Origin of the sequence: Hymenobacter wooponensis (genome assembly GCF_004745865.1) — a bacterium.
In the GTDB taxonomy this organism is placed as follows: domain Bacteria; phylum Bacteroidota; class Bacteroidia; order Cytophagales; family Hymenobacteraceae; genus Hymenobacter; species Hymenobacter wooponensis.
Genome location: NZ_SRKZ01000002.1, coordinates 57672 through 115342, shown reverse-complemented (window position 1 = coordinate 115342; position 57671 = coordinate 57672). Strand labels below are relative to the sequence as shown.

The 57671-nt window shown below is 54.8% G+C and carries 51 protein-coding genes (2 of these 51 cut by a window edge); 23 read left to right on the top strand and 28 right to left on the bottom strand.

What is annotated here, in order from left to right:
- Together EU557_RS06605 and aroC are read left to right on the top strand one after the other, a co-directional pair.
- Window positions 1-660, top strand: partial view of a BatD family protein gene (locus EU557_RS06605; protein WP_135529641.1) — the 3' portion only. The gene continues 822 nt to the left of window position 1, outside the view; the window shows 660 of its 1482 coding nt (coding positions 823-1482); the start codon falls outside the window, past its left edge; the stop codon is at window positions 658-660.
- Between the two features lie 132 nt (window positions 661-792).
- The gene (gene aroC / locus EU557_RS06600; RefSeq protein ID WP_135529640.1) at window positions 793-1869 is read left to right on the top strand and encodes a chorismate synthase; all 1077 of its coding nucleotides are present in this window, start codon (window positions 793-795) and stop codon (window positions 1867-1869) included.
- A 224-nt stretch (window positions 1870-2093) separates the two neighbouring features.
- Here aroC and EU557_RS06595 read toward each other — a convergent pair whose 3' ends face one another.
- On the bottom strand, window positions 2094-3452 hold the full coding sequence (locus EU557_RS06595) for an HTTM domain-containing protein (protein ID WP_135529639.1): 1359 nt from the start codon (window positions 3450-3452) through the stop codon (window positions 2094-2096).
- Window positions 3453-3842: 390 nt separating this feature from the next.
- On the opposite strand from EU557_RS06595, the gene EU557_RS06590 reads away from it, so the two are divergent.
- Window positions 3843-4475, top strand: a complete 633-nt coding sequence (locus tag EU557_RS06590) for a NifU family protein (protein WP_135529638.1) — start codon at window positions 3843-3845, stop codon at window positions 4473-4475.
- Between the two features lie 88 nt (window positions 4476-4563).
- On the opposite strand, the gene EU557_RS06585 is transcribed toward EU557_RS06590, so the two are convergent.
- The 8 genes from EU557_RS06585 to EU557_RS06550 all read right to left on the bottom strand — a co-directional run bounded on the left by EU557_RS06585 (window position 4564) and on the right by EU557_RS06550 (window position 13201).
- Window positions 4564-5466 (bottom strand): DUF5777 family beta-barrel protein, encoded by a 903-nt coding sequence (locus tag EU557_RS06585; RefSeq protein WP_135529637.1) that lies wholly within the window; start codon window positions 5464-5466, stop codon window positions 4564-4566.
- Window positions 5467-5477: 11 nt separating this feature from the next.
- Complete coding sequence (locus EU557_RS06580) at window positions 5478-6065, bottom strand: YceI family protein (RefSeq protein WP_245326190.1); 588 nt, start codon at window positions 6063-6065, stop codon at window positions 5478-5480.
- A 7-nt stretch (window positions 6066-6072) separates the two neighbouring features.
- Window positions 6073-6513 (bottom strand): c-type cytochrome, encoded by a 441-nt coding sequence (locus tag EU557_RS06575; RefSeq protein WP_167855111.1) that lies wholly within the window; start codon window positions 6511-6513, stop codon window positions 6073-6075.
- The gene (locus EU557_RS06570; RefSeq protein ID WP_167855110.1) at window positions 6510-7397 is read right to left on the bottom strand and encodes a hypothetical protein; all 888 of its coding nucleotides are present in this window, start codon (window positions 7395-7397) and stop codon (window positions 6510-6512) included. The genes EU557_RS06575 and EU557_RS06570 overlap by 4 nt, the downstream gene beginning before the upstream one ends.
- Window positions 7398-7544: 147 nt before the next feature.
- Window positions 7545-8984, bottom strand: a complete 1440-nt coding sequence (locus EU557_RS06565; RefSeq protein ID WP_135529634.1) for an outer membrane beta-barrel protein — start codon at window positions 8982-8984, stop codon at window positions 7545-7547.
- Window positions 8959-9516 (bottom strand): RNA polymerase sigma factor, encoded by a 558-nt coding sequence (locus EU557_RS06560; RefSeq protein WP_245326189.1) that lies wholly within the window; start codon window positions 9514-9516, stop codon window positions 8959-8961. Before EU557_RS06560 ends, EU557_RS06565 begins: the two co-directional genes overlap by 26 nt.
- A 187-nt stretch (window positions 9517-9703) precedes the next feature.
- Window positions 9704-12676: a protein translocase subunit SecDF gene (gene secDF / locus EU557_RS06555; protein ID WP_135529632.1), complete on the bottom strand. Its 2973-nt coding sequence runs from the start codon at window positions 12674-12676 to the stop codon at window positions 9704-9706.
- 156 nt (window positions 12677-12832) lie between these two features.
- Window positions 12833-13201, bottom strand: coding sequence for a hypothetical protein (locus EU557_RS06550; RefSeq protein WP_135529631.1), 369 nt, complete (start codon window positions 13199-13201; stop codon window positions 12833-12835).
- Between the two features lie 128 nt (window positions 13202-13329).
- Between EU557_RS06550 and EU557_RS06545 the strand changes: the two genes are divergently transcribed.
- Window positions 13330-14772, top strand: a complete 1443-nt coding sequence (locus EU557_RS06545) for a hypothetical protein (RefSeq protein WP_135529630.1) — start codon at window positions 13330-13332, stop codon at window positions 14770-14772.
- A gap of 73 nt (window positions 14773-14845) precedes the next feature.
- Here EU557_RS06545 and EU557_RS06540 read toward each other — a convergent pair whose 3' ends face one another.
- The 3 genes from EU557_RS06540 to EU557_RS06530 form a co-directional block, all read right to left on the bottom strand.
- Entirely contained in the window at window positions 14846-15475 is a 630-nt protein-coding gene (locus EU557_RS06540) for a uridine kinase family protein (protein ID WP_135529629.1), read from the bottom strand.
- A 101-nt stretch (window positions 15476-15576) separates the two neighbouring features.
- Window positions 15577-16164 carry an RdgB/HAM1 family non-canonical purine NTP pyrophosphatase gene (gene rdgB, locus EU557_RS06535; RefSeq protein WP_135529628.1) on the bottom strand — a complete coding sequence of 196 codons (588 nt, stop codon included), beginning with the start codon at window positions 16162-16164 and terminating at the stop codon, window positions 15577-15579.
- 133 nt (window positions 16165-16297) lie between these two features.
- Complete coding sequence (locus EU557_RS06530) at window positions 16298-16693, bottom strand: hypothetical protein (RefSeq protein WP_135529627.1); 396 nt, start codon at window positions 16691-16693, stop codon at window positions 16298-16300.
- Window positions 16694-16893: 200 nt separating this feature from the next.
- Between EU557_RS06530 and EU557_RS06525 the strand changes: the two genes are divergently transcribed.
- The 4 genes from EU557_RS06525 to hemC all read left to right on the top strand — a co-directional run bounded on the left by EU557_RS06525 (window position 16894) and on the right by hemC (window position 20900).
- Window positions 16894-17139, top strand: coding sequence for a type B 50S ribosomal protein L31 (locus tag EU557_RS06525; protein WP_135431570.1), 246 nt, complete (start codon window positions 16894-16896; stop codon window positions 17137-17139).
- Window positions 17140-17339: 200 nt separating this feature from the next.
- Entirely contained in the window at window positions 17340-18578 is a 1239-nt protein-coding gene (locus EU557_RS06520) for a GlmU family protein (RefSeq protein ID WP_135529626.1), read from the top strand.
- Window positions 18579-18587: 9 nt separating this feature from the next.
- Entirely contained in the window at window positions 18588-19724 is a 1137-nt protein-coding gene (locus EU557_RS06515; RefSeq protein WP_135529625.1) for a DNA polymerase III subunit, read from the top strand.
- A gap of 228 nt (window positions 19725-19952) precedes the next feature.
- Window positions 19953-20900, top strand: coding sequence for a hydroxymethylbilane synthase (gene hemC, locus EU557_RS06510; protein WP_135529624.1), 948 nt, complete (start codon window positions 19953-19955; stop codon window positions 20898-20900).
- A gap of 87 nt (window positions 20901-20987) precedes the next feature.
- Here hemC and EU557_RS06505 read toward each other — a convergent pair whose 3' ends face one another.
- Complete coding sequence (locus tag EU557_RS06505) at window positions 20988-21614, bottom strand: DUF2238 domain-containing protein (protein WP_135529623.1); 627 nt, start codon at window positions 21612-21614, stop codon at window positions 20988-20990.
- 227 nt (window positions 21615-21841) lie between these two features.
- On the opposite strand from EU557_RS06505, the gene EU557_RS26080 reads away from it, so the two are divergent.
- The 4 genes from EU557_RS26080 to EU557_RS06490 are packed head-to-tail and all read left to right on the top strand — an operon-like array spanning window position 21842 to window position 23748.
- On the top strand, window positions 21842-22009 hold the full coding sequence (locus EU557_RS26080; protein WP_135530293.1) for a GNAT family N-acetyltransferase: 168 nt from the start codon (window positions 21842-21844) through the stop codon (window positions 22007-22009).
- Window positions 22010-22017: 8 nt separating this feature from the next.
- Window positions 22018-22143 (top strand): hypothetical protein, encoded by a 126-nt coding sequence (locus EU557_RS25925; protein ID WP_281062599.1) that lies wholly within the window; start codon window positions 22018-22020, stop codon window positions 22141-22143.
- A gap of 36 nt (window positions 22144-22179) precedes the next feature.
- A complete protein-coding gene (locus tag EU557_RS06495) occupies window positions 22180-22821 on the top strand; it encodes a peptidylprolyl isomerase (RefSeq protein WP_135529622.1) in 642 nt (213 codons plus the stop codon).
- An 18-nt stretch (window positions 22822-22839) separates the two neighbouring features.
- Window positions 22840-23748 carry an SDR family oxidoreductase gene (locus EU557_RS06490; RefSeq protein WP_135529621.1) on the top strand — a complete coding sequence of 303 codons (909 nt, stop codon included), beginning with the start codon at window positions 22840-22842 and terminating at the stop codon, window positions 23746-23748.
- A gap of 704 nt (window positions 23749-24452) precedes the next feature.
- On the opposite strand, the gene EU557_RS06485 is transcribed toward EU557_RS06490, so the two are convergent.
- The 4 genes from EU557_RS06485 to EU557_RS06470 all read right to left on the bottom strand — a co-directional run bounded on the left by EU557_RS06485 (window position 24453) and on the right by EU557_RS06470 (window position 28937).
- On the bottom strand, window positions 24453-25214 hold the full coding sequence (locus EU557_RS06485) for an ABC transporter permease (RefSeq protein ID WP_167855109.1): 762 nt from the start codon (window positions 25212-25214) through the stop codon (window positions 24453-24455).
- A 227-nt stretch (window positions 25215-25441) separates the two neighbouring features.
- The gene (locus EU557_RS06480; RefSeq protein ID WP_167855108.1) at window positions 25442-26428 is read right to left on the bottom strand and encodes an ABC transporter permease; all 987 of its coding nucleotides are present in this window, start codon (window positions 26426-26428) and stop codon (window positions 25442-25444) included.
- A gap of 80 nt (window positions 26429-26508) precedes the next feature.
- The gene (locus tag EU557_RS06475; RefSeq protein ID WP_135529618.1) at window positions 26509-28230 is read right to left on the bottom strand and encodes an ABC transporter substrate-binding protein; all 1722 of its coding nucleotides are present in this window, start codon (window positions 28228-28230) and stop codon (window positions 26509-26511) included.
- A gap of 98 nt (window positions 28231-28328) precedes the next feature.
- Window positions 28329-28937, bottom strand: coding sequence for a hypothetical protein (locus EU557_RS06470; protein WP_135529617.1), 609 nt, complete (start codon window positions 28935-28937; stop codon window positions 28329-28331).
- Window positions 28938-29797: 860 nt separating this feature from the next.
- On the opposite strand from EU557_RS06470, the gene EU557_RS06465 reads away from it, so the two are divergent.
- Window positions 29798-30850 (top strand): phospholipase D-like domain-containing protein, encoded by a 1053-nt coding sequence (locus EU557_RS06465; protein WP_135529616.1) that lies wholly within the window; start codon window positions 29798-29800, stop codon window positions 30848-30850.
- Between the two features lie 154 nt (window positions 30851-31004).
- Here the strand turns inward: EU557_RS06465 and EU557_RS06460 are convergent, their stop codons facing one another.
- The 3 genes from EU557_RS06460 to EU557_RS06450 form a co-directional block, all read right to left on the bottom strand.
- Window positions 31005-33041, bottom strand: coding sequence for an OmpA family protein (locus EU557_RS06460; RefSeq protein WP_135529615.1), 2037 nt, complete (start codon window positions 33039-33041; stop codon window positions 31005-31007).
- A gap of 108 nt (window positions 33042-33149) precedes the next feature.
- On the bottom strand, window positions 33150-34214 hold the full coding sequence (locus EU557_RS06455; protein WP_135529614.1) for a tetratricopeptide repeat protein: 1065 nt from the start codon (window positions 34212-34214) through the stop codon (window positions 33150-33152).
- A 146-nt stretch (window positions 34215-34360) separates the two neighbouring features.
- Window positions 34361-34654 carry a hypothetical protein gene (locus EU557_RS06450; RefSeq protein ID WP_135529613.1) on the bottom strand — a complete coding sequence of 98 codons (294 nt, stop codon included), beginning with the start codon at window positions 34652-34654 and terminating at the stop codon, window positions 34361-34363.
- Window positions 34655-34900: 246 nt separating this feature from the next.
- Between EU557_RS06450 and EU557_RS06445 the strand changes: the two genes are divergently transcribed.
- Window positions 34901-35323, top strand: a complete 423-nt coding sequence (locus EU557_RS06445) for a BrxA/BrxB family bacilliredoxin (RefSeq protein WP_135529612.1) — start codon at window positions 34901-34903, stop codon at window positions 35321-35323.
- A 117-nt stretch (window positions 35324-35440) separates the two neighbouring features.
- On the opposite strand, the gene EU557_RS06440 is transcribed toward EU557_RS06445, so the two are convergent.
- The gene (locus EU557_RS06440) at window positions 35441-37150 is read right to left on the bottom strand and encodes a carbamoyltransferase family protein (protein WP_135529611.1); all 1710 of its coding nucleotides are present in this window, start codon (window positions 37148-37150) and stop codon (window positions 35441-35443) included.
- A gap of 197 nt (window positions 37151-37347) precedes the next feature.
- Complete coding sequence (gene recQ, locus EU557_RS06435; protein ID WP_245326187.1) at window positions 37348-39537, bottom strand: DNA helicase RecQ; 2190 nt, start codon at window positions 39535-39537, stop codon at window positions 37348-37350.
- A 215-nt stretch (window positions 39538-39752) separates the two neighbouring features.
- Between recQ and EU557_RS06430 the strand changes: the two genes are divergently transcribed.
- Both EU557_RS06430 and EU557_RS06425 read left to right on the top strand, forming a co-directional pair.
- A complete protein-coding gene (locus tag EU557_RS06430; RefSeq protein WP_135530290.1) occupies window positions 39753-40691 on the top strand; it encodes a KpsF/GutQ family sugar-phosphate isomerase in 939 nt (312 codons plus the stop codon).
- 167 nt (window positions 40692-40858) lie between these two features.
- Entirely contained in the window at window positions 40859-41986 is a 1128-nt protein-coding gene (locus tag EU557_RS06425; RefSeq protein ID WP_135529610.1) for a mannose-1-phosphate guanylyltransferase, read from the top strand.
- 119 nt (window positions 41987-42105) lie between these two features.
- On the opposite strand, the gene rlmB is transcribed toward EU557_RS06425, so the two are convergent.
- From rlmB to EU557_RS06400, 5 genes are all read right to left on the bottom strand, one after another.
- Complete coding sequence (gene rlmB, locus EU557_RS06420) at window positions 42106-43041, bottom strand: 23S rRNA (guanosine(2251)-2'-O)-methyltransferase RlmB (RefSeq protein ID WP_342588223.1); 936 nt, start codon at window positions 43039-43041, stop codon at window positions 42106-42108.
- The gene (locus EU557_RS06415) at window positions 43005-44279 is read right to left on the bottom strand and encodes a GWxTD domain-containing protein (protein ID WP_135529609.1); all 1275 of its coding nucleotides are present in this window, start codon (window positions 44277-44279) and stop codon (window positions 43005-43007) included. The genes rlmB and EU557_RS06415 overlap by 37 nt, the downstream gene beginning before the upstream one ends.
- Before the next feature lie 193 nt (window positions 44280-44472).
- Window positions 44473-47454, bottom strand: a complete 2982-nt coding sequence (locus tag EU557_RS06410; RefSeq protein ID WP_135529608.1) for a glycosyltransferase family 117 protein — start codon at window positions 47452-47454, stop codon at window positions 44473-44475.
- 291 nt (window positions 47455-47745) lie between these two features.
- On the bottom strand, window positions 47746-48273 hold the full coding sequence (locus tag EU557_RS06405; protein WP_135529607.1) for a T9SS type A sorting domain-containing protein: 528 nt from the start codon (window positions 48271-48273) through the stop codon (window positions 47746-47748).
- 286 nt (window positions 48274-48559) lie between these two features.
- Window positions 48560-49321 carry a biotin--[acetyl-CoA-carboxylase] ligase gene (locus EU557_RS06400; RefSeq protein WP_245326186.1) on the bottom strand — a complete coding sequence of 254 codons (762 nt, stop codon included), beginning with the start codon at window positions 49319-49321 and terminating at the stop codon, window positions 48560-48562.
- Between the two features lie 42 nt (window positions 49322-49363).
- Between EU557_RS06400 and rsfS the strand changes: the two genes are divergently transcribed.
- Together rsfS and ftsH are read left to right on the top strand one after the other, a co-directional pair.
- On the top strand, window positions 49364-49756 hold the full coding sequence (rsfS, locus tag EU557_RS06395; protein WP_135529605.1) for a ribosome silencing factor: 393 nt from the start codon (window positions 49364-49366) through the stop codon (window positions 49754-49756).
- Between the two features lie 100 nt (window positions 49757-49856).
- Window positions 49857-51974, top strand: coding sequence for an ATP-dependent zinc metalloprotease FtsH (ftsH, locus tag EU557_RS06390; RefSeq protein ID WP_135529604.1), 2118 nt, complete (start codon window positions 49857-49859; stop codon window positions 51972-51974).
- Between the two features lie 126 nt (window positions 51975-52100).
- Here ftsH and EU557_RS06385 read toward each other — a convergent pair whose 3' ends face one another.
- Window positions 52101-52412 (bottom strand): hypothetical protein, encoded by a 312-nt coding sequence (locus tag EU557_RS06385; RefSeq protein ID WP_135529603.1) that lies wholly within the window; start codon window positions 52410-52412, stop codon window positions 52101-52103.
- A 247-nt stretch (window positions 52413-52659) separates the two neighbouring features.
- Between EU557_RS06385 and EU557_RS06380 the strand changes: the two genes are divergently transcribed.
- The 5 genes from EU557_RS06380 to EU557_RS06360 form a co-directional block, all read left to right on the top strand.
- The gene (locus EU557_RS06380; RefSeq protein ID WP_135529602.1) at window positions 52660-53322 is read left to right on the top strand and encodes a LutC/YkgG family protein; all 663 of its coding nucleotides are present in this window, start codon (window positions 52660-52662) and stop codon (window positions 53320-53322) included.
- The gene (locus EU557_RS06375; RefSeq protein ID WP_135529601.1) at window positions 53297-54094 is read left to right on the top strand and encodes a UDP-2,3-diacylglucosamine diphosphatase; all 798 of its coding nucleotides are present in this window, start codon (window positions 53297-53299) and stop codon (window positions 54092-54094) included. Before EU557_RS06380 ends, EU557_RS06375 begins: the two co-directional genes overlap by 26 nt.
- Complete coding sequence (locus EU557_RS06370) at window positions 54030-55028, top strand: hypothetical protein (protein ID WP_167855106.1); 999 nt, start codon at window positions 54030-54032, stop codon at window positions 55026-55028. Before EU557_RS06375 ends, EU557_RS06370 begins: the two co-directional genes overlap by 65 nt.
- Before the next feature lie 202 nt (window positions 55029-55230).
- Window positions 55231-56394: a zinc-dependent alcohol dehydrogenase gene (locus EU557_RS06365; protein ID WP_135529599.1), complete on the top strand. Its 1164-nt coding sequence runs from the start codon at window positions 55231-55233 to the stop codon at window positions 56392-56394.
- A 169-nt stretch (window positions 56395-56563) separates the two neighbouring features.
- Window positions 56564-57671 carry the 5' end (the start) of a S8 family serine peptidase gene (locus EU557_RS06360; protein ID WP_135529598.1) on the top strand. It continues 1529 nt past the right edge of the window, so 1108 of the gene's 2637 nt are visible here — the first part of the coding sequence; the start codon lies at window positions 56564-56566; its stop codon lies beyond the right edge, outside the window.

The following is a 57671-nucleotide window of genomic DNA, read 5'->3' as shown; positions in this document are numbered from 1 at the left end:
AAGTACCGAGTGGCCAAGAAGCCCGAGCCAGGACTTGACAATCGCATGGAGGGCTATAAAACGTACTTCACGGCTCCCGTTAATATTACGGTACTGCCCTTGCCGCCGCATCCACTGCGTGATGAAGTGCCCGTGGGCGACTACCGCCTCCGCGAAGCCATCAGCCGGACTTCCTTTCGCACGGGGCAAACATTCACGTATTCGTTCGTGGTGGAAGGGGAGGGCAACCTATCGGCGCTTAATATGCTGCCACTGGCCCCGCGCCCTGGCCTAGAAGTGTACGGCCCCGATGTGGAACAGAGTACTACCCGGCAAGGTGGCCGAGTAGGAGGGCGCAAAAGCTTCCGATACCGCTTGGTAGCGCGTAGGCCAGGTGCGTTGCCTTTCGATAGTCTTTTCTCGCTGGTCGTGTTCAACCCAACCACTGTGCGTTACGACACACTGCGCTCTGAACTGCACCCGTTGGTGCAGGGGCCGGTGCGGGAAGACCTCCAATTTCGGCCCGACCCTACTGATCCTTTCTACCAGGAGGCCTTGCGCGACGCTGACAATACTCCGCAGAAAATCACGGTGTATCAGGATGTTCGGCGCTACGCCAACGTGCTGCTACTAGTGCTGCTGGTGGGTGCCGCCGTGGGCTGGTGGCGCGCTAAAAGCTGAGCCTTTCCGAGAGAGAGCGACGGTAGAAGTAAGGTTGTGCCAGAACCAGCCATACCTTTACAGCCAGCTTGACTTGTTTCGCTGATTCAGCTGCCAAGCTCTTTCTTACTTCATCATCCATTCTGCTTCCGTATGAACACTTTCGGCACCCTGTTTCGCATTACCACCTTTGGCGAGTCACATGGTCCGGGAATTGGGGTGGTGATTGACGGCTGCCCAGCCGGCTTGGCGGTAGAAGTGGCAGATATTCAGGCCGCTCTGGATCGGCGTAGGCCTGGGCAGAGCGACTTAACCACGCCGCGGAAGGAAGCCGACCAGGTAGAAGTGCTGTCGGGCTTGTTTCAGGGGTTTACCACGGGTACGCCCATTGGGCTGTTTATCCGCAACCAAGACCAAGCCAGCCACGACTACTCCCACATTGAGCACGCTTACCGGCCCTCCCATGCCGATTTCACCTATGACCAGAAATACGGCCGCCGCGACTACCGAGGGGGCGGGCGCAGTTCGGCTCGCGAAACTGCGGCGCGCGTAGCTGCCGGAGCTATTGCCCAGAAGTTGCTGGAGCAGTATGGTATTCAGGTGAGCAGCTATGTGTCGCAGGTAGGAGCGGTGCAAGTGCCAGTGGGCTATGAGGCGCTAGACCTGGGGCTGATTGACTCCAACCCTGTGCGCTGCCCACACCCCGAAACTGCCGAGCGCATGGCCGAACTCATTCGCCAAACCCGCGACCGGCACGATACCGTGGGCGGCGTAGTAACGGGTGTAGCCAAGGGCGTGCCTGTAGGCCTCGGTGAGCCCGTTTTCGACCGGCTGCACGCTGAGCTAGGCCACGCCATGCTCAGCATCAATGCTGTGAAAGGGTTTGAGTACGGCTCTGGTTTTAGTGGGGTGCTACTCTTCGGCTCGGAGCACAACGATGAGTTCTATCGGGATGAAGCCGACCAGGTGCGCACCCGTACTAATCATTCGGGCGGTATTCAGGGGGGCATCAGCAATGGCCAGGATATCTATTTCCGGGTGGCGTTTAAGCCCGTTGCTACCATCCTGCAGCCCCAAAAAACAGTCAATGACCAGGGCGAAGAAATTACCCTCGCTGGCAAAGGCCGCCACGACCCCTGCGTACTGCCTCGTGCGGTGCCCATCGTAGATGCCATGACCAACCTAGTGCTAGCCGACATGCTCCTGCGCGCCCGCAGCAACAAGGCGTAATGTAAAGTACTAACTGAGCGTGGCCTAGGCCTGTTCTTATGCCGCCTTGCACTAAGCAACTTAGGCTGGTCTGTTCGTAACCCTCTAGTTTATGTCAAAGCCCTTACTTCCACTTTAGAAGTAAGGGCTTTTCTATACGTTCTACTGCTGGTTTCGAAGGGAGTATTAGTGCTTGCTGCCCAGAATACTGGTCTTTTCGCGGTGGCAGCATTCAACCCCTCCACTCATTCCGTCACCGGCGGTGCTGGGGCTATCCAGGGGGAAGGAGACCAGGTGCGCGGCTGCGCGGCCAGATCAAGGGTAGGGGCAACCAAGGGGCGCGGCGGGCGACGGTTCAGCTGCAGGTAGGAGTCGGCGTACACGTGCACCTGGCCTAGGCCACGGCGGCGATAGTCCTCGGCCAGGAAGTGGGCAAACTGCAGTACTAAATCGGGTTGGGCGGCCAGCTTGTTGCACTGGCGTGGCGTGAGGTAAGTGCTGGGCGCTACTACTTCCGTGCGTCCATCGGGAAGTACTACCCGGAAGCTAATGTGGCCCGACTTGCTGCGCAGCATCATGTGCCAGGAGAAGTGGTGGCCCTCCTCGGTCCAGTGCACATCACCTGGGTACAGAAAAGCCCGAAGTGGGACCACCAACTGAACCGCCACATACAGGCCTAGTCCTGTCAGCAGCAATGTGGTGTGGCGAGGGAAGACTGGCCGCCCGTTATGGAGGCGTACTGAAACGGCGGGTAAGCGCGGAGCCAGCCAGCGGCGCAGTCCGCGCAGGCGCCTAGGCCAGTCGGGGGGGAAGTACACGCAGGCCGTCATCATCAGTGAAAACCACGGAAAGGTGCCTAGCCCAAAGATGATGACGTTGGAGAGGTGGAAGGTAAGGGCTACTGCAAACATCCAGCGGCGGGTGCGCGACCAAAGCAGCAGGGGCGCCGCCAGCAGATCAAAGGCCAACCCAGCGTAGCTCATCACCCAAGGGGTAAGCCAGTGGCCTAGCACGGGCCCTAACAGCGGATAGGACGCTTTGGGAGCCATCCAGACCATTAGAGGACGCGCCAGCAGCCAGTCGGGGTTGAGCTTGGCAAGACCCGCGTAGAAATACACCACACTCAGCTGAAACATGAGTACGTAGCGCATCCAGGCCGGAACGGTGGCCGTGGGTGCTACGCGGCCGGCGCGCACATCGGCTGAATAGGCACGGTGGCCGGGCAGCACCCAGAGCCAGGCGGCTATCAGGCAATAGAGGTAGAGGTGGTTGATGTAACGCGTTTGCTCCGCCAGAAATAGCAATGTGTAGCAACTTGTGAGGAGAAAGGCGCTAAGCCGGTAGCGCCAGCCTGCTGCCACGGCTACCCCCGCCGCTACGGCTCCGAAATGCAGGCCCAGGCCTATGGCCGGGGGCCAGTGGGGCAGCCAGTCGAACCAGAGGTAGGAGAAGTTGAACCGCGGCTGCGTGTACTCGCGATAGTAGCCCATGGCCAGACTCCCCGCCATTTCCAGCGCTAACAAGCTGCCGGCCCCAATGCGAAACACCACCAGCCAGGCAATATCTACGGGGCGAAATAGGACAGCAGTAAGTCGACGGAGCATAGAGCCAAGTGTTTGTCCATCTTACGTACCCGCCCATACTCCAAGTTTGCCTTCGTGCTATATATGTACGTATGGGCTAAGTAAGGCACCCACCAAAGCTAAATAAGCTGAAGCCGCTTAGCGGTGTCAGCTAGGGAAAGCACAAGGAACAGGGGGCGGCTGCTAGAGAGGGTGAAGGCGGAAACTGATTTCTCCTGCAGTTAGTTATAGTCTAGATTCTATATCTCGCAAATTGCCGTGCGGCTGGTGCCTGCTTATCTTTCCGGCAACAACCCGTAGCTGCGCATACTTGCGTACTTTTGTAACTTCTGCCGCCTTGCGCGGTTGTACCTACCAGTCCGGCACTCCTGCCGACTACTTTTCTCCCGCTTGTCTCCAAGTCTTTCAAACATGGCTGAACAACTCACTGCCCCCGCTGCTCCGGTTTCTATTTACGCCGAAGCCAGCCCCAACCCCGAATCCATGAAGTTTGTGCTCAACACCCAGCTCCTGACGGACGGGGTGAGCGTAGACTATCCTAACGCGGAAGCTGCCGCCAACTCGCCGTTGGCCCAGGAGCTGTTTCAGTTTGATTACGTGAACCGCGTATTCATTGCTCAGAATTTCGTTACCGTAACCAAAGGCACTGACCACCAGTGGGCCCAGCTCATCCCCGAGCTGCGCACCTTCCTGAAGTCGTACGTAGAGGCGGGTGGCCCCATCTTCACCGTTGACCCCGCCGCCGAGCAGCAAGCTGCACAGCAGGCCGCCGCTACTGGCAACTCTTCAGAAGTTGATCAGCAGACCAGCCAGAAAATCATTGACCTGCTTGAAAACTACGTGCGCCCCGCCGTGGAGCAGGATGGTGGCAACATCACCTTCAAGAGCTACCAAGATGGCATCGTGACCGTGAACCTGCAGGGTTCGTGCTCTGGCTGCCCCTCTGCTACCGTTACGCTGAAATCAGGCATCGAGAACCTGCTCAAGCGCATGGTACCCGAAGTAAAAGAAGTAGTAGCCGAAGGCGTAACTGCCTCCTTCTAAGCATCAGCTGCCACATCGCAGCCCAACTAAAAGCCCCGGCCATTGCGGCCGGGGCTTTTTGCTTTTCCGGAGTGAGGCGGTAGGTGGCCTAGAGCCGAGATTTAAGGGTGAAATTGCGAGCCACGTTGAAACCAAAGTAGATGTCGCCCTTAAAGAAGTCACCGCTGGTGCGGGGCACAAAGAAGGGCTCAATCATGCCGCGGGAGTTCGTAACGTGGAGCTGAAATACGTGGCCGCCCGTTTCAATATCAATGCCAGCGGCCAGGGCATCGCGTAGGCCAGTAGTCCGGGAATTGGGCAAGCGGTAGAAGTACTCCAGGGTAAGCGCCAACCGTTTGGTAAGCTTCTGGCGACCCGCAAAACCAACTGCGTACACGTCATTCTCATCCGACTCAGTATCAACCAAATTTCGGTGGACTACCGTGGGGCTTACCTGCACTGAGAGGCCAGGTGTAAACTTGCGCGCTACCAGTGCCTGCCAGGTATAAGTAAGTCGGCGTGGCAAGGTATGGTCGAAGCCCTCATTGGTGTAACGTAGGCTGGTGAGAGCCGTAGCGCCCAGTAACGTTACGCTCACCGGGGCGGCGCCTAGGCCAGTGCTTTGGCGCAGGGCGCGGTATTTCACAAAGCCGTCAAACGTTTTTTCCAGGGAGCTGCGCCCAATGCCCACCGCCAGCCGGTCGGTAATGCCATACTCCAGCCCCAGCCGAATGGTAGCTTGGTCGAGGCCAAAAAAGTTGTACGCGCCACTATTGAGGGTGCCAAAGCGGTGCGAAATCAGAAAGATTAGCGTGCCGCCGCCTGGTGTTTCTACGGAGTGCCCATTAATTACGCGGGTACCTTTGAAGGTGGCCGCTACTGGTTCTCGTTTGGTGCTGTCGGCGGTTTGGCGCTCTAGGCCTTGAAGCAGGTTGTCTTGTGCTAGGCCACTATGCGCGTAGCACAGCAGGCCTAGCAAGCCTAAGCAGCGGAAAGGAGTCAGTAAAATCATAGCCATTGAGTTCAGGGGCGCGAAGCCATAGTCTGGATTGGGTCGGCGGTGAGGCGCACTTTCACCTGCACGCTCTTGGCAATGTGGTCGCGCACAAGGGCCGGAATCTCAATTTTATAGTCGGCGGGGGCTACATTGAAGGTGGCCTGCACCAGTAACTGTCCGTTTTGCAGTTGCACGGTGCCCGGCACGCGCACGCGGCTTGTTACCCCGTGAATGGTCAGGTCGCCCTCTGCTGTCACCGTCTGTACCTTGGAGGTTTCCCGCAGCTCGGGCAGGTTCACCTCCAGCAGCCGACCGGTAAAGGTGGCCTTGGGATAGCGCTCCGACTCTAAGTAATTCTCATTGAAGTGCTCCTGCATGAGGCTGCGCTTGAACTCAAACGACCGAATAGGAATACTGAACGCTAGCTGGCTGGTTTGCAGATCCAGCACGGCCGAGGCTTGTTGACTTCGGGCTTCAATGTCTTCTAGTGGGCTAGAGGAGAAGAAAGAAATGACGCCGGTGCGCGTTTGGTAACGGGTATCCTGAGCCTGCACCCAATGGGCACCCAGGAGCAGCCAGCCTATCAGCAGCGGCCGAAAATAAGACGTGTTCATAGGCTAGCTAGTTATTAGGAGCACCCTGCCGCACCCAATACCGGATGCGGGCTATTTCACAGTCAGAAAGCTTGGTGCCCCCAACTGGCATGGCGGGGTAGCCGGGGGCATGAGTAATCACACCTACCAAGCGGCCATCGGTAGCCACACGCTGCACTTGGGTGTAGGTGGAAAGGCTTACATCGCCGCTGCGCAGGGTAGTGTTGTGGCAACTCACGCACCGCTGCTGCAACAGCGGTGCGACGGACGCGGAAAAAGTAACGGCCACAGTGTCGCAGGCCGGAGCTGGCGGGTTTTTGCTCAGCAGGTCTTCGGCGTTGTCGTAGGTGCAGGCCGGCAGCAGGCCTACTACTAGAAGTAGGCTAGGCCACCAAAGGCGCGGCGAATAGGGCGTCAGGGGCATACGCCCCGCCACCTTCTGCCTTGTTAAAGCACGTAGCTGGCTCATGGGGTTGCTACTTGCCATTTGTCACCTTCACTTACTAAGCCGTTACCTTCCACCTGTCCGCGAGTTTGGTTGTCGGCGGTGTAGAAATAGAGTGGTTTCCCTTTATAGGTGAGCTGCTGATTGGTAACAGTACCATCTCCATAAGGGCCGCTGGTAGTGGTGGAGCGCGTGATGGTGCCGAAGTCGCTACCCTTTAAGGCGGAGGGTAAGTTGCGCCCCGTGGTATAGAAGGGTGGCCACACGGTAGCGCAATTGCCTGTGCAGTTGGTAGCGAGGGTAGTTGGGTTGCGCTCGTCCTTGAGGAAAGTGTAAAGCGTGCGGCCTTTCGAGTCAATCAGAAAATTTCTGTTAGCGCTCTGGTTGGTTGATTTATCGAGGATGCTTTTTGTGGCTACCATCACTGAGTAAGACGGGCTAACAACGTACCAGACGTTGCCCACACCGTCGCCAGTGGTTTGGCCAGTGGCTTCGCGCACGTTCTGCCCGTTCACCAGAGGAGCGTAATAGTAGAGGGGCCACCCTTTGTACAAGGTCTGGGGCTTGCCGTCGGCGGTCATTTGAGTGGTAAAGTCGCTGGCCTGTAGGTCGCCACCCACCTGAATATCGGCCTCATAGAAAATGGGCCACACGGCCGCGCAGCCACCCGTGCATACGTTTTTGCCATCAGTATCGCGAGTAAAGTAGTACAGCGTGTTACCGTTCTTGTCAGTAAGAAAGGTGCCCAGGTTGGCAGTAGAGGCTACCTTGATTGTCGGGTCGGGCGTAACAGTTTGCTGTTCTTTTGAATCGCTGCAACTGCTGAGCAGGGGCAGGCAGCCGATCAGAAGGAGGAAACAGAGGCGAGTAGCCTGGTGGGCTGCCCTCAGAGAAAAGGTGTAGAGCATGGCTGTGAGTAGGTTAAGTGAAAGGAAAACAACTCCGAAGGCTGGCTTCAGAAAGGGCATAGCAAAGCCAGGACTTCAAAAAATGGAAGCCAATGGGGGCGGTTTCAGCGAGGCTAAAACCCGTTCAGAAAAGGGGAAGGAAGTGGCCTAGGGTGCCGGAGCTACCGTGCGAGTATGGCCTAGGCCATAGCGGAGGCCGAACAGCAGGCCGGTGCTGCTAAGCCGCATTTGCCCGAACCCGACGCCGTTCAGGGGTACGTTTAGGAAAGGCTCAGCCTGCACCACCCAGCGCGGTGCCACGTGCCGCTCATAGCCAGCTGCCAGCCGGAGCATCTGTAGCGCCTGCTTGCCGCCGTTAGGGTAGCTCCAGGTGCGGGCCACGTAATCGCCATTCAGCTCATAGTGGTAGGTGTAGCGCTCATTGCGCATAATCAAGGACGTGAGGCCCGCACTAGCATAAAATGAGTAGCCGGCGCGAGGTAATATTTCATACCGAATGTCCAGCGGAATTTCCAAGATGCGGCAGTTGGCATCTACTTCGTCCACAGGAATCCGCCAGGTCCAGTAGCCCGCTGGGGGCCGATAATCGGTGCCACGAGCTCCGTAGCGCTTTACGCTCCGCAGTAAGCCCGTTCGTACTCGCAACCGGGAGGTAAGGCGGTATTCGGCCACCAGGCCTACGGTGCCACCCGCGCGCGGGCTGGGGCTAGGAAGCACAGCTGAGAGCTCCGGCCCACCAACTATGCCCACTAAAAAGCGGTACTCTGGCTTAGTAGGCCGCCGCTTTGGCAGCAGAGAATCAGCAGAGGCAGTAGGGAAAGCAGTAGGAGCTGCCGGGTTAGCGGCAGAGGAACTAGCCACTGAATCAGTTCCGGAAACTGACGGGCTACTGATAGCCGCCATACCCGTTGCGGCCTGATCTGTTTCTTTATCAGCCGTAGTTGTTGGTGGGGTGCTATTAAAAGCCACTTGGTTCTCTGCTTCCGAAGTTGCCCTAGTGACAGCTTGAAGTGCAGCTGACTCAACAGCAGGGCGGTAAGTGCGGGAGCCACCAGCTGCCAGACTAGCAACTCCCGCAAACGACCTCCTCGGGCGTGAAAACCGAAGAGTCCGTCCTGACCGAGTTTCCTGCAAAGCACCACTAAACTCAGGCGAGCTGGTCAAGCTCGGCGCGGCATCGGTCACTAGTGGCCTATGGGCTAGAAATGATGGTGAGCTGGAAGATTGAGCTAGTGTAGTATGTTCCTGAACGGAATGCTGTTTGGTAGCTGCTTTGGTGGTGACGCCGGCCACGCTGGGTGTAGGCCTAGTGCCCACGGAGTGAGCAACTGGAGTGCTACTATCTAGGCCACTTGGGTAATGGTTGAGCCAGAACGCCAAGAATAACGCCACCACTCCTATCTCAGCCACAAACAAGCCGGTCACGCGCTGCCATAGTTGCCGCCGTTGCTGATGCTGCCGCGCCACCTCGTCTAGCTGCGTTTCTAAGCGCAGCCAGCCCCCGAGGGATGTCTCGTCGGGGAAGGCGTCGGCTCCCCGTTGGAACAGCCGGTCTAGCTCTTCATCTGACATATCCGGCGTACGCATGGTGTTGTTGGTGTTTAAGCAATAGTTTGAGCTGGGCCCGAGCCTTAAACAGGTTCGATTTAGAAGCACCAACTGAGATGCCTAACTGGTCCGCTATTTCTTCGTGCGAGTAGCCATCAATCACGAAGAGGTTAAACACGGTCCGGTAGGCGGGGGGCAGGTGTCCGATGAGCCGCAGCAACTCCTCAAAGGAAAGCGTATCAAGCGGCGAGCCGGAGGAATCAGGTGGGGCAGGTACAGCTTCCAGTTCTACCTGGAAAGCGTGGCGGTTGCGGGCCCGGAAATGGTCAATGGCCGTTCGCACCATAATGCGCCGCACCCAGCCCCGCAGCGACCCAGCCAGGTCGGGGAAACGCTCCGCATCGAAGCGTGGAAGCTCCTGAAAAACTTTAAGGAATCCGTCGTTCACGGCTTCCTGACTGGCATCTTGGTCGTGGAGGTAGCGCAGGCAAATACTGAGGGCATAGGCATAATGGCGCAGGTACAGCTGCCGCTGGCTGGCCCGGTCTTGCTGCCGGCATCCGGCAAGCAATTGGGTAAGGAGCGCATGTTCAGGGTTGGGAGTAACCACGGCAGCGGAGCGTCTATCTACTAACCCACTCGGAACACCCTTTCGAAAGGTTGCCTGAGTATGAAGAAAAGCTAACAAAAAAAGCCCGATCCTTCCGGACCGAGCTTTTTTACCTTCAGTGAGAGTGGCCTAGGCCACTTCCAGTACATTACATATTGGCCGTTGAGAGCTTAGGAGCACCGGCGTCGGTAGCCGTATTCAGGTTGGCTTTCTCCTTGCGGCCGTAGGTGTCCAGGATCAGCGGCGCGGCAATAAACAGCGACGAATACGTGCCGTAGACGATACCGATCAGCATGGCGAAGGAGAATGAGCGCAGGGTTTCACCGCCGAATACGTAGAGCACGCCTACCACTAGGAATACCGTGGTGAACGTAATCATGGTGCGGGAGAACGTGCTGTTGAGAGCAGGGTTTACTACCTGCGCAAACGTCAGGTGCTTGTTCTCGCGCAGGTATTCTCGTATCCGGTCATAGATAACGACGGTGTCATTCATCGAGAAGCCAATTACCGTGAGCACGGCCGCCACAAACACCTGGTCCATCTCGTAGTTCAGGCCTAGGGCCCGCGCAATGGGGAAGGTGGCAATTACCAGTAGCGCATCGTGGAACAGGGCCACTACGGCAGCCATAGAGTACTGCCATTTCTCAAAGCGGAACAGTACGTACACGAAGATGGCCAGCAGGGTTAAGCCCAGGCTCACTACCGAAGTTTTCTTGATATCGTCGGCGATGGTAGCGCCTACTTTCGAAGAGCTCTTGATAGTAGGAGCATCCGCCGCGTATTTCTTGGCTAGGCCAGTCTCAAGCGCAGTACGCACTTTCTTGTCGGCGTCGGTGCTTTCGTCAGCGGCTAAATAGCCCGTTGTGATACGCAGGCGGCTAGTGCTGCCGAACGTTTTTACCTCCGTACCAGCACCACCGAAGTAGTCGCTGGTGAGCAGGTCACGCACGTCGGAAGCCGGAACAGCTTTGTTGAAGTCCACGATGTACTCGCGGCCACCACGGAAGTCAACGCCCAGGTTTGGCCCGCCTTGCATTGCCATCAGGGCGAAGCCCAGCACGATAACCACCGTCGAAGCAATGTAAGCGTACTTGCGCTTGCCTACGATGTCGAAGTTGGTGCCTTTGAACAGGTGACGCGAAATAGCCGTGTCGAACGTGAGGGAGGTAGTTGCTTTGCCCTTGGTGAGACGCTCAATGATAAGGCGCGACACGTACACTGCCGACAGGAAAGAGGTGAATACACCAATACCCAGCGTAATAGCGAAGTTCTGCACCGGACCCGTACCGAAGAAGCCCAGAATCAGAGCAATGATCAGCGTGGTAACGTTGGAGTCAAAAATAGCCGAGAAAGCACGGCTGTAGCCTTTGCTGATAGCATCCTGCGTCTGCAGGCCGTGGTCTAGCTCTTCCCGAATACGTTCGAAAATCAGTACGTTGGCATCCACGGAGGTGCCAATTACCAGTACCAGACCAGCAATACCAGGCAGGGTGAGGGCGAAGGAGAACTGCGCCAACACACCCAGGATCAGGAACATGTTGAAGAGTAGGGCAGCGTCGGCTACCATACCAGCCCGGCCGTAATACACGGCCATGAAGATCATGATAATCACGAGGCCAGCCAGCGAAGAGTATAGGCCCTGGTTGGTGGCTTCCTGACCCAGCGATGGGCCAACTACAGCTTCTTCCACAATGCGGGTAGGAGCAGGCAGCTTACCAGCCTTCAGAATGTTAGCCAAATCTTGCGCTTCCTCAATGGTGAAGTTGCCCGAAATGCTGGAGTTACCGCCGGCAATTTCAGCCTGTACTACGGGAGCAGAGTACACGTTGTCGTCGAGCACGATGGCTACCTGACGGCCAATGTTGGCTGCCGTCAGCTTCTGCCACTTGCGGGCACCGCTGGGCGTCATCTGCATCGATACCTCGGCGCGGCCGCTGAGCTGGTCAAAGTCGCCACGAGCTTCGCTGATAACTTCACCACCAATAGGAGCCTCAGCCTCCCGCGACTTGCGGATGGCGTAGAGCTGCAGGTATTCCTGGCCATCAATTACGTCAGGCTTCACGCCCCACAGGAAAGTCAGGTTGGAAGGCAGTACGGCACGGGTGTCGGGGCTGCGCAGAACGGCATTCACGCGGGCGGTATCGCGCACGTTAGAACCCAGCGTGCCGGGCATGGTAAACAGGCTGGCTAGTACATTTTTCTTGGGAGCAGCCGAGTCGGTTTTAGCCGTAGCCGTTCCTTTCTTAGCCAGCTGGCTAGCCAGGGAAGTAGAGTCGCCGGCAGCAGCCTTGGCCGTGTCGGTAGTAGCCGTGGTAGTAGCAGCTACCGGAGCAGCAGTAGCTTCTTTTGCGCTCAGCACATCATTGAGCTGGTTCAGGTAAGGCGCGAACTCATCGGTGCGCCATACTTCCCAGAACTCCAGCTTGGCCTGGCCCTGCAACAGCTTACGTACGCGGTCAGGGTTATCTACACCAGGCAATTCTACCTGAATACGGCCAGTGCCCTTTACGCGCTGAATGTTAGGCTGGCTGGTGCCAAACTTGTCGATGCGGGAACGCAGGATGTTGAAGGAGCGGTCAATGGCTTCCTCAATTTCCTTGTTGATGGCGCTCAGCACCTTCGCATCCGAAGAGTTGATGTCGATGTTACGGCTCTTGTTGAGCGTGTTGGCGAAGATAGAAGCCAGCTTGCCGTTTGGCGCGGCATCGCGGTAGGTCTGCGCAAACAGGGTGGTGAAGGGCGTAGAAGGGCTAGCCTTCTGCAGCTCCTGGGCCTGAGCAATAGCTTTATTGAAGGCCGGATCTTTCGAGTTAGCCGACATAGCCCGCACAATCTCCACTGGCGATACTTCCAGTGTTACGTGCATACCACCGTTCAGGTCAAGGCCAAGGCCCAGCTCCGAGGTGCGCACATCCTTATAAGTAAGCGGCCCGAATACGGGCGCGCGCCACACTGAGTCGAGGTAGTGCTGGCGCTTGCCTTCCACGAGTTTGCCCCCGCGGCTGGCGTAGTTCACCGCGTCGCGCTGCACCCCTCGTGACACGAAGGTGAGCGTCAGGAAGTAGATGCACAACGCCGACACAATAAGCGTCAGCGTAATGACGAGTCCTTTATTTCGCATTAGTTAAAAAGTAGGTATTCTGAATCCGGGAAAGGCTGGTGCGGCGCGGCAAAGCTGCAGAAAAGCCAATGGGATACCGCTGTAGGCCAGTATTCCCTGCCGCATCAGCAACGGGAAAGCGTAACTGGGTATGTGCTCTTCAGCAGACTGACTCCGCTAGGGCGCGTGCGGCGACAGGGCGGCAACGAGCAGCCGGCTACGGAATAAATCCGGTACGGCGCTGGGGCGGGGCTGCAGCTCCACTAAACGAGCCTGCAACCGGTATAAGCTTACCTGCGGTGTGGGCAGGGGGAGCCAAGCATCAGCCGCCGGCGCCAGCAAAAAGACCAGCGGCGAGGTGGCTTCTAACGTTACACGCTGCTTTACCACCGCGGCCCGGGGGCCGGCATCTACCCGGGTGGCTTTACCCGCCGGCAGTACCCGGAGCGTAGCCACAGCTTGGTGATTCAGCGACAGCACAAACAGCACAGTGGCCGTGAGCAGCGCGAAACGCAAGCGAGGTAAAAAGGCGGATAGGAAACGCAAAGTCTTCAAGGGTAGGAATTACAAATATACCTTTTTGAGCAGCGCGGCGCAAAGTATCCTGCCATAGAGTGCTCTAAGACAGTCATTTTTTAGGCATTTTGCTACCTGGTACTATTATTATGGCTTGTATGAAAGGTGTTTGGATAGGTATCCTGTTGATGCTGGTGCAGATAGCGTGCCTAGGCCAGTCGGCTGGTATTCAGGCTACCGTGGAGCTCAACCGCACGTTCAGTCTGGTGCGGTTTGTTGATGTGGTGGCCGGCGGCAAAGGCTACCGGGGCACGCGGCAGCAATTTGAGCAAAGTACCTTCAACACGCCCGCCGCGCAGGCGGCCATCCGGCGCTACCAGCAGCTGCCCCGCGAAGTAGACTTCGAGTGGCCTGACTACCCCGCCGACCGCCTCGGCTCGTCGGGCAGCAGCTGGAACCTCTTCCTCAAGTGCGCCGCTGATGCCAAAGACCTCTCTGATCTGCAGCAGCGGGCCGTTGGCCTCATGCCCAACCAAACTCTCGTGGAGCTAGGCCAGGTGTATCAGGCCTTGAGCCCCGCCTTCGAGGAATTGCTCTGGCGACCCTACCAAGCCCAACTCACGCAGGAGCGACAGGCCTACCAAGCCTTCCTAGACCAGAAGCAACTGCTCAAGCACTTCACCCGACTGCGCACTTTCTATGGCAGCAGCTGGCCCGATGAGGTGCCGTACCGCATTATGCTGAGCCCGCTGCCTGGGCCTGCCACCACGTTTACCAACTCTGCCACGGTGGCCAGCAATATCGTACTGCTCGACTGCCACCCCGCCTCCACCGACTTTGTATCGGGGAGCACCATCATGTTTCATGAAATGAGTCATTCGCTTTCCATTCAGCAACGGCAGGAGTTGCAGCAGCAAGTGGAGCGCTGGTATCAGAATAGCGGCTCACCTGCTTGGCGCTATGCCTATTCTCTAATGGAGGAAGGCCTAGCCACGGCGGCCGGCGAATGGATTTACAAGCAACAAGCCGGTCAGCCCGAAGCCGGCGAGTGGTACAACGACGACTACATCAACCGATATGCTAAGGCGCTCTATCCGCAAGTGGAGAGCTACATCGAAAGTGGCCGCACCATTGATAGCACCTTCGTGCGACAAGCGGTTGCCACCTTCAATACCACCTTCCCGCAGGCCGCCACTGAGTACGTAAACCTCTTTCGGAAAGTGCTGTACTGGACTGATACCGACCCGGCCGCCCCGGCATTGCTGCCCTTCCGCGACGCATTTAGAAGCACTTATACGCTCACATCTACTCCTATTCTAAACAAAGACAAAACCCTAAGCACTGCTAAGGAAGGAGCCTATCTGCCAGTCGTCATCATCACGCAACAGCACGCCGCTACCTTGCGCTATCTGCAGCAGAACTGGCCTAGCTTGAGTAAACAGCGCCTGCGGTCTGAGCAAGACTTTGTGCTTAGCCTAACCGACAAAGCCGGACCGCTAATTCTCGTGAACGTGCATGACCGGGCTAAGCTGCCCGCCGCGGCGCAGTATTTGGAGAAGCAGAAAGCTATTCAGCCTAAGCAGCCGCTGTGGGTTTTTTAGGGGCTGATTGGCATGAAAAAGCCCCGCTGCCAAGTGAGGTAGCGGGGCTTTTATGCTTTTGCTAGGCCAGTACTTACGAAGCGCTAGTATGGATTTTACCTTTCAAGTAGCCTACTAACACGTCCAAGCCCCGGTCGAAGTGCCGATTGTTTGGAATGATAATGTCGGCGTCGTGTTTGAAGGGCTTGATGTACTTCTCGTAAGTAGGCGCCACGTGGTTGGTGTAGCGGTAGAGTACGTCTTCCAGGTCATAGCCACGCTCATCCCGGTCCCGAACGATGCGGCGCTGCAGCTTCACGTGCTCCCGGGCATCGATGTACACCTTCAGGTCGAGCAGCTTGGCTACCTCTTCGAAGTAGAATACGAAGATGCCTTCCACTACTACAATTGGGGCAGGCCGAAACACCAGCTCGGCGGGTACTACGTTGGGGTTATTAAACGTATACTCTTGCCGACGTACTTCCAGACCTTGGCTGATGCGCAAAACGTCAGCAGCATAGGCGGCCGAATCGATGCTGCTGGGTAGGTCAAAGTTCGTGACGCCCTGAGCATCTACCAGCTGGCTTTCACGGGGGTGATAGTAGTTGTCCTGTGAAATCAGGCAGATTTCTTCTTCGGGAAACGAAGCCAGCAGCCGGCGCAAAAAAGTTGTCTTTCCGGAGGCGCTACCGCCCGTGATACCGACGATGAAAGGGTGTTGCATTGGGGGTGGGAATAGGCCCGTACCGGCGGGGCCAACCCTGCAAAAGTAAGAAGTTTGCCGCTGAGTAGAAGACAAATCAGGCAAGAGAGCCCCGTAAAACTCTATTTCAGGTGCTGGTTTAGGAAGTACACCAGCTTGGCTACGGCGCGGCTACGGTGGCTAATGGCGTTCTTTTCAGGGAGGCTCATCTCGGCAAATGTGCGTCCGTTGCTTTCAATAGGCGAAAACACCGGGTCGTAACCAAAGCCCTCGCCTCCACGGACTTCACTGATAATAGTGCCCTCCACGGCACCGGCAAAATCATGCACTTGACCATTGGGGAGTACTAGGGCCACCACGGTGCGGAAGCGAGCTGAGCGGTCGGAGCGGCCACGGAGTTCCTGGAGTAGTTTCTGCACATTATCGGTTGCAGAACGTTGCGGCCCCGCGTATCGGGCCGAGTACACACCCGGCTCTCCGTTAAGCGCTGTCACTTCTAGGCCAGTATCGTCGGCGAAGCAAGCTACTCCGTAATGGTCCCATACATACTGCGCCTTCTGGCGCGCGTTGCCTTCTAGGGTATCCTGAGTTTCGGGAAGCTCCTCCTCACAGCCAATGGCAGCCAGACTAACCAACTCTACCGAAGCCGGCAGCAGCGGCCGGATTTCGTCCAGCTTGTGGGCATTGTTAGAAGCAAAGCAAAGACGCATACAGTAGGGGATGAGTGGAGTGACAAGTAGTGTGTACTGAGTACTACGTAATGAGTAGAAAGTTTAGGGTAATAAAGGCACTGCTAGCGCTGCCTAGGCCATTTCACTTATTCACTCATTTACCATGTCACCGTTAGCGGAACATCGACTTGATTGTGCCCCAAGAGCGCTGGAAGGCGCTGGGCGTTTGGTTTAAAACAGTGTGGAAGCTCTGCGGGCCAGCGGCAGTACGAACCTGGAGGCGGTAAGTGAAAGGCCCTCCGCTCAGACCACCATAGCTATTTTGGTCGATGTACTGATAAGAGCGCTGATTGCTGGGCTCCAGGCTGACGAGCTTGCTGAAACTAGGCTCGTTGTTGGCTTTCCGAAACAAGGTGTATTCCTGCACGCCTCCTTCACTATTTACTTCCCATTCCACCACCACGCTGGTATCGTCGTAGGTGGCTTGAAAGGACGTAACGGAGGCGCCATAGGCTAGCAAAACACCACTGCCGAGCAGCACAAGACAGGCAATAAGTTGGCGTGACATAGGCAAAGCAGGTAAGTAGAGCCGGGTAGATATAGATAGAGTAGCGGCCCAAACATAAGCAATTTCAAGAGCAGGGGTGGCTGCTAAGGGTTGCATGCACGGAAAAGTCGGCGCACATTTTTGATATTCCGGCGTAACGTGTACTTTTGCAGTCCCTTCCGCAAAATCGGCAGGCACTCAGGTACAAACGGTATTAAACCATGAAAAAGGACATCCACCCCGAGTATCGCGAAGTTGTGTTCCAGGACACTTCTAGCGGCTTCAAATTCGTTACCCGTTCGACGATGAGCTCTAACGAGACCATCACGATGGAAGACGGCAAGACTTACCCCGTCATCAAGGTGGAAGTTAGCAGCGAATCGCACCCCTTCTACACCGGCAAAAACGTGTTGCTCGACACCGCTGGCCGCGTAGAGAAGTTCCGCAACCGCTACCAGAAGAAGTAGTTCGCTACTGGCTCGTAGCCGTTTGCCCTATAAAGAAGCTCCTTTCAGCAATGGAAGGAGCTTTTCTTTTATCCGTGCGGGATGCCCCACGAATCGTATTTTTGCCCGCCGTACCTGGCTGGCTGCGTAGCTTCGCGGCTCAAAGAGTGGCCTAGGCCACCTCTCGCCGGCGCAGCATCTGCTTACATCCCTCTTCGCTCATGACTATCCTTCTTTTCGACGACCCTCTGATTCGGCCGCGCTTATTGCCCTTCACCTTCACTCGGCCCGTGGCGGCACTGCGGTGCGGCATCCTGACTATTGCCGAGAAGTGGCAGCACCGGTTAAACAGCGAGCAGGTAGGGTACCTCACGGAGGCGTACTTGCAAGCCAAATTTCCGGCCGGCAACACCCAAGGGCCCGCGCTGGTCATCAACGGAGCCATATGCCCCGATGATTTACTGGTGCAGCAAGTGCAAAACCTGCAGCCGGGTGAAGCTCTGTTTGATGAGCAAATGCTGGTGGCAGCGCACTTGGCGGATGCCTCCCAAGTGGCAGAATTGATTCAGGACGGTTTCCAGCGCACCCGCGACGTGGCCGAGCCGGTAACGGCCATCAAGGAGGTGTGGCACCTGTTCCTGCGCAACGGCGCCGAAATCCGTCGCGACTTCGATTTACTCACCAAAGGTCGCCAATCGCAGCCCGTGGGTGATGCGCATACCATCGTCTACGCTCCAGAAAATATCTTTATCGAGGAGGGGGTGAAGATCAGAGCGGCCATCCTAAATGCAGAAGATGGCCCCATCTACCTCGGCAAAAATAGCCAGGTGCATGAGGGGGCCATCATCAAAGGTCCGCTGGCATTGTGCGAGGGTTCCCACATTAACGCAGGCGCCAAAATGCGCGGCGATAACACCGTAGGCCCCTTCAGCAAAGTGGGTGGCGAGGTCGGCAACAGCATTCTGCTCGGCTACAGCAACAAAGGCCACGATGGGTACCTCGGCAACTCCGTGATAGGGGAGTGGTGCAACCTGGGCGCCGACACCAACACCTCTAACCTGAAGAACAACTACGCTGCAGTGAAAATCTGGAGCCATGCCGCTGGCCGTTTCGTAAATACGGGGCAGCAGTTCTGCGGCCTGATGATGGGCGACCACAGTAAGTGCGGTATCAATACCATGTTCAACACCGGCACGGTGGTAGGCGTGGGCGCTAACATTTTCGGGGCCGGTTTCCCGCGCACCTTCATTCCGAGCTTCAGTTGGGGCGGAGCCGCCGGCTTCGAAACATTCCGCCTCCCGAAAGTAGCCGAAGTAGCTGAGCGCGTGATGGCGCGCCGGCACTTGGCCTACGATGAAGCCGAGCAAGCTATCATGAGCCACGTATTTGAGGCCACCGTCAAAGATCGGGTGTGGGACCGCGCCGCGCCGGTGGCCCCTCAGGCCGGAGTTGAGCTGTAAGATATCCTGATGCGTTTTTCTGAAATACCTGGTCAAGAGAGCGTCAAACAGGTGCTGGTGCAATCGGTGCAGCGGCAACATGTGGCGCACGCCCAGCTGTTTCGCGGGGCCGAGGGCTCGGCGGCGCTGGCATTGGCTCTGGCTTACGCGGCTTTTCTGAACTGTGAAAACCGCCCGGCCGAGGCCGAAGATTCTTGCGGGGAATGCTCCAGCTGTCAGAAAATCGACAAGCTGATTCACCCCGACCTCAACTTCATTGTGCCCGTCACGACCACCAAAGCGGTGGCTAAAGATGCCATTAGCAGCAAGTTCGCCGCCGACTGGCGGACGTTTGTGCTGGCTAACCCGTACCAGGGGCTCAATGATTGGATGCAGCACATCGGGGCTGATAACAAGCAGGGCAGCATTTCCAAGGAGGAAAGTCTGCAACTGCTGAAGCTTGTATCACTGAAGGCGTTTGAGGCGCGGTTTAAGCTGGTGGTTATCTGGCTGCCGGAGTTGATGCACCCCTCGGCCTCCAATGCCGTGCTGAAGCTGCTGGAAGAGCCGCCACCTGCTACGGTGTTTTTGCTGGTGAGCAATGCCCCAGAGCAGTTGCTGCCTACCATTATTAGCCGCGTGCAGCCGGTAGTAGTACGCCCGCTCTCTGAGCTGGAGCTTACCAACTGGCTGCACGCGGTGCACCACGTGCCCGAGGCCAAGGCCCGGCAAATTGCCCAGTTAGTGGAGGGCAACCCCGGGGCGGCGCTAGCCTCCAAAGATGCCGCTACCGCCGACAACGACTACTTCACCTTCTTCGCCGACTGGATGCGCCTGTGCTTTAGCGGGAAAGTGGACAAGATGCTTACCAGCGCCGACGACTTTCAGAAGCTGGGCCGCGAAAACCAAAAGGAGCTGCTGCAGTATGCTCTCACGCTGCTGCGCAAGGTGCTGCTGTTTGGCGTCGATCCAAAGCTGGTGCCCCACCTCCCCACCAGTGAGCAGCAGTTTGTGCAAGGCTTCAGCCGCTTCGTGACGCCCCGCAACGCGGATACCATTGCCCAGGAACTGAACGAGGCGCACTACCACGTGGAGCGCAATGCCAACCCTCGCATGGTCTTCGTGGATACATCGCTCCGGGTGGCGGAGCTGCTAAAAATGGCCTAGAAATGCTGTGAAGCTCGAAAATATAGCTTGGTAAAAAGCTATAGCAAGTGCTAAATGTGGTATAGTCGGCCGGAAAGAAAGGAGGCCAGTATCTTTGCTAGGCCACTTGCGCAAGCGTAAGGCATCTGTAAAATAGCCTTGTCGGAACTGGCCCGCCGCAACCAACTGTTACCCAATGGTGGTCTAAAGAAAGGCGACATTTTTAATTTTTTAATCAGAATTCTTCTCGTGAAAAAGCCCATCCGCATCGGGACGCGCGGCAGCAAGCTGGCTCTCTGGCAAGCGAACCACGTAGCTGCTCGTCTGGAGCAGGCCGGTTTGCCCACTGAAATTGTCATCATCACCACCCGCGGCGACGTGGTACTGGATCGGTCATTGGACAAGATTGGCGCAAAAGGCGTGTTCACGGAAGAACTAGAGGAAAGCCTCCGCACCGGCCACATTGATATTGCAGTGCACAGCGCCAAAGATGTGCAGAGCACCATTCCAGCCGACTTGGAGCTACTAGCCTTTATGGAGCGGGAGCGGGTAAACGATGTCATCGTGAGCTTTGATCCTGACCTTGACTTGCAGCGCCCCGACCTTGTACTGGGCACCAGCAGCACTCGGCGCAAGGCCATGCTCAAGCGCTTTCTTCCGCATGCCACCACGGCTGAAGCCCGAGGCAACCTGCAAACCCGGCTGCGTAAGCTGGAGGAAGGTCAATACCACGCTCTGGTACTGGCCTACGCCGGCGTGCACCGGATGGAATATGACGGTCTGATCCGGCACACCCTCCCCGAAAACCAATATGTTCCGGCTACCGGTCAGGGAAGCGTGGCCATTGAATCGGCTCGCAACTTAGAGCCTAGCCTGAAGGCAGAATTGCAACGCGTGCTTGACCATCCCGACACGCACCTGGCCCTGGTAGCGGAGCGGGCTTTCCTGCGCACCATGGAAGGCGGCTGCAGCATTCCGTCGTTTGCGCTGGCTACGCTCACACCAGAGAGGCACGTGCACTTGCACGGCGGCCTCATCAGCCTTGATGGACAGCAGTTTATCGATGTAAAGCAAACTGCTCCGGCTGACGACGCAGAGGCACTCGGTATTCGAATTGCCGAAACTGTGCTAGCACGTGGTGGTCAGCAGATCCTCAACGACATCCGGCAGGTACGCAACACAGAGAACGTGGCGTAGCAGTAACCAATATACGCATTAACAAGAGAGGCCTACGCAAGCAAATTGCGTAGGCCTCTCTTGCTAGAAATATGCTTTGAAAGTGAGCTAGGCCACTTCACGCCGTGGGCCGCGGCCAAACAGGGCGTATAATACCAGGGCAAATACGGCGCCGCTAGTATCGGCTAGCATGTCCTTCTGGGCATCCCAAATGTCGCCTTGGCTGCCAAGGAAAGCGGCTCCGGCTTCTCCGCCGGCCGTGACGGCATACACCCACTCAATCAGCTCGTAGGTCATGGCCACGGTGCCAATCACGCAGAGTGGAAATAAGTAGCTAATAAAGCGGTTGCGGATAGTGCCGTTGCGGTCAGTAAGCTCGATGATAGGGTAGGCATAAAAGCCCACGGTAAAGTGGGCAACTCGGTCGTACATGTTGCGCTTGAAGCCGAACAGGTTGTTAAACCAGTCGAAGGGTACTTTCTCGAAGGTGTAATACCCCCCAATGGTGTGCATGAATAATAGCACGCTCATGAGGGCGTAGGCCAGGTTAGAGAAACGCACTCCGCGCAGGTACAGCACTACTAGAGCTACCACAATCAGGAAGATGGGAATATTCTCGGCCCACCAGGTGCTGCGCTCCGCTGGGTTAATGCCCAGCACTATAAACTCTATTAGGTAAATAGCTAGCAGCAGTTTCGGAAACCAATGAGGTGCCGGGGTAGTCGTGTCGTTCATGCAGGAAAGTGAGGAAAATAAAGAGGAGCTTGGCCCACATACGCGGCCCTTGGGAAATGGCTGGAAAATGTGGAAGAAATTTCCGGTCTTCGCCTCAGAAGTTGTAGCAACCCTTCCTACATCCGGGAGCGTCAGCGTGAGTGGCAGCAGCACCGAGGCTATCAGCTAAGCTAGTGGCACCTTAAAACCGAGGAGCTGTTCGGCCTCGTGAGCTTGCGAAATCTTGGCTGGGCCCCCCTAAAGCGGAACTGGCCGACCTGCTTAGTGCGGAGGGAGAAGGACAAGGGCTTATGCAGGAAGCATTGCAGGCAGTTGTGGCTTGGGCTATCCAGCAGCTTGGCCTAGCGCGCATCTACTGTCAGTTGCGTCCGGAAAATGAGCTAGCGCCCAGCTGATTCAGCGCATGTCTTTCCGCCACGAAGGCTGCTTCCGCCAAGATTACCGAGGCGCCGATGGGCAACTATATGATCTAGATCAATATGCTCTGTTGCGGGCAGAATACGTACTCTTGGCTGCCAAAAGCGCGTAACTTGGAGCCTCCGCTCTTTTTCAAACAATTTTTTACATGAAGCTACTCTCTCGCATTGCCCTGCTGGTGTGGGTTGTCCTGCTATTTTCGTCCGACCTGGAGGCCGCCATATGGCCCCGCAAATCCAAGAAAGATCAGCTTATCACCATTAGCACCTCTCAGGGAGATATTCGGTTGATTTTATTCGACCAAACGCCCCTGCATAAGGCAAATTTCCTGAAACTGGCTCAGAGCGGGTTCTACAACGGCACCACGTTTCACCGGGTCATTCCCAACTTCATGATTCAAGGCGGTGACCCAAATTCCAAAGATGCAGACCCTGCAAATGATGGAGCAGGCTTACCGGATGAGAAGCGCATTCCTGCCGAAATTCGGCCAGAGTTTACGCACAAGTACGGCGCTGTAGCAGCGGCCCGCACCGGCGACATGATCAATCCGCAACGTGCCAGTAGCGCCTCCCAATTCTATATTGTGCAGAATCACAACGGCACCCCCCATCTAAACGGGGCCTACACGGTGTATGGGCAGGTGATTAGTGGCCTAGAAGTGGTAGATAAAATAGCCCAGCAGCCTGTAGCCGAGCGCAACCGGCCCGTAACCGATATCAAGATGACGGTGAAGGTAGAGAAGCTAAAAAAGAAGAAAATCACGGCGCTCTACGGCTACCAGTATCAATAGCAGCAACTCCCTATCGGCATGAAACTACTTATCACGGGCTCCAACGGCCTGCTCGGTCAAAAGCTGGTAGCCCTGCTCCACCAGCAAGCTGGAGTGCAGCTGCTAGCTACTTCCCGCGGAGAAAATAAGCTGGCTACCCTATACCCAGAGGTGCGCTTTATACCGCTTGACCTCACTGACCGCGCCCAGGTGCAGCAGGTGTTAGATGCTGAACAACCAACTCACCTTATCCACACTGCCGCCATGACCAATGTGGATGAGTGCGAGTTACACCATGAGGCGTGCTGGCTGAACAATGTAACAGCCACAGAACACGTAGTAGAGGCCTGTGAGCAGTTTAATGTGCACCTAGTACACGTGAGTACCGATTTTATCTTTAGCGGTGAGCAGGGGCCATTGACAGAGGATGCCATTCCCGAACCCGTAAACTTCTATGGGCAGAGCAAATTGGCCGCTGAGAAAGCTGTGCAGGCTTGCCGCGCCCCGTGGGCTATACTGCGGACAGTATTGGTTTACGGTACTGCTCATGAGTATGGCCGTACCAACATTGTGCTTTGGGTGCGTGACTCCTTACGGGCCAGTAAGCATATTAAAGTAGTTAGCGACCAACTCCGAACGCCTACATTGGCCGAGGATCTAGCACAAGGCTGTTGGCTAGCTGCCCAGCATAACGCAACCGGGATTTATCATATAAGCGGTCAGGAACTGCTGACGCCATATGAGATGGCTCTGCAAGTAGCAGCATACTTTAATCTAGATGCTTCACTCATCGAGAAGGTAGATGCCAGCACATTCACCCAGCCCGCTAGGCGCCCTCTCCGAACCGGCTTTATCATTACAAAGGCTAAAACAGATCTGGGTTACCAGCCCCACACTTTCGCCGAGGGTATTGCTCTACTGGCTCAGCAAACAACGGCCACTACGTAGCACATCAGGTTTAGCAATTGATGCTGTTATAACAAGTCTAAGAGCTGTCGTTGGCTACCGACTAGCCACATAATAACTGGCACGTAATGTTAACTCCTAGGCCATAAAAAAACCCGCAGACAACGCCTGCGGGATTTTCACACACCTATTGCAACAACCTTAAGATCAGGGATTCCCGCGAGCAACTGCAGGAGCCTGAGTCTATATTTAAAATTTAATGTCTTGCGGCGAGACCTCTCCGACGAGAAGTCCTCCTACTAAAACTGCTGTGCCATTGTAAATGGCGGCGGTTCCGGTAGTGTACGATAAAATGTCTCCGTCGATCGTTGTGAAGCCAGTGGCCGCAAATGTCGTTTGGTGTACTATTTCTTCAGGAAATACACCCACACGCCAAAGCTCCGACGATGATGAAAGAGCATGAAATCTGTAATCGTGTTTACAACTCAAGACAGTTGTGTGAGTCGGCTTCTTTCTCCTTTGTGCCGTTCCACATGACAATATTAAGGCGTCATAATAGGGCTGTAAAGGACACTTTTGCGCTAATTGTGACTTGTATTTGTCTGAGATAGATTATAAAATAGCGGGAAAGAACAAATTAAGGTTTTTGATTTCTGTAAAAGCTAAGGGCTTCTGAAGAGCTATATAAGCTCAACATTAGTAATATAAACGAGTTGATTCTTTAGAGGATTTTGTGAAAAAAGTGCTCATTTTGTGACATCTGTACTCGCTAATAAAGTTGAAGATTTTGCTTTTGTTAGCGCTTGCAGAGACCAAATGGTTAAGAATATGGCGGTGCCCGGGCACACAATCAGCCACCATGCCGTGGGAGCCAGCCGTGAAGAAGCTAAGAGCCTGCCCCAGCTAGCTACCTCAGGAGGGAGGCCCACACCCAGAAAGGACAAGGTAGTTTCCAAACCTATAATCAGTGCTATACTAAGCGGAATGCGCGCTAGTAGTACCGGCCATATAGTAGGCCAGATGTGCTTCCGAACGATGCGCAACGGTGGCAGACCTGCGGCTTCTGCGGCCATCACAAATTGTAGTGGAACGGTGCGCAACGTAGCTGCCCGCAGCAGCCGGGCAGGTGTGGTCCAGCACGTGATGGTCAGCAGAGCTATTAGCCCTGACAATGAGGGTTGCTGAATAGCTGCTACCGTCAGGATTAGCATTAGAAGTGGAATGGAGTCGAGCAGGGCAATAAGCGCCTGAATCATATCATCTAGTGGAACAGATAAGAGGTTGCTGCCCCATCGGGAACTGCTCAGCAGCCAGCCTAGCCCAGCACTTAGGCCTACAGCACCCACTACAAGCAAGCCCAGTGACTGCCACAGCGGCCCCATAAGAGCACATATTCCCGATACCATGAGTACTAGTGCGGCAAACCAGCCGTAGGCAATGCGCAGGCGGTTATTGCCAAAATAACCTGCTATAGCACCCAGTGTTCCGCCCAATATATTAGAAAGCAAGGCAGCCGGTAAGCTAATTTGCAGAGTCGCGCGGGCACCCGCTAGCAGACTAGCCCATACATCACGCCCCACCGGATCAGTACCTAGCCAGTGGACCGAGTGAAAGGGCGCGACTGTAGTAAGTAATAAATTGGGGGGAGGCGAAGACGTGGGGGCTATTGTAGCTCCCAGCAGCAACAGGAATAGCCAGCCCAAGGCTATGAGATTTATCCGCTGAAGTCTCCGTTTCATGCCGACAGCCTGATCCGTGGGTCAATCCACTGGTAGAGCAAATCTGCGAGGAGCTGGCTGAATAACCGAGCTAATGATACCAGCAGTACTGCGCCTAGTAGCACGGGGTAATCCTGCGCTGATGCTGCCTCAGCCAGCAACCGACCCATACCTGGTAGGGCAAATATCATTTCCACTACTACTGACCCCGCCACTACGTTGGGCACAAGCTCAGTGAGCAGTGGCAATACGGGTAGAAGAGCATTACGAACAATATGGCGCCGGACAACGGCGCGTGGCGCAACTCCTTTCGCACGGGCTGTGGCAACATACAAAGCGTGTGCTTCCATCTGTATAGAAGCATTAAGCTGAATAGCTAGGCTAGGCACACTCACCAAGATTAGGCTGAGTAGAGGCAGTACCAAATGGTATAGATACTGGCCTAGGGCACCAGTCCATGGCGAGAAAGAATCTATTGAGCCTAAGCCATATGCTGGAAACCAAGTGAATACGTCGGGGTTTGCAAACAGCAGCAGCAACACCAAGGCAATAACAAAGAGCGGTATCGATTGCACCACATATAGCGTGGATAAGATAGGGCTGCGCCACGCTGGGTGGGACCCTAGCCAAATACAGAACTCAAATGTTAAGGCTACTGCCAAGATAGCAGCTAGAAACGTGAGCGGAAGCGTGTACTGTAAAGCTGACTTAAGAAGATCAGCCACAGCGGCACCCTCCCTGTATGAGTAGCCTAAATTGCCGTGCAGCAGTGACTCTAGCCACCGGTGGTACTGGTTAGTCATGCCATGCCACTGCCATGCTGGTGCCGTAGCACCAGGTGGAGTAGAAAAGGACAGGTAGAAGAGCGGCACATCTACCCCGAACCGGTGCCGTAATAAAGCTTCCGTTTCGGCGCGCTCTGTTGCAGTAATAGTAGGCTGGGTGAAAGCTTCGTCTAGAACAGACCGAATGAGAGCATCGCCGGAGGCTAAACGAGAAAGCAAGAAAATGCAGGATATAATAGCCCAGGCAGCTAACGAAGTTCTGCCAAGCCGAAGCAGCAGATATCGGCTCAACTTCATAGTTAGTTGGCCACAGAATCAAGGCGAATGCTAGTAACTACATAGCCAGGCATCAGGCCCGATACAGGCACTTTCCCAAGACGCCTTGCTGCGGCTATCCGGTATTGCAGGAAATAGAGCACGGTAAGTGGCCGTTCTTCGTAAATCAGCCGCTGAAACTTGCGCAGTAGCTGGGCCTTTCTTTGTGGACTATTTTCTTGTGCTATATCCTCAATGAGACGGTCGCTGGAGGGAGTGCCAAACCCAGATGCATTATACAAGTCAGTGCTTTGAGAGTGTAGAATGGGCGTGAAATCATAAGCGAACGGCTGGCCATGCATGTTGCGCAAGAGAATCTGAACTTTCCCCTGAAGCACCTGCTGGCTCAGGAGCGAAGCTTCCGTAGGCCGCAGGTCTATGGGAATGCCTATGGTAGCTGCAGCTGCTTGAAATTGCAGCGCCGTAGTTTCGAAGGATGGTTCTCCGGCCCGGTAACTAATGCTAAGGCGAAGAGGCTGCTTGGTACCCGATGCGGAAGGTTTTACCCAACTACGATCTGGCTGCCGCTGCCAGCCCGCTTGCTGCAGCAGTCGCACAGCTTGATCAGGGCTGTGGGTCGGTAGGGGCAGGCTGTCATTATAGTATTGCTTTACACTCGGACTAATCAGCCCCACGCTGGGGTAAGCATGGCCTAGTTGCGAAGCTTTGATGAGCGCCGGAACGTTGAACAAATAAGACAGGGCCTGCCGGGTCAGTTGGTCTTGCAGAAGCGAGTTACGCATGTTGAAGTTCGCCGTTAGGCACTCATAAGAATCGGCAGTGAGAAACTGCAGACGCTCACGATCTGAAGGGGATTGTTGCAAGCGCGCAAATTCAGTGGCCGGAATCAAAGGGTATAAGTCAATATCGCCCCGGCGCAGGGCCAGCACTGCCGTGGCCGCCTCTGGAATTATCTGGTAATTGATGCGGTGAGGATAGGCCCAAAGCTGCGGAGGAGGTGAGGAAATCCGATCAGCCCACCACGTAGGCTTGCGAGTAAGGGTAAGTTGCCGACCAGGTTGCCAGTTCTCCAACTGATAAGGGCCACTCCCCGGAACCCGCTCCGGATGACGAGCAAAGTCACCCGCTAAGTAGCGCTGAGCAAAGGCTTGCACTACGGGCAAGGGTTTGCCCATAGCAGCCACTGGTATAGCTCGCAAAGTAGCCTCGGGGTCCAGTGCGTACTCAGGCAAAATGCTGAAGTCACCGGAGCTCCGGACAAAATCAATTGATTGTCCCCGGCACAGCAGTGAGAAACGCCGGGGGTCGTTGGCGTCGGGTAATATGTCGCGCACAAAGCCGAAACGCGCCTGGTCAAGCTCCGTAGGTAGCCCGGCGCAGTGCATTACCTTAAGAGTGAAAACCACGTCACTAGCTAGAATGGGCTTGCCATTATCCCAGGTTGCTTCCGGACGAACTTGATAGGTAACCTGCATGAGTGAATCACCGATGCGGGTGACCTGGGGGAAATCCTGCGCTAGCCATGGAACGTATTCGCCCTTAGCTTCGCTGGGTTGCAAAAGGCTGCAATGAAGTAAGCTGATAACTTCAAGTGCTCCGGACGTCTTCACAATCAATGGGTCAAGATTCTCGGGGTCACGAGCCCAGCGAATGCGTACTGCGTCGGGAGCAGATGAAACGGTTGTGGAGCAGCCTACCAGACTACTCCACAACAGCAAAAACAAACCAGCTAGAATTCTCTTCATGAACGGACAACTGTGCAAGCACTGCTGCCGGGCAAGTTACCATGTTTTAGCAGGAGACTGCTTATATATGAACAAAGCTCTACAGTTCTATCTGGAGGTTATGCAGTAATGTAACCGTCGCCCCAGCCGCTGGTACCATGATCCGCTACTGCCAAGTAACCGTCGCCCCAGCCGCTCGTGCCGTGGTCGGCGGCAGCCAAGTATCCATCACCCCAGCCACTGGTACCGTGCTCCACAGCGGCTAAATAGCCATCACCCCAACCGCTGGTCCCATGCTCAGCAGCGGCGAGGTAGCCGTCGCCCCAACCGCTGGTGCCGTGATCAGCGGTAGCGAGGTAACCGTCGCCCCAGCCGCTCGTGCCATGGTCGGCGGCAGCTACATCGCTTTCACCCCAGCCACTTTTGCCATGAAATGCTACCGTCAGATAGCCGTCGCCCCAGCCGCTCGTGCCGTGGTCGGCGGCAGCCAAGTATTCATCACCCCAGCCACTGGTACCGTGCTCCACAGCGGCTAAATAGCCATCACCCCAACCGCTGGTCCCATGCTCAGCAGCGGCGAGGTAGCCGTCGCCCCAACCGCTGGTGCCGTGATCAATGGTCACTGCGTTTTGCTTGGGAGAGGCTAGTTCACTATGTGGCTGGGTAGTTGCAACTGAAGAAGTCAGGCTAGAGAACTGGAGCAGAGCAACGGCGATGAAGTTTAACATGGTATGGGAAATATTTGTGGTTCAAGTGGTTGACTGACACAAATGTGGGGACCAAACCAGCCGGCGTAAAGGAAAGAAACTGGGTAAACGTGACGTGAAATTTTATGCCGTTCTGCGCTGCGGGTACGTAGTGAATAGCCTTTTTAAGAGCTTATACCTAATGTTGAGTAGTACTTGAAGTATAATTAATAGGTCGTTTTATGGCATTATTGTGACATAAAACGACTCAAATGGATAAAATTTATCTGATACAAAGGTGAGCAGGAGATTAGCCTATGGAAAGGATGTTTATGCTGTTTTTGTGACATAGCAAATTCATCAACTTATATTAGTATTATAGCCGCTGATACACTCTAAATGAGCTTTTCGTAATGGATGAATTGACTACGCTAGTAAAAATTGTGACAGATAGGCGACTAGCGGTGTTACCATTTCTAGATTTTTCTGATCGAAATGGAGCTAGCAAGGACTTACAGTTGGTGCGGCTACTGGAAAGCGACCCTACCATTACGCAGAACAAGATAGTTAAAACCTTATATGGAAGTACTGAGGCGAAGAGCCAAACAACTTTTCGTAAGCTTAAGTCTCGGGTACAGCAGAAGCTACTAAACCACTTGTATTTTCTGGATCATACTGATGCGCGCCACGTGGTGTCACGCCGGCATGAGCAGCATTGCCTAGGCTTGCTGCACCAAGCTAAAATTTTAAGTGGTGAAGCAGAATATAAGCTCGCTGAAAGGCTTTACCGGAAAGCTCTCACATTGGCTACGGAGGCAGAGCTGACCCAATATGCCGTGATGTGCGCAAGAATGCTGCGCATATTATATGCAGAGATGCGTAACCCCGCGCGGTTCAAAGTCATGAACAAGCAACTCAACGAGTTGCAAAAGCTATTGGAGCTAGAAGATGAAGCGGAGCAGCTCTATTATGAGATAAAAGTATTCTCTCAGCATAAAGTGCGGTGGCGCCAATTTATCCTGAAGCAACTTCCGGATTACTTAGAACGCCTAGAAGCCTTACATAAGAAGGCTAAGAGCTATAATACTTTCTACTTCCTGTACGTGACTAAAATGTCGAGGGAAGAGTTGACGGGTAACTACGAAGAGATTATCCGGCTGACTACGGCGACGGACAAGGCACTCAAGCAGGGAAAGATCAATGAGAAGCGTTTTGATAAGCGCTTTAACAACTACATGAGTGTGTATGCGCACTTGCAATGTAGAAGAGCCGAAAAGGGCCTGCAGTTGGCCGAAGAATACTTCAAGGATTTCCATTACTCTTCGGGCAACTGGTTTTATTACTTAGAGATTTATCTGCTGCTAGCTATGCATGCGGCGCAGTACGGACAGGCCTACGACTTGCTGCAGCAGGCACGCCGGAACCCTTATTACCGCAAGCAACGCCCCGCCGCACAGCAACGGTGGGAGCTGTATGAGGCTTACATTCAGCTGATCCAACCAGAACAGTCGCCGCTGAAAATGCGGCACTTTGCGCAACTGGTGCAAACCGTTCCCGATTATAGTCGAGACAAGCAGGGCTACAACGTAGCCATTCTAATTCTACAGTTCTTATACTTTCTACGCCGTCGTGATATTGAAGGGCTGCTAGCCCGCCTGGAGGGCTTGCGCAAGTACGAGCAACGACATTTGCGTAACCCTGCCACGCTGCGCAGTCAACTGTTCTTTAGAATGCTCTTGTTGACGGTTAAGGAAAACTTTGTGTCGCAGGCTTGCGAGCAGAAGGCACAGCCATTACTAGAGCGACTCAAAGTGGCTCCGCAGCCCGGTGAGGCCTACGGCGAGATTGAGATTATTCCTTATGAAAACTTGTGGCTCTTTACTCTCGATATTCTGCGCAAGCTGGAGGCAGAGCAAACTGCTGCTGAGCATGCTAGCCGTAGCTACGTGGGCTAGAGCCAACGGCGAAGGTTTACTTTGCTTATACTAAAAACTCCCTCCACTATGGTGCTGCCCTTTAACAGGCAGCACCATAGTGGAGGGAGTTTTAATGCATGGCCCCTAACAGGCCTAGCTGCTGATGAGTGCACAGCTAGGCCTGTATAGGCGCCTATTTACCAGTTACTTTAAACTCAGTACGGCGATTCAACTGACGGCCGCCTTTGGTGGTATTTGGTGCTACGGGCTGGGTATCACCATAGCCGGCAAACGTCAGACGATCTTTGCTAATACCCTTCTGTACCAGATAATCAACTACTGATTTTGCCCGGCGCTGACTTAAGTCTTTGTTATAAGCGGCATTCCCCACGTTATCAGTATGGCCTGAAATTTCCAGACGTAGCGCCGGAGTCTCGGTAAGGAGTTTCTGCAGACGCTCTAGTTCGCTCGTGCTTTCCGTGCGGAGGGTGGCTTTGTCGAAGTCAAAGAAGATGTTGTTCAACACTACTTTCACTCCGATATCGAGCTTCTTCAGCGCAATATCCTTCACCACTTCTGAGTAAGCGGCGCCAGCGGGCAAGTCAAAGTTTTCAGAGTGGAACAAGTATCCCTCTTGACGTACTACAATGCCATAGTTGATGCCTGAAGGCAACGACACCAGGTAACGGCCCGACTGTGCGTTGGCCCGGAACGAGGCAATAATTTGGTTGCGAGAGTTGTCGATTACATCAATGGTGGCTTCCAAGGGCTCCTTGGTCTTGTCGTCGGTAACGGTACCCTTGAGAATAGTCACCTGCGCCGACGCAATAGCTACCGGAGGTGCCAATAGGGTTTCCTTTACGGGCTGCACGCGTGAGGCCAGCAGTTGGTCTTCCTGGCTGAGCAATGGTTGCTTCTCGGGGCCCAGGAACGTGATTTGGTAAATATCTTTGGAGCCTAGGCCATCATCCCGGAAAGACGAGTAGTAGCCGTGGCGCCCTGAGGCGGATATCACAAAGAATACGTCGTCATCGGGAGTGTTGATGGGCCAGCCCAGGTTTTCGGGTGCGCTCCATTTACCATTTTCAAACACCGATTTAAAGATGTCGTAGCCGCCCATGGAGTTGTGCCCCTCCGAGGAGAAGTACATCGTCTTGCCATCGGGGTGCAGGAACACGCCTTCTTCGCCGTATTGGGTATTAATAGTAGGGCCGAGGTTGATGGCCGGGCCACGTCCGTCAATCTCAATCTTGTAAATGTCGCGGGCCCCTAGGCCACCTTCCTTGTCAGTCACGAAGAACAGACTGCGCCCATCCGGCGTGTAGGCCGCCGACGATTCGTGGGAGCGACTATTGATGCGGGACCCCAGCTTCTGAGGCTTGCGCCATTGCGTGCCTCGCAGGTCCGACTCGTGTAGGTCGCCGCCATTATCCTCCATGTACATGAGCATGCGCTGACCGTCGGGAGCAAGGCCTACGGTGGCATCATGCCCGTCGGTATTAACCGGCTCACCCAAGTTGCGCGCCGCCGACCACTCGCCTTGGCCAGTACGGGAGCTTTGATAAATATCTTCGAAGAAGCCCCCAGTTTCTGGGTCGTGCTGGCCACCGGTGGAGTTATCGCGCCGAGAGGTAAAGAGAATTACCGATTCATCGGCCGTAATCACAGGGCCATAATCGGGGTAGGGGGAGTTTACGCCAGGTCCGGCATTATCAATGAATACGCGAGTCGGTTTGGCGGCTAATTTCTGGCCGTATTCGCACTCTTTAATTTTCTTCTGAATATCCTGAGTAAAGGCCGCTGTGTTCTTAGAGCCGCTCGCTGGCGTAGCACGCTTGTACTCGGCAATAGCTTCTTGCCATTTCGCATTTAGGTGCAGGCCCCGGCCCAACAGGTAATGAATGCGCGGGTCTACGTCGGGGTTAAGCTGGTAGGCCTTCTGCAAGTAAGCCAGAGCGCGAGGCTTAAAGCCGGAGTGCAGATAACTGTCGCCGATGCGCAGATTAAGCTGGGCATTATTGGGGTTGAACTTCTGAGCGGCTAGGTAATGCGACAGTGCCTGCTCGTAGCGCGGAGGGTCCATTTCGTACCACTCATCGCCGGCCTTTATTTCTTTCAGGGCTGCCTTAAGGCCATCCTTATCATTGCCAAATCGGTCTTTGCTGAACTCTACGTTCTGTGCCTGGGCAGCAGTCGTGAGCAGCAGGAAGGCGAGTAGGTATCTATACATGAAGTTGGTAATCAGGAGTTGATGCTAACGGCAGTTCCCGTGCTAGACGCGGTTCGTGTAGCGGGAGCGGAGCCGCGCTTTCGTTAACTCGGCAATAAGTAGCAGCCTTTACTGGGCGCCACAGCCAGAGTTGGAAGCGTAGGTGTTACCCACTTCTAGGCCTAGTTCAGCAGCCTTGCGCCAGTCTTGGCAGGCTTGGTCAGGATGACGCAGCATTTCGCGGGCGTGGCCCCTGGTAAGGTAAGCCTCCGCGTACTGGGCGTTCAAGCCAATAGCTTTTGAAGCATCGGCTTCTGCTTTGGCGTAGTCTTCGAGCTTAAGGTAGGCGGCAGCCCGGTTGTTCCAGGCGTAGGCATAGTCGGCTCGTAACGCAATGGCCTTTGAAAAATCATCAACCGCTCCCTTAAAGTCGCCTTGCTCAAAACGGGTTGCGCCGCGGTTGGTGTAGGCCAAGGCATTATCCTGCTTCTTGCTCAAGTAGTCATTGTAGTCCTGCATGGCACCCTTTAGGTCGCCGGCGCGGCGCTTAGTGGCTGCGCGATTCAGCAAAGCCGGTAACAACTCGGGCTGCAGGCTCAGTGCTTTACTGTAGTCTTGAATGGCCGCGGGCAAGTTGTTGAGCTGGCGCTGGGCGCTGCCGCGGTCGTGCCAGGCGTAGGCATACGCTGGGTCGGCCTTGATAGCCTGATCAAAATCAGCTTTAGCTTCCTGATAATTACCTTTTTCGAACCGAAGAGCCCCACGGTAATACCAGGAAGGAGCATAGTCTGCTTTCAGCTCGGTGGCCTTACTGTAATCCTGCTCGGCTTCCGCCGACTGGCCTAGGGCTTCCCGCGCCTGCCCGCGCCCGAAGTACGGCCCAAACGTGTTGGGGTCGAGCTTAATAGCCTGGTCGTAGTCCTGAACGGCTGGCTGGTATTCCTTCAGCTCGTAGCGAGTAGTGGCCCGGTTGTAGTAGGCCTTAGCAAAGTCAGGCTTAGCAGCCAGAGCTTTGTCAAAATCCAGGATAGCAGCCCGGTAACTTTTCTGGTTGTACTTGGCCACCCCGCTATTGTAAAGCTTTTCGGCCAACTGGGCCGGTGGCAGCGTAGTGGCCCTGACCGTATCCACCTGCGCGTGCGCGGCGCTGGCAACACATACCAAAGCTGTAACGGCTAGTATATTTTTCAGCATATCATCCCGCCAGTTTCATTGACGCGGGTTAAATATAATTTTAATTGAGTCAAGCTCAGTCGAATACAGTTTAAATTATTATTTAATTGTACTATGTATATAATTAATATGCCGAACAAAGGGTGTGCTGCTGGCAGCCGGCTTGGTTACTGTGGTAGTTGAGTTCGAACCATTTCCTGCCATTCTTTCCGCAGGCCGCCAGAGTACACTGGTCGGTTAGCCCGCCGGTACCAATAAGCGGCGTTACCTAAATCACCTTCTTGGCGGTGGAGAAAGGCATGTAGCCAGTTGTGGAGTGGGTCGTGCTCATTGTCCTGAGCGATATCGTGGGCTCGGTGCCATTCATCGCGGCCGGCGTACCATAAAGCTTCTAGCAGCGGGGAAAGGCCTGAGGGGGCTTCGGTCTGCGTCTGAGAATCGATAAATTCTTTGTAAGTCATAGCAGGTCAAGTTGAGACTAGAAAGCAGTAAGTGTATACGCAAGTAGCCCGTGCTGAGCTTAAGTATCCCATCTACTACAAACGGAAGCGCGTTTTGCTTTAAAAAATAGAGTAGCCGCAAACTTCCGGCCGGTTCTGGGGGTTGATGGGCTGATTGATGGTCTGCCGGAAGAGTTTGCGTATTTTTGCACTTCCGACGGGCTGAATGTCAAGCCCTCGTTTTCATTAAAAGCCTAGCTTTCTCCTATGGCCACGTACCCAGAATACATGGTAGCCCCGATTCGTCAGGACCTCGTTGAGGCCGGTTTCGAGCAATTGATGACCCCCGAAGAAGTGGATGCTGTGCTCAACGAGCAGAGCGGCACCGTATTGGTAGCTGTAAACTCAGTGTGTGGCTGCGCCGCCGGTAAGGCTCGCCCCGCCCTGAAACTAGCTGTTTCTAGCTCCGACAAGAAGCCTAGCAAGCTAGTAACAGTATTTGCCGGCATGGAAACGGAAGCAGTAGCTAAGGTGCGTGAGCACCTGTTGCCTTATCCGCCCAGCAGCCCTTGCATCGCGCTCTTCAAAGACGGTGAGTTAGTGCACATGATTGAGCGCTACCACATTGAAGGCAACGACCTGATGCGCATTGCTAACAACCTGCAGGGCGCTTTCGAAGAGTACTGCTAAATCACACGGCCAACTCCTTATTTGCACTCAGCATTAAAGGACAGGCCTAGAAACTCAGAAGCCGCGTGCAACCTAGTGTTGCACGCGGCTTCTGAGTTTCTAGGCCTGTAGCTTAGCCTATTTCTTCAGCAGGAAGGGGCCTAACACCAGCGCATCTAAGCCGGAGCGGAAGTAGCAGTCTAGCGCATCGGTCGGGGACTCTACCATGGGCATGCCATTCAGGTTAAAGGAAGTGTTTAGTAGCACCGGTACTCCACTAAGCTTCTCAAAAGCCAGCAGAAGCTGATGAAACGCTTCATTTTCCTCCGCCCTTACGCTCTGCAGGCGGCCCGTACCATCGTCGTGCGTTACGGCGGGTAGCAGGCGTTGAGCGGCTGGCAATAGCGGAAATACCTTCTCCATGAAATAAGCTGTTTCGCCCGGAGGTAAGTCAAAGAACTCTTGCTGGCGCTCCACGGGCACGGCCGGAGCGAAAGGACGAAACCCTTCTCGGTACTTGATGCTGGCATTTACCCGAGTTTTCATATCGGGTAACGTTGGGTTGGCCAGGATGCTGCGGTGGCCTAGCGCCCGTTGGCCTAGCTCAGAGGCGCCCTGAAACCAGCCCACCACCAGCCCTTCATGTAAAAGTGCCGCGGTAGTCTCAGGTATTACAGCAGGTTGCTCGTAGGCCACTTTACGCCGCACTAGCTCACTCTCTATCTCTTGGAGAGAGTATTCCCGCCCATAAAAGTTATGAACGCAGGCTTGAGCGGCTGATGCCGAGTGGCCTAGCACGTACTGTCGGCCATAAAGGGCGCTGCCAACACTAATGCCCGTATCGTCGGGAGTGGCGCCGATGAACACCTCCTGATATGGCGTGTTCTTGGTCAGCTTGCCATTCAACACTGAGTTCATCAGCACGCCACCGCCCAACACTAAGCGGCGTTGGCCGGTGCGTGCGTGCAGGTTGTGCAACAACTCAAACACAACCTCCTCGGTAATGCGCTGAACAGCGGCCACAATATCAAACTCCCGTTGCGTGGGCTCAGTGCCGGGCGGCAGGGGCGGGCCTAGCAGTTCTATTAATTTAGGAGAGTAGTAATGTGGGGTAAAAAACAGATAAAATTCAAAGTAGCGCAGGTCTAGCTCATACTGCAGGCCCTGGACCTGAATTAGGGGGCGGAGCTGGTCGTAATAAGTCTGGGAGTTGCCGCGTGCCGCCAGCGCCATAATCTTCCACTCATCACTATTAGGCCGGAAACCCAAAAATTCTGTGAAAGCAGCATAAAACAGGCCTAGCGAGTGAGGAGTACGGTTGGCAGCCAGCTCCTCAATTCCGTCAGCCGTGACCGTGCCCAGTAGGCCAGTTGAGGTTTCTCCAAACCCATCGGCCACAAAGAAATCTGCCTCAGTAAAGCCCGAGGAGAGCCAGGCATTGGCTAGGTGGGCGCGGTGGTGGTCAACGTAGTGCAGCCGCATGTGGGCACCCGTCGCTCCGGTAAGCGTTTGCCCAATGCTACTGACACCACCCTGCAATGCAGCCAGCTCATTAAGAGTAAGCTGGGCTAGCTTGCCCCGGTCCTGAAACGCATCGGCCAATGTTTGGCGGGGCTGTAGCAAGTAGGGGGCTGGATTCCAGCCAATAAACACGTCCGTAATGTCTTGCAGCTTGATGCCGGCTGCCGCGCAACAGTACTGTATGGCTTGGCGCGGAAACGATTTATCCTGTTTTACTCGCGTGAGACGCTCCTCCGTAATGGCAAACTGCACTTGTCCATCTGGCCCGAGCAAGCAGGCTGAGGAATGAAATCCGCTGCAATTAATACCGAGAATAACCTGTGACATCAACGAGTACCTAGAAAACGCATGAACAACCCCGGGCCGAAACTACGCAATTTGGCCTGCCAGTACTTCTAGGCCTGTCAAGCTTATAGGTGGGCTGTAGGTTGAGGCACCTCCCAAAACTTCAGGGCTGGGTGAAGTGGCCTAGAACGCAAAAAGCCCCGCGTGGGCGAGGCTTTTTGAAATTACATGGGGCAGAGTTAGTTGGCGTACTCGCTCAGGAATTTGATGCGCATCAGGCGCAGATCTTCCTCCGTGTACTCATCAGAACCCAGTTCCTTCAGGGCCACCGCAATATTATCGGTGCTGGCCTGCAGGAAGTAGTCCGTGATTTCGTCCTGCCTATCTTGGTCTAGTACCCCGTCGATATAATAATCGAGGTTGAGCTTGGTGCCTGAGTAGCAGATGTGCTCAATCTCCTCCATCAGCTCTCGCATATCAATGCCCTTGGAAGAAGCAATTTCCTCCAGGTCCATCTTCTTATCGATCTGCTGAATGATGTAGATCTTGATCTTGGACTTATTAACGGCCGATTTCACTACCACATCGGCGGCCGTTATGATGTCATTCTCATCCACGTATTTCTGAATGAGCGCCAAGAAAGGAGCCCCAAACTTCTGGGCTTTGCCCTGGCCTACGCCACCTACGTGCGCGAGGTCCTCCATCTTCACGGGGAAGGTGGTGGCCATCTCCTTCAAGGACGGATCCTGGAAGAGGACGTAGGGGGGCAGATTCTTCTGCTGCGCAATCTTCTTGCGCAGCGCCTTCAGCATATCGAACAGCGTCTCGTCGTGACCCGCTGCCTGCTGGACTTCCTCTTGTTCCTGTTCTTCTTTCACCTCTTCCTCGTAGTTGTGGTCCTGAGTGAGCTTGATCGAATGTGGGTTCTCAATAAAGTCGATACCCTTCTGCGAAATCTTAATTACGCCAAAATTTTCGATATCCTTTTCCAGATATCCAGCCAATAGCACCTGGCGCAACAGAGAATGCCAGAACTGGGCATCGTGGTCCTTGCCCTGGCCATATACGGGCAGCTGGTCGTGGCCATAGCTCTCCACATGGGGATTATTCATCCCCATCAATACCGTTCCAATGTGGTCGAGGCCGAAGCGCTCTTCCGTTTGCACCACGGCTTTCAGCGCCATTACCACCTCGTTCTTGGCTTCGAAGCGGGCTTTGGGGTGTTTGCAGTTGTCGCAGAAACCACAGTCGGTGGGGTAGCTTTCGCCAAAGTAGTGCAGCAGCTGCTTGCGGCGGCACACTGCCGAGTCGGCGTAGTTGGCCATTTCCTGCAGCAGCAGCTTGGAGTTGTCGCGCTCGGTTACGGGTTTATCCTTGTTGAACTTCTCCAGCTTCACGATGTCGTCGTAGCTGTAGAACATGAGGCAGTCGCCCTCTAGGCCATCACGGCCCCCGCGGCCAGTTTCCTGGTAGTAACCTTCAATGCTCTTAGGCGTGTCGAAGTGAATTACGAAGCGCACGTCGGGCTTGTCGATGCCCATACCGAAAGCAATGGTAGCCACAATCACGTCGCAGTCCTCGTTTAGGAAGGCATCCTGGTTAGCCATACGCACGTGCGGGTCGAGGCCAGCGTGGTAGGGAAGGGCACGCACGTCATTCACGCGCAATAGCTCTGCAATTTCCTCCACCTTCTTACGGCTCAGGCAATACACAATGCCCGCCATACCCTTGCGCTGCTTCACGTACTGAATCAGCTGTTTCTTGGTGTTATGCTTGGGCCGAACCTCGTAGTAGAGGTTCGTGCGGTTGAACGAGGTCTTGAACACCGACGCATCGTCCATCTGCAGGTTCTTCTGAATATCCTGCTGCACTTTAGGCGTAGCCGTAGCCGTGAGGGCAATTACTGGCACCTGCACGCCTAGGCCATCAATAATGCTGCGAATTTTACGGTACTCAGGCCGGAAGTCGTGGCCCCACTCCGAGATACAGTGGGCTTCGTCAATGGCCACGAAGGAAATAGTAGCCTTCTGGAGAAACTCGATGGTTTCATCCTTGGTCAGCGACTCGGGGGCTACGTAGAGCAGCTTCACCTCGCCGCTAATAACATCCTTCTTCACCTTGTTCATTTCCGACTTCGACAAGGTCGAGTTCAGAAACTGGGCGTTTACGCCAAAGGCGTTAAGCTGATCCACCTGATTTTTCATCAGGGCAATGAGCGGAGAAATTACAATGGCTGTGCCGGGCAACACCAGCGCTGGAAGCTGATAGCATAAGCTCTTACCTGCCCCGGTAGGCATAATCACGAAGGTATTATTGCCACGGATGACATTCTGGATAATATCCTCCTGGACGCCTCGGAACTGACCGTAGCCGAAAACTTCCTTTAACTTGCCTTTCAGATCAGCCTCTTGCTTCACTTGATTTTTCACGGCGGCTGGCATAGACATCCTCACTTGCGCTGATTGGGGTTGCAGACTGGAGTACATACTTGAAGTTGCATTCCTAATCTAGACAAAATTAAGATAGAGAGCACAGGGCAGCGAGAGATTAAGCCATTTGGCATCGGCTAGCCGCCTCTTCCTTTCTATTTGATATCAAATTTAGATTGAAACAGCAGAACGACCCCATCCTAATTGCAAAAAAAGTGCTTCAGCAAGAAGCTGAGGCTATTCAAGTGGTGGCCGATGGCCTAGGCAACAGCCCGGATTTTGCACAATGCGTAGCTGCTATTCTCTCTTTGCGAGGTAGGGTGGTAGTTACTGGTATTGGCAAGAGCGCCCACATCGCCGGAAAAATTGTGGCCACGCTAAACTCCACTGGTACACCCGCCCTGTTTATGCACGCCGCCGACGCCATTCACGGCGACTTGGGCATGATTCAGGCAGATGATTTTGTTATTGCCATCAGCAAAAGCGGTGATACTCCCGAAATAAAAGTGCTGGTGCCCCTGCTCAAGCGCAAAGGGGTACCGCTGGCCGCATTAGTCAGCAACGCGGAGTCATACTTGGCCGTGCAAGCCGATTACGTGCTGCATGCTCCGGTCACGCGGGAGGCCTGTCCGCATAATCTGGCTCCTACAACTAGCACTACTGTAGCCCTGGCGCTAGGCGATGCGCTGGCCGTGTGCCTGCTGGAAAGTCGGGCCTTCAGCCGTCAGGATTTTGCCCGCCTACACCCCGGAGGTACGCTAGGAAAAGAATTGTACCTAAAAGTTGGTGACCTCAGCCGCCAGAACCAGCAGCCCCAGGTACCCGACGATGCTGCTCTGAAAGAGATAATTCTGGAAATATCCGGTAAGCGACTTGGGGCAACAGCGGTTCTTAATACCGCTGATGAGCTTGTCGGAATTATAACCGATGGCGACCTGCGCCGTATGCTTACCACCTTTGAAGGCCGCCTAGATACTGTTAGAGCCCTCGATATTCTTACGCCCGCCCCCGTCACCATCGATATTGATGACTTTGCCGTAGAGGCGCTGGCCCGAATGCAGGCCCGTAATATCACCCAACTGGTAGTAACTGATGCCGGTCGATTCTGTGGGTTTATCCATCTGCACGACCTGCTTCGGGAAGGGTTGGTGTAGTACCTACTGGATAATTAATATGCTTTTATGAATGCTTGTTTGTTTATTGCCTGCTTAGTTTGAGCACCTAGTCGTGCCGGAGTGCCTAGGCCAGTAGGGCTTACTGCTTGACGGCAACTCTCTTGTATATCATTTTCACCACTGTAGGGACTTCGGGCCCTTCTCCTATGGAACAGCACACCTACCTCGTGGTCATGGCTGGCGGCATTGGCAGCCGCTTCTGGCCCTTCAGCCGCACTCATCATCCCAAGCAATTTCATGATGTGTTAGGCATGGGCCGCTCCATGCTGCAACTCACCGTTGACCGATTTCGAGGCATATGCTCCCCCGAGAACGTGTTTGTAGTCACCAACCGCGACTATACCGACCTGGTACAGCAGCATTTGCCCGAGCTTCCGCCCAACCAAATTCTCGGTGAGCCCATCGGGCGTAACACGGCTCCGTGTATTGCCTACGCTAGCTACCGCATTGCGCAGCGCGACCCGGAGGCTGTTATTGTTGTGACCCCCGCCGACCACGCCGTGATGCACGAGGAGAACTTCCGGGATGCCATTCGCACGGCCTTGGGAGCGGCGCAAATGCACAATGTGCTGATTACGCTGGGTATCCAGCCTTCACGCCCCGATACCGGTTACGGCTACATCCAGTTCATTGATGAGAACGTCAGCTCCGATGATGTGAAAGCCGCGAAGGGTGTTGACAAAAGCAACTTCCCTAAGGGATTATTTAAGGTGAAAACCTTCACAGAGAAGCCCAACTTGGAGTTGGCGAAGATGTTCGTGTCTAGTGGCGACTTCCTGTGGAACTCCGGCCTGTTTGTATGGCGGGCTGATGCTATCATAAGCGCCTTCCACCACTACCTCAGCGATATTGCCGAGGTGTTTGATGAAGGTTACAATGAGTTAGGCACCGATCGGGAAGAAGATTTTATTACCCGGGCCTATACGCGCTGCCGCAACATCAGCATCGACTACGGCGTGATGGAAAAGGCCGATAACGTATATGTACTGCCCGCCGACTTTGGTTGGAGCGACCTGGGTACTTGGGATTCCTTGCACCGCATGGGCCACCACGACGCCGATGAAAACGTGGTAGACGGCAACGCCCTGCTCTATGACACGCGTGAGTGCGTTATTAAAACACCTTCTGAGCGACTGGTAGTAGTGCAGGGACTAGAAGGCTTTATTGTGGCAGAATATGACAACGTTCTGCTCATCTGTAAGCGCACCGAAGAGCAGCGCGTAAAAGAGTTCGTGGCGGACGTGAAATCGAAAAAGGGAGTTGGCTACAACTAGTTGTGGTTTAAACTCCAGCCAGTAGGCAAAGTAAAAGCCCTTACTTCTGTGCAGAAGTAAGGGCTTTTTAGTGGGTGAGAAGCCGGACAGCAAAAGCAAGACTTTGCAGAACCAGTGGCCTAGCCTTTCACCAAGCGCTGACGCAGCACCTCGTAGAGCATGATGCCGCTTGCTACGGACACGTTCAAGGAACTGATCTGGCCGGCCATGGGAATACGCAACTTGTAGTCGGCTATCTGGAGATACTCTGGGCTGATGCCGTCTTCCTCGCTACCCATGAGTACGGCCAGCGGGCCAGTTAGGTCAACCGCGCCGGTTTCGAGGCTGGAGTCGGTTTTCTCGGTACAAGCCACCACTTGCACTCCCGACTCGCGCAGGAACGTGAGCGTATTTTTTAGGTTGGCCTCGCGGCACACCGGAATCAGGTTAAGGGCGCCAGCGGAGGTCTTCAGGGCATCGCCGTTGATTTGAGCGGCGCCGTGGCTGGGCACCACAATGGCGTGCACACCTAAGCACTCCGCATTCCGGGCAATAGAGCCGAAGTTCCGAACGTCGGTGATACGGTCCAGCACCAGCAGGAGCGGTGTTTTGCCTTCTTCATACAGCCCAGCCAGAATGCTGTCCAGAGGCATGTAGTCGATGGGCGACACGTAGGCCACTGCGCCCTGGTGGTTCTTCTTCGTGATGCCATCGAGCTTCTCAATGGGCACCATCGACATAGGGATATTCGCAGCCTTGGCCAAGGCCTGAATATCCTGCGTCATGGAATTCTTCGTGCCACGCAGCAGGAAGATCTTATCCAGCGTGCGGCCCGCGTTCAAGGCTTCCAGGATGGGGCGCAGGCCGAAAATCATGTCAATGCTCCGGTCGGCGGCCGGGCGGTGGGGGTAGCGCGGCTTGTCGTCGCGGCCACCTTCGGGGCGGCGGGCGGGGCGCTCATCGCGGCCTTCCCCGTCACGCGCGGGGCGGCGCGGCGTCACGGGCCGGTTTTCGGAATCAAAAAATTGGCGACGCTCATTCAGCGGCCGGTCCGGACGGTTATTCCTTTTCTCCATTGCTCGACGGCGGCATACCAGAGACGTTCGTACTCGGGGCGGCGCACCAATTCATAGTGTTCAGGAGCAAAGGTACTTGGTTTAGCGCGGAACGTATAGGTCGCCGCTCTTTCTGGGTTGCTCCGATATACCCATTGTTCTTGGCCTACCTCCCGGTACACCGATTCTGGTGGCCCCATCACTAAGTATAGTAGGCCACGGTCAGTGAGCCAACCAGCTTTGTGGGCTGAAAATAAGCGGTTCGCCTCCATTACGCGGCCATAATATGTTCGGATCAGCTGCTTAGCCACGGCTTGGTTGCCGCCAGCTAAATCAAGCCAGAATTTATCAATGGCCTTCTTAGGATCAGGTGCATCAAACAGTTTTTTTCGCTCGGCCGAGGTGGTCAGGAACGTCAGTGGGGCAATCAGCTCATCGGCAGAGGTAAGCTCCGGGAAGCTGTTTTCCTCTACTAGTAGGCCACTCCATGAGGAATTGCTACCGGCCCGCAGCAGATACAGTCCGCTTGAAAGCTGCACTGCCTGGCCAGGGGTGAACGAGGCCGAATCAGTAAGAGCGAGGGTGCGGGGCTGAGCTAGCGATGCCGGATTTGACATGGGCGGCAGCGCCGGCTGGGAACTGAGCGGGTATCGCCGGGTCTGGAGCGGCTGCACCGTGCCATAGCTGGAAACCCCAAACGTTTCGCCCGCCCGCAAGTAGCGCCGTAGCAACGGGTGGCCTAGGGAGTCAGTGAGAATATAGGATTGAGTGAGCCGCGCGGGCGTGATGTTAAGCCAGAGGGCGCCGTCGGTATAGTCGGAGTTGGGGGGCGGGAGTGGGGTGTTGCTACTCTGCTGCTTGCTGATAGAGGCACTAGCAGAAGCGGGTATCAGGCTGGGCTGTACGCTAATAATCTGACCCAGCGGTACGCGGCTGAGGGGCAAAGCAATATCTACCCAGGTACCCCCAGGTTCTTGCCGGAAATGCCCCGGCCGCAGTTGAGTAGGGTATTGCCACTTAGGTTGCTTGGCTGCATAGCTTGCCCACGCGGCCACGTACATCACTTGGCCTGGCCTAAAATTATTGCCCGGAAAGCGGAGAAATAGACGAAGGCTGTCGCCCTCGCGGCGACTATCTACCAGAATTTGTCGGTCGGGCCGGTACTGCTCGGCAAAATCACGACGTGGAGCGGCCCAGAGGCCAGAGAGGCTACTCAGGCTCAGCAATACCAGAAGTAAAAAGGAGTGGATAGTTTTCACAGGCAAACCAGATAGACGCGTAACCAAAGTACGTAACCAATAAGACAGATGGGCAGAGCTTCAGGGCTAAGCTTTCGCTCTGCACTCTATTCAGAGGCACCACATGACATTTTGCTCAACCCCTAGGCCATTCTAGATAAAAAAAAGCCCGCTCTACTTCAGAGCGGGCTTTTGCAGGAGAAGTTCTAGGCCACTAGCGCATGTACTGCTGCAACAGGCCTAGGGCCTTGGCTGCGCGCGGCTGGTCGCCGATTTGCTGAGCGGCGCGGCCCACGCTGTTCAGCGACAGCAGGTAAGTCTGATACTCCTGATCGAACATGGCGCTATTGTGGGTGCTGTAGTAGGCGAGGGCCTGCTCAGCGCGGCCAGTCATGGTGTCCATAATTTCGTTGGCGCGCTGCTGTTCGCCTACTTCCACCAGGGCCGGAATGAATTGCGGCACATAGTAGTCGTACGGAACTGCTTTATCGGGCATCACGTCAAAGCACTTATCGATAACCTGTTTTGCCCGCGTCTTGTCACCCACGGCCAGCAGAGAGTTGGCCAGGCGCGAGAATTTATCGCGGTAGTTGGCCGGGAAGCGCAGGTTATTCTCGTCGTAGAAGATGTTGGGGTCGTTCAGCCCACGGTAGGCGAAGGTCTTCATCAGCTTCTCGTACATCAGGTCGTTGGTCACGTACCCTTCGTCGCCGCGGGGCTCATAGTTTGGGTCTTTAGCGGGCAGAATGCGGTAAGCCATGCCTTCGAGCTGGAAGTAGGGCTGCAGGCCCATGAAGTCGCGCGAGTCCACGGTGCTGGAGAAGTAGACCGGGCGCTGCCAGTTGTTGGTGGCCAGGATATCCAGAATGACGAGGCTCTTCTTCTCAATGGCGCTCTTGCTGACTTCCCACTCCATGCGGGGCACCAGCTGCTTGCGGCGCTCCGCCGGAATGATGCCCATCTTATCTACCGCTGCCGTGTCAATGGGCAGGTAGAATTTGCGCGAAGGGAACGAGAGCAAAGACTTTGTACCATCGCCATAAGACACTTTTAGCAAGTCACTGTTCTGGTTTACCAGCTGCATGAACTGACGCACATCGATTTCCTTCACGGCTGGATTCTCAGCGAAAGGCAGGTAGTCGTTGGTGCCTTGGGCGTAGTTAGCATTCTCCATCGAGATGGGCAGCGGCTGCGACTTGTAGGCGCGGCGCTTCATCTGATCGATGTACCAGTCGGTGTTCAGGTAGCTTAATACGGCTACGCGCACGTCGGTCCGAATACCTTCTACCTCCTGAGCATACCAGAGCGGGAAGGTATCGTTGTCGCCGTTGGTGAACAGAATAGCGTTCGGCGCACACGAGTTCAGCAGGTTCTTCGCCGAGTCCACGGAGTTGTAGCGGTCGGAGCGGTCGTGGTCATCCCAGCCTTGGGCAGCCATGATACCAGGAATCACCAGGCCGAGCAGCGTAGCCACAGCTGCCCGGGCGGTGTCGGCCTTCAGCGCCGTCTTCAGCAGGTCGGCCAACCCCAGTACGCCTAGGCCGATCCAGATGGCAAAGGCAAACGTAGCCCCCGCAAAGGTGTAGTCTCGCTCGCGAGGCTCAATTGGCGGCTGGTTCAGGTAGAGAACAATGGCCAGACCCGTGAATAGGAACAATAGGCCTACGATGAAGGCATTACGACCATCGCGCCGAACCTGATAGAACAGGCCGAGGATACCCAGAATCAGTGGCAGCGCAAAGAAGTGGTTGCGCGCCTCGCTGTCGGCAATACGCTCGGGCAAGCCCGCATTGCTGGCGCCAGGCCACAAAATGCCCGCCTGCTGAATGTCGCTTTCGCGGCCGACGTAGTTCCACATGAAATAGCGCCAGAACATATGACCCATCTGGTAGCGCGTCAGGAACGAGAGGTTCTGACCCATGGTAGGTTTCACTCCTTCCTGAATATCTACCCACTTCTTGTAGTAGAGCATGTGCAGCGGGTCGTTGCTGTACAAGCGGGGCAGTAGCATCTTATCCTCGGGCTGGTACTCCAACTCGGGGCGATATTCGGCTACCACGTACTTATCCCCCTTGCGCACGTAGCGGGGGGCGCCATCATTCTGGGCCACCGGCTGGGCATTGAACTGGGGGCCATAGAGCAACGGACGGTCGCCGTATTGCTCCCGCTTAAGGTAGCTCACGAAGGACAGCACATCCTCCGGATCGTTTTCATTGATGGTGGGGTGGTAGCTGCTGCGGATGGGAACAATCAGGTAAGAAGAGTAGCCAATCAGGATGAACACAAACGAGAGCATAGCCGTGTTCAGCAGACGGCTGCGGCGCTGGAACGATTGGCGGAAACCAAACCAGATTAGGCCCACAAATACTACCAGGAAGATGACGAGGCCCCAGTTGAAGGGCAGGCCAATGGAGTTCACAAAGAACACCTCAAAGTTACCAGCCAGCGTGGGTAAGCCCGGAATAATGCCGGCCAGAATCAGGCCTACAATCACGCTGCTGACGGCCAATGTAATAATGCCGCCCGTGAGGGTAGGGTTCTGAGTGCGCCGGTAATAGTAAATAAAGCCTAGGGTCGGAATAGCCAGCAGGTTCAGCAAGTGGACCCCAATGCTGAGGCCAATAACGTAGGCAATCAAAATCAGCCACCGATCCGAGTCGGCCTCATCGGCACGGTTCTCCCATTTCAGCATCAGCCATACCACCGCCGCCGTACATAACGACGACATGGCGTACACCTCGGCCTCTACTGCGTTGAACCAGAATGAATCCGAGAAGGCGTAGGCCAGAGCCCCCACGGCACCGGCACCCAAAATCAGCCAAGTTTGGCCGCTAGTTGGTTCTACGTTCCGGTCATCGTGCATGCCGGGGCGGTGCAGCACCAGTTTCTTGGCCAGCATGGTGATGATCCAGAACAGGAACAACACTGTGAAAGACGAGCTTAAGGCCGAGAGCATGTTCACCAGCACCGAAACCTTCGTGACATCGCCGAAGGATAGCAGCGAGAACAGGCGGCCGAGCAGCAAGAAAGTGGGGGCTCCCGGAGGGTGAGGGACCAGCAGCTTGTAAGAGCAGGCAATGAACTCGCCGCAGTCCCAGAACGAGGCCGTGGGCTCTAGCGTGAGGATGTAAGTAATGGTGGCAATGGCAAATACCAGCCAGCCAACCAGGGTATTCAGGTGTTTGTAACTCCGCATAAGGAATGAGTAGGGGCGGGGCGAGGTCCGCCCGTCGCAGCACGACGGGGTTTAAGTCAGAGATAAGAATCAGTGAAAGACCAAAAGTAGACAATAACTAGGTAGACAACTCCTTTCAATCAACCAACGGGTCAAACGTACTCTACCAACCCGTTAAAGTTGCTCAACCAACAGTTCGGCTCAGAAAACATCAAATCAGTAAAAAATGTGCAACAAGCCATTGACAGCCAGCAATAAAAAAGGCAGCCCCGCGTGAGGACTGCCTTTTTTATTGCTGGAACAATTTGAAGCTTAGTTTTGAAGAACTAGCCGCTTAGTGCTCATTACCTTGTTGTCGAGCACGAGGCTGTAGAAGTACATACCCGGGGGCAAGTCGGAAAGGTTGAGGGCCATTCCACCGTCGGCGGCTTCGGGGCGTAAAGACACTGTACGCACTTCCCGACCAATAATATTATTCAAACGCAGCTTGTAGTCGGCAGTGAATTTTTGACCTAGCGAAACTGTGACAAGGCCACGAGCCGGGTTAGGATACACTGACAGCGTTGGCGCTAAACCACGAGCAGCTGAGCTGGGAGCCGCAACAGTTGGAGACTGAGTAAAATTCTGATCTAAGCGCAGAAAAGAAACAGTAGGAGTAGAAAAGCTGTATTGAGGCAACGTATACCACGTGCGGGTTTCGTGCTTCGTGAGCAGATAGCTCGCTTTATCGGTATGCCAAGGCAAAGCGCCACTAGGACGATATGTAGCGGTAGCCGCCACTATTGGCAACTGCACGAGCAGTACCATAGCCAGGGAAAGAAAACGAGTAAATATGTTCATGGCATTAAGACAGAAAAACAGCCGCTAAAGCAGCATGTGAAAGGTAAGCGGAAGCTTCTACCAAAACTGGCAGTCATGATCCGTATATGCTACAATGACAAGCACCATGCCCGTTTTACACCGGAGCTGTGCCTTGTAAAGCAGTAGATGATTACTTAGAGCAGAAAGTTGCCCAAAAGGTTTAAAAACTATACGCTAAGCCAAAAATAATCGTTGGCTTAATATATAGAGAAAACTTTGTCATTACCGGATCTATCAAAGGTAGAGGGAAAAAATTAAGATAGGATTATACATAGCGAATTTCCTTTAAATCGAAGTAGCGCAGCTGCCCATTGATATGCAGTGCCAGCCGCCCAGCTTCATCTACTCCCACTATTATTCCACGTACGCGGCGGCCATCTACTTCGTACTCGTGCTCCTCCTGGTAACGGTAAAGTACCCGCAGATAATCATGGCGTAAGGCTCCTACGCGCCCGGAACGGAGTTGCAGATAACGGCGTTCTAAACTTTCCAGCAGCCGCGCGGCTACAGTAGGCAATTGGTAAGCGCGACCGGTTAGTTTAGCCAATGAGGTAGCCGTTGGCACGCCGAATTCTCGCTGGTTAATATTTAATCCTATTCCTACAATGCTATACTGAATCTTCAGGCCCTGAAGTGTGTTCTCAATCAGGATGCCACCTAACTTTTGGCTTCCGTAAAAGATGTCATTTGGCCACTTGACCCGTAACGCAGGGTCGGTGCCAAGCAAGGCCGTTGCCCAGTCGTGAATGGCTAGTGCAACAGCTTGGCTTAGCTGAAACTGATCAGCGGCTGGTAGAAATGCCGGCTGCCAGACCACTGACATCGTCAGGTTTTCCCCCGGAGCGGCTTCCCATTGGTTGCCACGTTGACCTCGGCCAGCGGTCTGTTTGTCGGTAATGACACAGCAGCCATCCGTGGCCCGGTTTTGGACAGCCAGTTGTTGTGCCTCCGTGTTTGTGGAGGCACATTCGGGCAACCAGACAAGCTGTTGGCCCGTGAAGAGAGTTTGGGGGGATATAGCGTCCACCTGATTTTCGTACTTTGTGACGTTCAAACCTAACAATACCCCATGAAAAGTACCCTGGTTCGGCAGGATTCGGACAAGTTGGCAGATGTAGTAGTACGCGGCATGCAAGAGAAGAAGGCATCCGATATCGTGGTACTCAACCTCAAAGACCTAAAAAATGCTGTAGCAGATTATTTTATTATCTGTTCAGCTTCCTCAGATACACAAATTGACGCTATTGCGCGTTCAGTTGAAGAAGAAGTAGAGAAGCTCATCGGACAAAACCCCTGGCAAACTGAGGGGCGTATGAACCGTGAGTGGGTATTGCTTGACTATGTAGATGTAGTAGTGCACGTATTCTTGCGCGACCGTCGGCAGTTTTATGCCCTCGAGGAGCTGTGGGGTGATGCTGAAATCACTTACGTGGAAGAAGAAACTGCCGCTTCGGTAAAGTAAATGCCCGCTGGTTGCGTCTAGGTAGCTGAGATGGTTCTGCGCCAACAAACCCAGCGTTGGCGTGTTCCGCTTTTGTTTTTCGCTTTAGTAACTCCTATTCATGCCTGATACAAGCCCTAAAAAGAAAAAACCCATGCTGCCTAACCCCGCGCCACGGCCCGGAATGCAGCTGTGGGTGCTGACGGGGCTGGTAGTTTTCATCCTGGGGATGATCTACCTCAACCGCAGCACTACCCTGATAGAAATTAAACAGCGGGATTTTGAGCAGATGCTGACTGCTGGCGACGTAGCTGACGTGTCGCTGGTCAATGACCGCCAAGTGAAAGTCACGCTAAAGCGCGAGGCGTTAGCCAAGCCTGAATACAAGCAGAAGCTTGTGTCTCGTGGTCCGCTTACTACCGCCAATGACCCCGGCCCTCAGTTTGGATTCCGGGTGGTAGATGGTAAAACGTTCAAAGCTGACCTGGATAAGCTACAGTCGACCTTACCCGCTGACCGGCAAGTAGGCCTGCGCGTAGCCGATGAAACCAGCTATGGTGACTATGTCACTACCTGGGGCTTTATGCTCTTGCTGTTCGTAGGTTTCTGGTTCCTGATGCGCCGCATGAGTGGTGCTGGCGGACCGGGTGGTCAGATATTCAACATTGGTAAGTCGCGCGCTGCTTTGTTTGAAGGCGGCGATAAAGTGAAGATTACCTTCAAGGATGTAGCTGGCCTAGAGGAGGCTAAGGAAGAAGTACAAGAGATTGTAGAGTTCCTGAAGAACCCTTCTAAGTTCACGATCCTGGGTGGTAAGATTCCGAAAGGTGCCCTGCTGGTAGGTCCTCCCGGTACGGGTAAAACCTTGCTGGCTAAAGCAGTAGCTGGTGAAGCTGATGTGCCGTTCTTCTCGCTGTCGGGTTCCGACTTCGTTGAGATGTTCGTGGGTGTAGGTGCTGCTCGGGTGCGTGACCTGTTCAAGCAGGCCAAAGCCAAGGCGCCCTGCATTATCTTCATCGACGAGATTGATGCTATTGGTCGGAGCCGTTCGCGTGGCAACGTACCCGGTGGCAACGATGAGCGTGAGAACACGCTGAACTCCCTGCTGGTAGAAATGGATGGTTTCGGCACCGACTCTGGGGTCATCATCCTGGCTGCAACCAACCGGCCCGATACCCTAGACTCGGCCCTGCTGCGCCCCGGCCGTTTCGACCGTCAGATCTCTATTGATAAGCCTGACATTAACGGTCGCACGCAGATCTTCAACGTACACTTGAAGCCACTAACCTTGGCTCCCGACGTAGAAGCGAAGAAGTTGGCTGCTCAAACTCCTGGCTTTGCTGGCGCTGAAATTGCCAACGTCTGCAACGAGGCTGCCCTCATTGCCGCGCGCCGCGACAAGAAGATGGTAACCATGCTCGACTTCACCGATGCCGTTGACCGTGTGATCGGTGGCTTAGAGAAGAAGAACAAGATCATCAGCCCCGGTGAGAAGAGAATTGTGGCCTACCACGAAGCCGGTCATGCTATTGCTGGCTGGTTCCTGGAGCACGCCGACCCATTGGTGAAGGTGAGCATCGTGCCTCGTGGCGTAGCGGCGTTGGGTTACGCCCAGTACCTGCCCCGCGAGCAGTTCCTGTACAACACCGAGCAGCTCATGGACGAAATGTGCATGACGCTGGGTGGCCGCGCCGCCGAAGAGCTGGTGTTCGGTAAAATTTCGACCGGAGCACTGAGCGACCTGGAGCGCATCACTAAGATGGCCTACAGCATCGTGACGATGTACGGCATGAATAATAAGCTAGGTAACATCTCGTACTACGACTCGAAAGGGCAGAATGAGTATGGTTTCTCGAAGCCCTATTCAGAAGCTACTTCGCAGATGATTGACGAGGAGGTACGTGGCATCATCGAAGGAGCTTACATCCGCACGAAGGAATTGCTCACGGAGCGTCGCCACGAGCTGGAGGTAATAGCCAAAGAGCTACTGGAAAAGGAAATTCTGCAACAGGATGACTTGGTTCGCTTAGTTGGCCCTCGTCCGTTCGACAGCCAGACTACCTATCAGGCCCACATGGCTGGCACCGACCGTAGCGAAACCTTGAGCGAGCGGAAGCAGGAGCACCCTGGTGTTCCGCTGGGCAATGACTTGCCAGATTTGAATCTGCCAGGTATCGATGGCCCAAATGATTCAACGAGCACCACGGAGCCTAGCGGCAGTGCCGTGACACCGATGTAGTCGATTAATTCAGATTAATAAAAAGGCCTGCTGTATTTAGCAGGCCTTTTTATTTGCCTGTGGTTAAGAAAAGCAATACAGTATTCTTGACTTATCGTGGTATCTATAAACCTATAATAAGCTTGGTTATTCTACAGTAATTTGAGTTACTATCATGTCGTTAGGTGAGCCAGGAGTAAGTGTTACACTCTGAGAAATAGGGACATTTAGCGTGATAGTTTGGCCTGTGGTGAGTGCTTTATCAGCTGTGACATATACCCAAAGCTTTTCACCTTTTACTCGGTTGAGTAGAGTAAATGATTTGGATTGCTTACCTCCAGATGTTTCAGCCCAAGTGATAGTTCCAGTTAGCTCATTACCGGATTTCGCTTCGGCTTCAGCTTGTGTTTCGGCTATTCCAAAGCTGCCAGTAGTTGTAGACTGAGCAAAACCTTTCATAGAGATGGAAACTATAACATTTTGTAGACCTTGTACAACCGGGCTTGGCATAGGGTTATTATCCTTACAACTCGATAAGCTGAGGGCTACAAGGCTCAAGCATGTGAGTGAATACAATCGTTGTAGTAGCATTGTTAAAAGAAAGAAGGTTTTAACGAAGATACGCAAACTGGCCCACAGCTATTAGCAGAAAGACATGGTAACACGTAGTGCGCGGCTTCTATCGCTCAACTGCTACCTTTGTGGTATGGCCGATACCTCTCGCGACATAATCCTGCGCCGCATTCGTGAGGCGTTGCAGAAGCCGGCAGAGCAACCCGCTCGGCCCGACTTCAGCGCTGCGCTACATCCTAGGCCAGTATCCGAGGAAGATTTGGCCATCGACTTCGCGAAAAACTTTGTGCGGGTGGGTGGTCTGTTTTACTACTGCGAGTCGGAAGAGCACTTTTACGATCAGCTATTCGCCTATAAAAAGGAGAAAGAACTGGAGCGGCTGTTTGTATGGGAGCCCGAACTGAAGAAACTCCTGCATGATGGAAACATAGTATTCCAAGGGGACGAAACCGAGTTTTTGGCGCATGCTGATGCTGGCCTAACCTCCTGCGAAGCCCTCGTGGCACGCACCGGGAGTATTCTGGTTAGTGGGGCGAGCAGCAGTGGCCGCCGGCTGAGCATCTATCCCGATCAGCATCTGGTGCTGGCCCGCACCTCGCAGGTAGTGCCTGATATTGGCGATGCCCTGAAGCTGGTGCAGCAGAAGTACGGCCCCGACCGGATACCCTCCATGATTTCCCTGACCACGGGGCCGAGCCGGACGGCTGATATTGAAAAAACGCTGGTACTCGGAGCCCATGGCCCGCGCAGCATTGTGTTGTTTTTGCTGGATGACGCGCCCGCCGCAACTACCTGACCTCGCGCTGCCTCCGGGCCGCAAAGTATATTTTGCCTCTGACTTCCATCTCGGAGCCCCCGATGCCGCCCGCTCCCTGGAGCGGGAGCGGCGCATTGTGCGGTGGCTAAGCATGGCCGCTCAGGATGCCGCAGCCATCTATTTGCTGGGCGATATTTTCGACTTCTGGTTTGAATACAAGCACGCCATTCCGCGCGGCTTTATTCGATTGCAGGGAAAGTTGGCCGAGCTTACCGATGCGGGTATTCCGGTGATTTTCTTCACTGGCAACCATGATATGTGGATGTTTGACTACTTCACTAAGGAGTTGGGCATTCCAATTTATCGGCACCCCGTGAGCCAGCGCATTGGAGGGCACCAGTTTCATATTGGGCACGGTGATGGCCTAGGCCCCGGCGACCATACCTATAAAGTATTGAAGCGGGTGTTTGCCTCGCCGCTCGCCCAATGGCTGTTTGCCCGCCTGCATCCTAACTTGGGCATTGGCATTGCCAATCGTTGGAGCCAGCACAGTCGCCTGCAAAATGGGGAAGCCGATAGCAAATACTTTGGCGAAGACGAGTGGCTGTTACAGTACTGTCGGGAGCTAGAAAGGGCCTTCCACCACGAGTACTACATCTTTGGGCACCGGCATTTGCCGCTTGATGTGGTCGTAGGCCCCGGTAGTCGCTATCTTAACCTCGGCGAATGGGTCAATTATTGCTCCTATGGCCAATACGATGGCACTGAACTGGCGCTGCGGCATTTTGAAGCCGAAGAAATTAAAAGCTAAGAGCGAGAAGTGGCCTAGCCACAAGGTTGGGCAGCTGACTACTGGCCTGCTAGGTATTGCTGCCAGCTTTGCGCTGCTACTTCCTGCTCAGGCCCAAACTACTGCTCCGGCGGCAGGCTCGGTGGCTCCCGCCGCCCAGGCCTCACCTGTAGTGACGGTACCCACAGATACCAAACCGACTACTCCCGGCACGTGGCAGCTTGTGCGCACTGTGGCCTTAGCCAAGCCAGGCCCCGCTTCCCTCGACCGGCGGGGGAACCTCTACGTTACTGACTCGCAGAATAATGTGCACCAGTACGGGCCCGACGGGCAGGCGCTTAATGTGTATTCGCCGCCGTTGCCTGGGCACACGGCCCAGCTGGAGGCCTGGAACACCACTAAAATTTTGGTCTTTTACGATGACCGACAAGAGCTGGTGCTGCTCGACCGTTTCTTGGCACCCATCAGTAAACTCTCGCTACTGGACTATTTCGATGGGATGGTGCGCACCGCTACGCTAGCCCCCGACGACCGGTATTGGCTGCTGAACGAATCGGACCTGACGCTGCGGCAACTGGATGCAACTTCCGGCCGGTTTACCATTACCACGCCACTAGACTTGCTCATCGGGCGCAGCCGCCCCGACTTCAGATTTCTGCGCGAGTACCAGAACAACCTCTACCTGGTTGATAATAAGAATGGGGTCTATGTGTTGGATAATCTGGGTAATTATCGAAAGAAGCTGCCTTTCCCTGGATTGACTACTCTAGGTTTCCGGGGTGATGAACTGTATTACTTGGCCGCTGACGGCGTACATTTCTTTCACCTCTACACTCTGGCCGAGCGTAGGTTGGCACTGCCCGTCGCGCAACCTATAGAGGTGCGGCAGGTTTTGGTAGGTGAGCAGTATGCCTACGTGCTAACTGCCACTGGCCTACAAGTGTACCGCCTCTAGGCCAGTAGGTGGAGGGTACTGTACTGGTACACCATCTAGCTCTGCCCCAGGCAGCAGCTAGCCGGGGAGTTGTTGCCCATATAGCTAAGTAGGAGTGGGAGAATGAGTAAGCTCATCCATAACCCCTGTTCAGCTGGACCGTTAGGAGTGTAAGCCTACCGGCCCGCTGTCCTTTTCACTCCACAACTCCTACAACCAAGTTATGAAAGCACTCGTGTATCACGGGATGAAAGACGTGCGCGTCGACACCGTGGACGACCCCAAAATTGAAGACGCCCGCGACGCCATCATCCGCGTTACCAGCACCGCCATTTGCGGCTCCGACTTGCACATCTACAACGGTAGCATTCCGCAGCCCCGCCCAATGGTGCTAGGCCACGAGTTTATGGGTATTGTGGAGGAAGTAGGCAAAGGAGTAGGCGGCAAGCTGAAAGTAGGCGACCGGGTAGTAGTACCTTTTCCCATTGCCTGCGGTACTTGCTACTTCTGTAATCATCAACTGCCGGGGCACTGTGAGAACTCCAACCCCGAGCACTATGGGCCCGAAGGTGGCCTAATGACCGAAAAAGGTGGCGCCCTCTTTGGCTATACTGACATATACGGTGGCTACAACGGCGGCCAGGCCGAGTATGTGCGCGTGCCTTACGCTGATTTTGGCCCGCGCGTAATTCCAGATTCTTTAACCGATGAGCAGGCCCTGTTCCTGACGGACATTTTCCCCACTGGATACTCCGGTATCGAATGGGGTGAGGTGAAAGGCGGCGAGATTGTGGCCATTTTTGGCGCCGGTCCGGTGGGTGTAATGGCCGCTAAGTCGGCGTGGCTGCGTGGCGCTGCCCGCGTAATTATTATTGATACGCTGCAGTACCGGCTGGATAAAGCCAAAGCCTCTACCTACTCAGAAACCATACGCTGGGAAGATGCCAAGTCTACGGTTGAGCAAATCCGGGACATGAGCGGCGGCCGTGGCGCTGATGTGTGCGTAGAGTGCGTAGGCTTCGAGCCCGATCGGGACCTACTAGACCGGGCCAAAGCCGTGTTGAACTTTGAAAAAGGCTCTCCCAAAGTGCTTGAGGCCTGCATGAGCGCCGTGCGGCGTGGCGGTATCGTATCGGTGCTGGGCGTATATAGCTCCCCGTTTGATAACTTCCCTATTCATCAGTTCTTCGATAAGGGTATCACCATCCGGGGTGGTCAGGCTCCGGCCCAAAAGCATATCGATAAGCTGCTGCAGTACGTAATAGAGGGCAAAGTAGTCCTCGATGATATTATCACTCACCGGATGCCGCTGGCCGAAGCCGCGCATGGGTACGACATCTTCCGCAATAAGAAAGACAACTGCGTAAAAGTGGTGCTGAAGCCGTGAGTAAGGGCTTCGCTCATTGAAAAAAGGGCTGGCCTTTGGTCGGCCCTTTTTTGTGCCCTAGGCAGAAGGAGAGATATTAAGCACCAGGGTATTTATCCCTACATTTGAAAAGGAGGGCTTCGGGTCTCCTACCGCGCCGTCCTACCTTCATCACAACCAAACTCCTGCTATGTCTGCTGCTCTCCCGGCCTGCCGGCTTGTCCGTCGTTTTCTATTTGCAACGGCTTTAGGAGCAGCTATTAATTGGGTGTCAAGCACCAGTAAGGCCCAGAATACAGCACCAGAGTTGGTAGGAGCCCGCCGTCTTGCCCCAGGAATTTCGGCAGGGCGTGCCGTGCAAACTGTGCGCGTAAGCGTAACTGATGTTGCCGCTTTCCAAAAATGGCTGGCCCAGGAGCAGCCGGGTGCTATCGCAATAGCGGAGCCTCGGCAACCGAGAATAGTGCGTGTACAGGGAGCTAGCCCCGCAGTGCTGGCTGGCTGCCGCTGGGTGCAGTTTGTGGATACAGCCAACCGCAAGGCCCACGATGAGCGCCAGCTTAACGGTGCTGATTTCGCCGCCAACAAGGTCAGTCCCGTGCATAGCCGCTATCCGCAACTGACGGGTAGTGGCCTAACCGTGTCGGTGAAAGAGAACCCGCTAGATATTCAGGATATCGATTTCAGGGGGCGGCTGATAAATCCTGACCCACGGGCGGTTCTTCAGTCGTCTCACTCTACTATCATGGCCACTTTGATTGCGGGGGGCGGCAACTCTTCGCCCAATGGCAAAGGAGCGGCGTGGCAGGCGCGCATTGCGCAGTCAGACTATGAAAATTTACTGCCAGACGATGGCGCTCTACTAGCACAGCAAGGAGTGACCGTACAGAACCACTCCTATGGTGTAGGTATTGAAAATTACTACGGCCTGGAAGCCAAAGCCTACGATGAGCAAACCCGCCAATACCCGGCGCTGCTCCACGTATTCTCGTCTGGTAACTCCGGCAACCAAACCAGCACTGCAGGCCCATACGCTAATCTGCCGGGCATAGCTAACCTGACGGGCCAGTTTAAGATGGCCAAAAACGTGCTGCTGGTAGGGGCTACCGATGCGCTAGGCCAGGTAGCTCCGCTCAGCTCCCGCGGCCCCGCCTACGACGGGCGCGTAAAACCCGAGCTAGTGGCCTACGGCGACGGCGGCTCCTCGGAGGCCGCCGCGCTGGTTTCGGGAATCAGTTTGCTGGTGCAGCAGGCTTACCGAGACCAGCACGGAGCCGTGCCACCGGCCACGCTGGTGA

Bases quoted from the DNA above. Each gene is read 5' to 3' on its own strand.
- EU557_RS06460 (WP_135529615.1), bottom strand. From the start codon at position 33,041: ATGTATAGATACCTACTCGCCTTCCTGCTGCTCACGACTGCTGCCCAG.
- EU557_RS06515 (WP_135529625.1), top strand. From the start codon at position 18,588: ATGCGTTTTTCTGAAATACCTGGTCAAGAGAGCGTCAAACAGGTGCTG.
- rsfS (WP_135529605.1), top strand. From the start codon at position 49,364: ATGAAAAGTACCCTGGTTCGGCAGGATTCGGACAAGTTGGCAGATGTA.
- EU557_RS06495 (WP_135529622.1), top strand. From the start codon at position 22,180: ATGAAGCTACTCTCTCGCATTGCCCTGCTGGTGTGGGTTGTCCTGCTA.
- EU557_RS06540 (WP_135529629.1), bottom strand. From the start codon at position 15,475: ATGCAACACCCTTTCATCGTCGGTATCACGGGCGGTAGCGCCTCCGGA.
- EU557_RS06490 (WP_135529621.1), top strand. From the start codon at position 22,840: ATGAAACTACTTATCACGGGCTCCAACGGCCTGCTCGGTCAAAAGCTG.
- rlmB (WP_342588223.1), bottom strand. From the start codon at position 43,041: ATGGAGAAAAGGAATAACCGTCCGGACCGGCCGCTGAATGAGCGTCGC.
- EU557_RS25925 (WP_281062599.1), top strand. From the start codon at position 22,018: ATGTCTTTCCGCCACGAAGGCTGCTTCCGCCAAGATTACCGAGGCGCC.
- EU557_RS06580 (WP_245326190.1), bottom strand. From the start codon at position 6,065: ATGAACACGTCTTATTTTCGGCCGCTGCTGATAGGCTGGCTGCTCCTG.
- EU557_RS06440 (WP_135529611.1), bottom strand. From the start codon at position 37,150: ATGTCACAGGTTATTCTCGGTATTAATTGCAGCGGATTTCATTCCTCA.
- EU557_RS06575 (WP_167855111.1), bottom strand. From the start codon at position 6,513: ATGAGCCAGCTACGTGCTTTAACAAGGCAGAAGGTGGCGGGGCGTATG.
- EU557_RS06530 (WP_135529627.1), bottom strand. From the start codon at position 16,693: ATGTCACGCCAACTTATTGCCTGTCTTGTGCTGCTCGGCAGTGGTGTT.
- EU557_RS06385 (WP_135529603.1), bottom strand. From the start codon at position 52,412: ATGAAAGGTTTTGCTCAGTCTACAACTACTGGCAGCTTTGGAATAGCC.
- EU557_RS06525 (WP_135431570.1), top strand. From the start codon at position 16,894: ATGAAAAAGGACATCCACCCCGAGTATCGCGAAGTTGTGTTCCAGGAC.
- secDF (WP_135529632.1), bottom strand. From the start codon at position 12,676: ATGCGAAATAAAGGACTCGTCATTACGCTGACGCTTATTGTGTCGGCG.
- ftsH (WP_135529604.1), top strand. From the start codon at position 49,857: ATGCCTGATACAAGCCCTAAAAAGAAAAAACCCATGCTGCCTAACCCC.
- EU557_RS06545 (WP_135529630.1), top strand. From the start codon at position 13,330: ATGAAAGGTGTTTGGATAGGTATCCTGTTGATGCTGGTGCAGATAGCG.
- EU557_RS06570 (WP_167855110.1), bottom strand. From the start codon at position 7,397: ATGCTCTACACCTTTTCTCTGAGGGCAGCCCACCAGGCTACTCGCCTC.
- EU557_RS06425 (WP_135529610.1), top strand. From the start codon at position 40,859: ATGGAACAGCACACCTACCTCGTGGTCATGGCTGGCGGCATTGGCAGC.
- EU557_RS06410 (WP_135529608.1), bottom strand. From the start codon at position 47,454: ATGCGGAGTTACAAACACCTGAATACCCTGGTTGGCTGGCTGGTATTT.
- EU557_RS06585 (WP_135529637.1), bottom strand. From the start codon at position 5,466: ATGATTTTACTGACTCCTTTCCGCTGCTTAGGCTTGCTAGGCCTGCTG.
- EU557_RS06595 (WP_135529639.1), bottom strand. From the start codon at position 3,452: ATGCTCCGTCGACTTACTGCTGTCCTATTTCGCCCCGTAGATATTGCC.
- EU557_RS06375 (WP_135529601.1), top strand. From the start codon at position 53,297: ATGACGCGCCCGCCGCAACTACCTGACCTCGCGCTGCCTCCGGGCCGC.
- EU557_RS06380 (WP_135529602.1), top strand. From the start codon at position 52,660: ATGGCCGATACCTCTCGCGACATAATCCTGCGCCGCATTCGTGAGGCG.
- EU557_RS06475 (WP_135529618.1), bottom strand. From the start codon at position 28,230: ATGAAGAGAATTCTAGCTGGTTTGTTTTTGCTGTTGTGGAGTAGTCTG.
- EU557_RS06365 (WP_135529599.1), top strand. From the start codon at position 55,231: ATGAAAGCACTCGTGTATCACGGGATGAAAGACGTGCGCGTCGACACC.
- EU557_RS06505 (WP_135529623.1), bottom strand. From the start codon at position 21,614: ATGAACGACACGACTACCCCGGCACCTCATTGGTTTCCGAAACTGCTG.
- EU557_RS06370 (WP_167855106.1), top strand. From the start codon at position 54,030: ATGGCCAATACGATGGCACTGAACTGGCGCTGCGGCATTTTGAAGCCG.
- EU557_RS06445 (WP_135529612.1), top strand. From the start codon at position 34,901: ATGGCCACGTACCCAGAATACATGGTAGCCCCGATTCGTCAGGACCTC.
- EU557_RS06455 (WP_135529614.1), bottom strand. From the start codon at position 34,214: ATGCTGAAAAATATACTAGCCGTTACAGCTTTGGTATGTGTTGCCAGC.
- EU557_RS06465 (WP_135529616.1), top strand. From the start codon at position 29,798: ATGAACAAGCAACTCAACGAGTTGCAAAAGCTATTGGAGCTAGAAGAT.
- EU557_RS06450 (WP_135529613.1), bottom strand. From the start codon at position 34,654: ATGACTTACAAAGAATTTATCGATTCTCAGACGCAGACCGAAGCCCCC.
- aroC (WP_135529640.1), top strand. From the start codon at position 793: ATGAACACTTTCGGCACCCTGTTTCGCATTACCACCTTTGGCGAGTCA.
- EU557_RS06470 (WP_135529617.1), bottom strand. From the start codon at position 28,937: ATGTTAAACTTCATCGCCGTTGCTCTGCTCCAGTTCTCTAGCCTGACT.
- EU557_RS06520 (WP_135529626.1), top strand. From the start codon at position 17,340: ATGACTATCCTTCTTTTCGACGACCCTCTGATTCGGCCGCGCTTATTG.
- rdgB (WP_135529628.1), bottom strand. From the start codon at position 16,164: ATGCGTCTTTGCTTTGCTTCTAACAATGCCCACAAGCTGGACGAAATC.
- EU557_RS06565 (WP_135529634.1), bottom strand. From the start codon at position 8,984: ATGCGTACGCCGGATATGTCAGATGAAGAGCTAGACCGGCTGTTCCAA.
- EU557_RS06590 (WP_135529638.1), top strand. From the start codon at position 3,843: ATGGCTGAACAACTCACTGCCCCCGCTGCTCCGGTTTCTATTTACGCC.
- EU557_RS06405 (WP_135529607.1), bottom strand. From the start codon at position 48,273: ATGAACATATTTACTCGTTTTCTTTCCCTGGCTATGGTACTGCTCGTG.